This window comes from Gilliamella apis (genome assembly GCF_002142155.1).
Classification (GTDB): domain Bacteria; phylum Pseudomonadota; class Gammaproteobacteria; order Enterobacterales; family Orbaceae; genus Gilliamella; species Gilliamella apis.
Window position 1 is genome coordinate 1 of the sequence record NZ_NASD01000005.1, and the last position, 57,671, is coordinate 57,671.

General features: G+C 35.0%; 58 protein-coding genes (1 of these 58 running past the window's edge). 24 read left to right on the top strand and 34 right to left on the bottom strand.

Annotated features, from left to right (window positions below; genetic code table 11):
- The first annotated feature begins 185 nt into the window (after window positions 1-185).
- From miaB to B6C84_RS03445, 6 genes are all read left to right on the top strand, one after another.
- Window positions 186-1,613: a tRNA (N6-isopentenyl adenosine(37)-C2)-methylthiotransferase MiaB gene (gene miaB / locus B6C84_RS03420; protein WP_065579031.1), complete on the top strand. Its 1,428-nt coding sequence runs from the start codon at window positions 186-188 to the stop codon at window positions 1,611-1,613.
- Between the two features lie 66 nt (window positions 1,614-1,679).
- Window positions 1,680-2,153, top strand: coding sequence for a zinc ribbon domain-containing protein (locus B6C84_RS03425; RefSeq protein WP_086353933.1), 474 nt, complete (start codon window positions 1,680-1,682; stop codon window positions 2,151-2,153).
- A 31-nt stretch (window positions 2,154-2,184) separates the two neighbouring features.
- The gene (locus tag B6C84_RS03430) at window positions 2,185-3,198 is read left to right on the top strand and encodes a PhoH family protein (protein WP_174565007.1); all 1,014 of its coding nucleotides are present in this window, start codon (window positions 2,185-2,187) and stop codon (window positions 3,196-3,198) included.
- 29 nt (window positions 3,199-3,227) lie between these two features.
- Window positions 3,228-5,168 carry a penicillin-binding protein 2 gene (mrdA, locus tag B6C84_RS03435; protein ID WP_034900928.1) on the top strand — a complete coding sequence of 647 codons (1,941 nt, stop codon included), beginning with the start codon at window positions 3,228-3,230 and terminating at the stop codon, window positions 5,166-5,168.
- A gap of 2 nt (window positions 5,169-5,170) precedes the next feature.
- Window positions 5,171-6,277, top strand: coding sequence for a peptidoglycan glycosyltransferase MrdB (mrdB, locus tag B6C84_RS03440; protein WP_065579035.1), 1,107 nt, complete (start codon window positions 5,171-5,173; stop codon window positions 6,275-6,277).
- 14 nt (window positions 6,278-6,291) lie between these two features.
- The gene (locus B6C84_RS03445) at window positions 6,292-7,473 is read left to right on the top strand and encodes a serine hydrolase (protein ID WP_034900930.1); all 1,182 of its coding nucleotides are present in this window, start codon (window positions 6,292-6,294) and stop codon (window positions 7,471-7,473) included.
- 185 nt (window positions 7,474-7,658) lie between these two features.
- On the opposite strand, the gene fliR is transcribed toward B6C84_RS03445, so the two are convergent.
- The 13 genes from fliR to fliF all read right to left on the bottom strand — a co-directional run bounded on the left by fliR (window position 7,659) and on the right by fliF (window position 18,509).
- Window positions 7,659-8,462, bottom strand: a complete 804-nt coding sequence (gene fliR / locus B6C84_RS03450; protein ID WP_086353934.1) for a flagellar biosynthetic protein FliR — start codon at window positions 8,460-8,462, stop codon at window positions 7,659-7,661.
- A gap of 5 nt (window positions 8,463-8,467) precedes the next feature.
- Entirely contained in the window at window positions 8,468-8,737 is a 270-nt protein-coding gene (fliQ, locus tag B6C84_RS03455) for a flagellar biosynthesis protein FliQ (protein WP_034900933.1), read from the bottom strand.
- Window positions 8,738-8,758: 21 nt separating this feature from the next.
- Window positions 8,759-9,502: a flagellar type III secretion system pore protein FliP gene (gene fliP / locus B6C84_RS03460; RefSeq protein WP_425319287.1), complete on the bottom strand. Its 744-nt coding sequence runs from the start codon at window positions 9,500-9,502 to the stop codon at window positions 8,759-8,761.
- A 3-nt stretch (window positions 9,503-9,505) separates the two neighbouring features.
- Entirely contained in the window at window positions 9,506-9,907 is a 402-nt protein-coding gene (locus tag B6C84_RS03465; RefSeq protein ID WP_065613536.1) for a FliO/MopB family protein, read from the bottom strand.
- A 20-nt stretch (window positions 9,908-9,927) separates the two neighbouring features.
- On the bottom strand, window positions 9,928-10,308 hold the full coding sequence (fliN, locus tag B6C84_RS03470) for a flagellar motor switch protein FliN (protein ID WP_034900937.1): 381 nt from the start codon (window positions 10,306-10,308) through the stop codon (window positions 9,928-9,930).
- Entirely contained in the window at window positions 10,301-11,338 is a 1,038-nt protein-coding gene (gene fliM, locus B6C84_RS03475; RefSeq protein WP_034900939.1) for a flagellar motor switch protein FliM, read from the bottom strand. The genes fliN and fliM overlap by 8 nt, the downstream gene beginning before the upstream one ends.
- Before the next feature lie 5 nt (window positions 11,339-11,343).
- A complete protein-coding gene (locus B6C84_RS03480) occupies window positions 11,344-11,811 on the bottom strand; it encodes a flagellar basal body-associated FliL family protein (protein WP_034900941.1) in 468 nt (155 codons plus the stop codon).
- Window positions 11,812-12,025: 214 nt separating this feature from the next.
- Window positions 12,026-13,204 carry a flagellar hook-length control protein FliK gene (locus B6C84_RS03485; RefSeq protein WP_086321115.1) on the bottom strand — a complete coding sequence of 393 codons (1,179 nt, stop codon included), beginning with the start codon at window positions 13,202-13,204 and terminating at the stop codon, window positions 12,026-12,028.
- Entirely contained in the window at window positions 13,194-13,658 is a 465-nt protein-coding gene (fliJ, locus tag B6C84_RS03490; protein ID WP_065579040.1) for a flagellar export protein FliJ, read from the bottom strand. Before fliJ ends, B6C84_RS03485 begins: the two co-directional genes overlap by 11 nt.
- Window positions 13,659-13,675: 17 nt before the next feature.
- Entirely contained in the window at window positions 13,676-15,019 is a 1,344-nt protein-coding gene (gene fliI / locus B6C84_RS03495) for a flagellar protein export ATPase FliI (protein WP_217332237.1), read from the bottom strand.
- 22 nt (window positions 15,020-15,041) lie between these two features.
- Window positions 15,042-15,818, bottom strand: a complete 777-nt coding sequence (locus tag B6C84_RS03500; RefSeq protein ID WP_165754937.1) for a flagellar assembly protein FliH — start codon at window positions 15,816-15,818, stop codon at window positions 15,042-15,044.
- Window positions 15,811-16,809, bottom strand: coding sequence for a flagellar motor switch protein FliG (gene fliG / locus B6C84_RS03505; RefSeq protein WP_086321112.1), 999 nt, complete (start codon window positions 16,807-16,809; stop codon window positions 15,811-15,813). The genes B6C84_RS03500 and fliG overlap by 8 nt, the downstream gene beginning before the upstream one ends.
- Window positions 16,809-18,509: a flagellar basal-body MS-ring/collar protein FliF gene (gene fliF, locus B6C84_RS03510; protein ID WP_086321111.1), complete on the bottom strand. Its 1,701-nt coding sequence runs from the start codon at window positions 18,507-18,509 to the stop codon at window positions 16,809-16,811. The genes fliG and fliF overlap by 1 nt, the downstream gene beginning before the upstream one ends.
- A gap of 175 nt (window positions 18,510-18,684) precedes the next feature.
- Between fliF and fliE the strand changes: the two genes are divergently transcribed.
- Window positions 18,685-18,987: a flagellar hook-basal body complex protein FliE gene (gene fliE / locus B6C84_RS03515; RefSeq protein ID WP_034900954.1), complete on the top strand. Its 303-nt coding sequence runs from the start codon at window positions 18,685-18,687 to the stop codon at window positions 18,985-18,987.
- A gap of 339 nt (window positions 18,988-19,326) precedes the next feature.
- Here fliE and fliT read toward each other — a convergent pair whose 3' ends face one another.
- Genes fliT through fliD form a run of 3 tightly spaced genes read right to left on the bottom strand, consistent with a single transcriptional unit; the run spans window position 19,327 to window position 21,512 of the window.
- Window positions 19,327-19,674, bottom strand: coding sequence for a flagellar protein FliT (gene fliT, locus B6C84_RS03520; RefSeq protein ID WP_165601607.1), 348 nt, complete (start codon window positions 19,672-19,674; stop codon window positions 19,327-19,329).
- A 17-nt stretch (window positions 19,675-19,691) separates the two neighbouring features.
- A complete protein-coding gene (gene fliS, locus B6C84_RS03525) occupies window positions 19,692-20,069 on the bottom strand; it encodes a flagellar export chaperone FliS (protein WP_034900965.1) in 378 nt (125 codons plus the stop codon).
- 9 nt (window positions 20,070-20,078) lie between these two features.
- Complete coding sequence (fliD, locus tag B6C84_RS03530; protein WP_086353936.1) at window positions 20,079-21,512, bottom strand: flagellar filament capping protein FliD; 1,434 nt, start codon at window positions 21,510-21,512, stop codon at window positions 20,079-20,081.
- A 559-nt stretch (window positions 21,513-22,071) separates the two neighbouring features.
- On the opposite strand from fliD, the gene B6C84_RS03535 reads away from it, so the two are divergent.
- From B6C84_RS03535 to flgL, 8 genes are all read left to right on the top strand, one after another.
- Window positions 22,072-22,884, top strand: coding sequence for a flagellin N-terminal helical domain-containing protein (locus tag B6C84_RS03535; RefSeq protein WP_034900970.1), 813 nt, complete (start codon window positions 22,072-22,074; stop codon window positions 22,882-22,884).
- 186 nt (window positions 22,885-23,070) lie between these two features.
- Window positions 23,071-23,787, top strand: a complete 717-nt coding sequence (locus B6C84_RS03540; RefSeq protein WP_086353937.1) for an RNA polymerase sigma factor FliA — start codon at window positions 23,071-23,073, stop codon at window positions 23,785-23,787.
- A gap of 191 nt (window positions 23,788-23,978) precedes the next feature.
- Complete coding sequence (gene flhD / locus B6C84_RS03545; protein ID WP_034901072.1) at window positions 23,979-24,299, top strand: flagellar transcriptional regulator FlhD; 321 nt, start codon at window positions 23,979-23,981, stop codon at window positions 24,297-24,299.
- Between the two features lie 13 nt (window positions 24,300-24,312).
- Complete coding sequence (flhC, locus tag B6C84_RS03550; RefSeq protein ID WP_065613559.1) at window positions 24,313-24,918, top strand: flagellar transcriptional regulator FlhC; 606 nt, start codon at window positions 24,313-24,315, stop codon at window positions 24,916-24,918.
- A 58-nt stretch (window positions 24,919-24,976) separates the two neighbouring features.
- Complete coding sequence (gene motA, locus B6C84_RS03555; protein ID WP_086353938.1) at window positions 24,977-25,864, top strand: flagellar motor stator protein MotA; 888 nt, start codon at window positions 24,977-24,979, stop codon at window positions 25,862-25,864.
- Window positions 25,864-26,760, top strand: a complete 897-nt coding sequence (gene motB / locus B6C84_RS03560; protein ID WP_065613562.1) for a flagellar motor protein MotB — start codon at window positions 25,864-25,866, stop codon at window positions 26,758-26,760. Before motA ends, motB begins: the two co-directional genes overlap by 1 nt.
- A gap of 163 nt (window positions 26,761-26,923) precedes the next feature.
- Window positions 26,924-28,567: a flagellar hook-associated protein FlgK gene (gene flgK / locus B6C84_RS03565; RefSeq protein ID WP_086353939.1), complete on the top strand. Its 1,644-nt coding sequence runs from the start codon at window positions 26,924-26,926 to the stop codon at window positions 28,565-28,567.
- 15 nt (window positions 28,568-28,582) lie between these two features.
- On the top strand, window positions 28,583-29,521 hold the full coding sequence (gene flgL, locus B6C84_RS03570) for a flagellar hook-associated protein FlgL (protein WP_086353940.1): 939 nt from the start codon (window positions 28,583-28,585) through the stop codon (window positions 29,519-29,521).
- A 291-nt stretch (window positions 29,522-29,812) separates the two neighbouring features.
- Here the strand turns inward: flgL and flgJ are convergent, their stop codons facing one another.
- From flgJ to flgB, 9 genes are read right to left on the bottom strand one after another with little or no spacing between them, the layout of a single operon-like run.
- Complete coding sequence (gene flgJ / locus B6C84_RS03575) at window positions 29,813-30,838, bottom strand: flagellar assembly peptidoglycan hydrolase FlgJ (protein ID WP_086353941.1); 1,026 nt, start codon at window positions 30,836-30,838, stop codon at window positions 29,813-29,815.
- A gap of 15 nt (window positions 30,839-30,853) precedes the next feature.
- A complete protein-coding gene (locus B6C84_RS03580) occupies window positions 30,854-31,960 on the bottom strand; it encodes a flagellar basal body P-ring protein FlgI (RefSeq protein WP_086353942.1) in 1,107 nt (368 codons plus the stop codon).
- 11 nt (window positions 31,961-31,971) lie between these two features.
- Window positions 31,972-32,649 (bottom strand): flagellar basal body L-ring protein FlgH, encoded by a 678-nt coding sequence (locus B6C84_RS03585; protein ID WP_086353943.1) that lies wholly within the window; start codon window positions 32,647-32,649, stop codon window positions 31,972-31,974.
- Between the two features lie 22 nt (window positions 32,650-32,671).
- Window positions 32,672-33,454 (bottom strand): flagellar basal-body rod protein FlgG, encoded by a 783-nt coding sequence (gene flgG / locus B6C84_RS03590; RefSeq protein ID WP_065579052.1) that lies wholly within the window; start codon window positions 33,452-33,454, stop codon window positions 32,672-32,674.
- Window positions 33,455-33,472: 18 nt separating this feature from the next.
- Window positions 33,473-34,228, bottom strand: coding sequence for a flagellar basal body rod protein FlgF (locus B6C84_RS03595; protein ID WP_086353944.1), 756 nt, complete (start codon window positions 34,226-34,228; stop codon window positions 33,473-33,475).
- 14 nt (window positions 34,229-34,242) lie between these two features.
- A complete protein-coding gene (gene flgE, locus B6C84_RS03600; RefSeq protein ID WP_034900993.1) occupies window positions 34,243-35,454 on the bottom strand; it encodes a flagellar hook protein FlgE in 1,212 nt (403 codons plus the stop codon).
- Between the two features lie 16 nt (window positions 35,455-35,470).
- On the bottom strand, window positions 35,471-36,190 hold the full coding sequence (gene flgD / locus B6C84_RS03605) for a flagellar hook assembly protein FlgD (RefSeq protein ID WP_065579055.1): 720 nt from the start codon (window positions 36,188-36,190) through the stop codon (window positions 35,471-35,473).
- A gap of 13 nt (window positions 36,191-36,203) precedes the next feature.
- On the bottom strand, window positions 36,204-36,611 hold the full coding sequence (gene flgC, locus B6C84_RS03610; protein WP_086353945.1) for a flagellar basal body rod protein FlgC: 408 nt from the start codon (window positions 36,609-36,611) through the stop codon (window positions 36,204-36,206).
- A gap of 2 nt (window positions 36,612-36,613) precedes the next feature.
- On the bottom strand, window positions 36,614-37,024 hold the full coding sequence (gene flgB, locus B6C84_RS03615) for a flagellar basal body rod protein FlgB (protein WP_034901000.1): 411 nt from the start codon (window positions 37,022-37,024) through the stop codon (window positions 36,614-36,616).
- Window positions 37,025-37,216: 192 nt separating this feature from the next.
- Between flgB and flgA the strand changes: the two genes are divergently transcribed.
- The 5 genes from flgA (at window position 37,217) to flhA (ending at window position 42,058) form a co-directional block, all read left to right on the top strand.
- On the top strand, window positions 37,217-37,843 hold the full coding sequence (gene flgA / locus B6C84_RS03620) for a flagellar basal body P-ring formation chaperone FlgA (protein ID WP_165755138.1): 627 nt from the start codon (window positions 37,217-37,219) through the stop codon (window positions 37,841-37,843).
- Between the two features lie 78 nt (window positions 37,844-37,921).
- Entirely contained in the window at window positions 37,922-38,221 is a 300-nt protein-coding gene (gene flgM, locus B6C84_RS03625; RefSeq protein WP_065579058.1) for a flagellar biosynthesis anti-sigma factor FlgM, read from the top strand.
- Between the two features lie 23 nt (window positions 38,222-38,244).
- Window positions 38,245-38,679, top strand: a complete 435-nt coding sequence (locus tag B6C84_RS03630; protein WP_034901007.1) for a flagella synthesis protein FlgN — start codon at window positions 38,245-38,247, stop codon at window positions 38,677-38,679.
- 143 nt (window positions 38,680-38,822) lie between these two features.
- Window positions 38,823-39,953: a flagellar biosynthesis protein FlhB gene (gene flhB, locus B6C84_RS03635; RefSeq protein ID WP_086353947.1), complete on the top strand. Its 1,131-nt coding sequence runs from the start codon at window positions 38,823-38,825 to the stop codon at window positions 39,951-39,953.
- 20 nt (window positions 39,954-39,973) lie between these two features.
- Window positions 39,974-42,058 (top strand): flagellar biosynthesis protein FlhA, encoded by a 2,085-nt coding sequence (flhA, locus tag B6C84_RS03640; protein WP_086353948.1) that lies wholly within the window; start codon window positions 39,974-39,976, stop codon window positions 42,056-42,058.
- Window positions 42,059-42,117: 59 nt separating this feature from the next.
- On the opposite strand, the gene B6C84_RS03645 is transcribed toward flhA, so the two are convergent.
- On the bottom strand, window positions 42,118-42,747 hold the full coding sequence (locus B6C84_RS03645; RefSeq protein ID WP_086353949.1) for an NAD(P)-dependent oxidoreductase: 630 nt from the start codon (window positions 42,745-42,747) through the stop codon (window positions 42,118-42,120).
- A 134-nt stretch (window positions 42,748-42,881) separates the two neighbouring features.
- Here B6C84_RS03645 and B6C84_RS03650 point away from each other — a divergent pair, with 134 nt between their 5' ends.
- The 4 genes from B6C84_RS03650 to treC all read left to right on the top strand — a co-directional run bounded on the left by B6C84_RS03650 (window position 42,882) and on the right by treC (window position 47,638).
- Window positions 42,882-43,211 (top strand): winged helix-turn-helix transcriptional regulator, encoded by a 330-nt coding sequence (locus B6C84_RS03650; RefSeq protein ID WP_034901015.1) that lies wholly within the window; start codon window positions 42,882-42,884, stop codon window positions 43,209-43,211.
- A gap of 99 nt (window positions 43,212-43,310) precedes the next feature.
- On the top strand, window positions 43,311-44,273 hold the full coding sequence (gene treR / locus B6C84_RS03655; RefSeq protein ID WP_086353950.1) for a trehalose operon repressor TreR: 963 nt from the start codon (window positions 43,311-43,313) through the stop codon (window positions 44,271-44,273).
- Between the two features lie 182 nt (window positions 44,274-44,455).
- Window positions 44,456-45,883, top strand: a complete 1,428-nt coding sequence (gene treB, locus B6C84_RS03660) for a PTS trehalose transporter subunit IIBC (protein ID WP_086353951.1) — start codon at window positions 44,456-44,458, stop codon at window positions 45,881-45,883.
- Window positions 45,884-45,961: 78 nt separating this feature from the next.
- A complete protein-coding gene (gene treC / locus B6C84_RS03665) occupies window positions 45,962-47,638 on the top strand; it encodes an alpha,alpha-phosphotrehalase (protein WP_086353991.1) in 1,677 nt (558 codons plus the stop codon).
- Between the two features lie 276 nt (window positions 47,639-47,914).
- Here the strand turns inward: treC and B6C84_RS03670 are convergent, their stop codons facing one another.
- The 8 genes from B6C84_RS03670 to B6C84_RS03705 all read right to left on the bottom strand — a co-directional run.
- Window positions 47,915-48,637: a hypothetical protein gene (locus B6C84_RS03670; RefSeq protein WP_086353952.1), complete on the bottom strand. Its 723-nt coding sequence runs from the start codon at window positions 48,635-48,637 to the stop codon at window positions 47,915-47,917.
- 461 nt (window positions 48,638-49,098) lie between these two features.
- A complete protein-coding gene (locus tag B6C84_RS03675) occupies window positions 49,099-51,006 on the bottom strand; it encodes an ATP-binding protein (protein WP_086353953.1) in 1,908 nt (635 codons plus the stop codon).
- Window positions 50,999-52,069, bottom strand: a complete 1,071-nt coding sequence (locus B6C84_RS03680) for a DNA cytosine methyltransferase (RefSeq protein WP_086353954.1) — start codon at window positions 52,067-52,069, stop codon at window positions 50,999-51,001. The genes B6C84_RS03675 and B6C84_RS03680 overlap by 8 nt, the downstream gene beginning before the upstream one ends.
- A 409-nt stretch (window positions 52,070-52,478) precedes the next feature.
- Window positions 52,479-52,946 carry an STY0301 family protein gene (locus B6C84_RS03685; RefSeq protein WP_065579069.1) on the bottom strand — a complete coding sequence of 156 codons (468 nt, stop codon included), beginning with the start codon at window positions 52,944-52,946 and terminating at the stop codon, window positions 52,479-52,481.
- Between the two features lie 97 nt (window positions 52,947-53,043).
- Window positions 53,044-53,907 carry a pyridoxal kinase PdxY gene (gene pdxY, locus B6C84_RS03690; RefSeq protein ID WP_086353955.1) on the bottom strand — a complete coding sequence of 288 codons (864 nt, stop codon included), beginning with the start codon at window positions 53,905-53,907 and terminating at the stop codon, window positions 53,044-53,046.
- 14 nt (window positions 53,908-53,921) lie between these two features.
- On the bottom strand, window positions 53,922-55,202 hold the full coding sequence (locus B6C84_RS03695; protein WP_034901028.1) for an MFS transporter: 1,281 nt from the start codon (window positions 55,200-55,202) through the stop codon (window positions 53,922-53,924).
- A 163-nt stretch (window positions 55,203-55,365) separates the two neighbouring features.
- A complete protein-coding gene (locus B6C84_RS03700; RefSeq protein WP_065579072.1) occupies window positions 55,366-56,202 on the bottom strand; it encodes a PRD domain-containing protein in 837 nt (278 codons plus the stop codon).
- Window positions 56,203-56,216: 14 nt separating this feature from the next.
- Window positions 56,217-57,671 carry the 3' portion of a glycoside hydrolase family 1 protein gene (locus tag B6C84_RS03705; protein ID WP_086353956.1) on the bottom strand. It continues 12 nt past the right edge of the window, so only the last 1,455 of its 1,467 coding nucleotides appear in the window; its start codon lies off the right edge, out of view; the stop codon is at window positions 56,217-56,219.

A 57,671-nucleotide genomic window follows, 5' to 3' on the forward strand; every position in this document is an offset into this window, starting at 1 on the left:
ATCATAATCAGTTGTTTTTTCGATAAATAAATAACTAATTGTTTATTTTTTATATATAAAGTAATAAATATAGTTTTTTATATTTATTATAGACCCTACAATCACAAAGGATTACAATATGGCTCGCTAAAATCGCGGATTTAAACCCGTTTTCATTTTAACAATTAAATATAGCTGAGTTATTGATGAGCAAAAAATTACATATCAAAACTTGGGGCTGTCAAATGAACGAATATGATTCAACTAAAATGGCAGATCTCCTTGAATCCACCCATGGTTTAACCTTAACAGAAAATGCCGAAGAAGCAGATATTTTATTATTAAATACCTGTTCTATTCGAGAAAAAGCCCAAGAAAAAGTTTTTCACCAACTAGGTCGTTGGAAAAATTTAAAACAACATAACCCTAATATTATTATTGGTGTTGGTGGTTGTGTCGCATCACAAGAAGGTGCCCATATTCGTAAACGAGCGCCTTTTGTTGATATTATTTTTGGACCACAAACCTTTCACCGTCTGCCTGATATGATTGAACAGATCCGCAGTGGTAATGGCCAGCATGTTGTTGATGTTAGTTTTCCTGAAATTGAAAAATTTGACCGTTTACCGGAACCTCGCAGTGAAGGTCCAACGGCATTTGTATCCATAATGGAAGGATGTAACAAATACTGTACTTATTGTGTGGTACCTTACACCCGTGGTGAAGAAGTAAGCCGACCTTGTGATGATGTTATTTATGAAATAGCACAACTGGCTGAACAAGGTGTACGTGAAGTGAATTTACTGGGTCAAAATGTTAACGCTTATCGTGGACCAACTTTTGATGGTGATATTTGTTCATTCGCTGAGTTATTGCGTTTAGTGGCTGCCATTGATGGTATTGATCGTATTCGTTTTACCACTAGCCATCCAATTGAATTTACAGATGACATTATTGATGTTTATCGTGATACGCCTGAACTGGTTAACTTTTTACATTTACCAGTACAAAGTGGTTCTGATCGCGTATTGAACTTGATGAAACGAACACATACTGCAATTGAATATAAATCAATTATTCGTAAATTACGTAAAGTTCGCCCAGATATTCAAATCAGTTCTGATTTTATTGTTGGTTTCCCGGGTGAAACACAAGAAGATTTTGAACAAACTATGAAATTGATCGCTGATGTTAATTTTGACTTAAGTTATAGCTTTGTTTATTCAGCTCGTCCGGGTACGCCTGCTGCGGAAATGGAAGATAATGTTTCTGAAGAAGAGAAAAAACAACGGCTCTATATTCTTCAAGAACGTATTAATCAACAAGCTATGCAATTTAGTCGTCGCATGTTAAATACCGTACAACGTATTTTAGTTGAAGGTCCATCTAAAAAGGATCTTATGGAATTAACCGGCCGAACAGAAAACAATCGAATTGTTAATTTTGCTGGCAATCCAGATATGATTGGTAAATTTGTTGATGTTGAAATTACCGATGTTTATCCTAACTCATTGCGTGGTAAAGTAGTGAGAACTGAAGATCAGATGGATCTACGGGTTAGTGAATCACCAATTTCAGTTATTTCGCGAACTCGTAAAGAAAATAATTTAGGCGTTGGTATTTATCAACCATAATTATACAAATAGAAGTGTAATTTAATTAATAATTAAAGATGATAATTTATAAATAAGGAATATTAAATGTTTATTGTATTTGGTACAAAAGGACGTGAAGTTAATGAACATACAGGGCAATTTAATTGCCCAAACTGTTGTGCTCAGCAAAATATTGCTGGTGATCAAAAACAACATCAGTATACGCAAATAAAGGTAGCTAAATATTTTACACTATTTTTTATTCCTATTTTTAGTTTTCAAACTTTAGGTCGATATATTAAATGTCAACACTGTAATTCTGACTTTAATGAAAGTGTTTTAACTTATATACCACCTACATTTGAACAGCAAGTGGCATCTTATGTTGAGCAAGAGTTAAAAAGTGGTACACCTATCACGATGGTTATCAATAAGTTGAAAAGCCAAGGATTAGATAATAATCAGGCAACTAGTGCTGTGAATAATATAGTTGGTGACGATATAGTGACTTGTCATCATTGCCATATGGATTTTTTAAAAGGTGTTGAAAAATGTTCTTTATGTGAAGAGCGTATTTAGTCATTAACCTGAATAATTAGAGGACTTATCATTGAATATTACGACCCATGAAACTATGCTAGAACCAGCAGATAATCAGCGACTTAATAGTCTTTGTGGTCCTTATGATGACAATATTAAACAACTTGAACGTCGTTTAGGGATTGAAATAAATCATCGTGGTAATCTCTTTGCCATCACTGGTGATACCATCTGTGTAAAAGCTGCATCTGAAATATTACAATCGCTATATAAGCAAACTAAACAAAAAGATAATATTATCGATATTGAACCTGAGCAGATACATTTAGCCATTAAAGAATCTGGTGCATTAGAAAAAGCCAAAGAGCATCTTCCTGCCTATGTTGATCTGCATGGTAGTAAGCAAGTCATGATAAAAACCAAACGTGGAGTAATAAAACCACGTACACCTAATCAGGCTCAATATATTGCTCATGTATTAGATTATGATATTTCTTTTGGTATTGGTCCGGCTGGCACCGGAAAAACCTATTTAGCGGTAGCCGCAGCGGTTGATGCACTAGAAAAACAGCAAATTAGACGTATCGTTTTAACTCGTCCTGCGGTTGAAGCCGGCGAAAAACTAGGTTTTTTACCTGGTGATTTAAGTCAAAAAGTCGATCCTTATTTACGTCCACTTTATGATGCATTGTTTGAAATGCTTGGTTTTGAAAAAGTTGAAAAACTAATTGAAAAAAGTGTTATTGAAGTTGCTCCATTAGCCTATATGCGTGGGCGTACACTTAATGATGCTTTTATTATTCTTGATGAAAGCCAAAATACCACAATTGAGCAAATGAAGATGTTTTTAACGCGTATTGGTTTTAATTCTAAAGCGGTAATTACTGGTGATATTACGCAAATTGATTTACCGCGTCACCAAAAATCAGGATTACGCCATGCTATCGAAGTCTTAAGCGAAGTTGATGATATTAGTTTTAATTTTTTCAAGAGTGAAGATGTCGTTCGCCATCCTGTCGTAGCTAGAATTGTTAATGCTTATGAAAAATGGGAACAACAAGAACACAAGCAACAACACTCATAAACAGAATTTAGAGGAGTTATATTATCTCTATTTCAGGTAAAACAAAAAAGGGCAATATTCGCGATCACTCAGCAGAAACAAACTTATTTTTGCGTAGAGCGTTGTTTGCATTTGTGGTAATTATTCTTTTAATTTTTGTGTTATTAGCCAATTTAGCTGATCTACAAATTTCAAACTTTAGTTATTACAGTACCAAATCAAACAACAATCGTATTGAAATTATCCCTATTCCTCCTAGTCGCGGTATGATTTATGATCGTAATGGTACGCCATTGGCGATAAATAATATTACCTATCAACTTAATATTGTTCCTGATAAAACCAAAAACCTTAACGAACAGTTTGAACAGTTAAAAACGATTGTTGATTTAACTGATGAAGATATTGAGAATTTCCAAAAGGAACGCCGTAATTATCGGGCTCATCGTCCCGTACCACTAAAAGAAAATCTAACCGAAAAACAAATAGCACGTTTTATTGTTGATCAGCATCGCTTTCCGTTTGTGTCGATTGTTAAAATTCAACATCGATATTATCCGTATGGCGCTTCACTTACCCATATTCTTGGCTATATATCTAAAATAAATACTCAAGATAAACAACGTTTAGAAGAAGAAAATAAAGCCAGCGATTATGTGGCTACTTTTAACATTGGTAAAATGGGGATTGAACGGTATTACGAAGATGTTTTACATGGTACGGCTGGTAATGAAAAGGTTGAAGTAAACAGCCGAGGTCGTATTGTTCGCTTACTTGAACAACATCCACCACAAGCCGGTGAAGATATCTATTTATCCATCAACCTAAAATTACAACTCTATATTGAATCACTGCTTGCTGGCCGAAAAGCATCAGTTGTTGCTATTGATCCCAATAATGGTGAAGTATTAGCAATGGTGTCTAGCCCTAGTTATGATTCAAATGATTTTGTTGGTGGTATTTCCAGTAAAAAATATAGTGAGTTACTTAATGATCCAAGTAAACCGCTATTTAACCGAGCTTTACTTGGTGCTTATCCTCCTGCTTCAACGGTAAAACCATTTATTTCGATAGCCGCTTTAAGTGAAGGTGTCGTTTCACCGAAAAGTGTGGTTAATGATCCTGGCTGGTGGCAATTACCCGGTACAGAAAGACGCTATCGAGATTGGCTAAAATGGGGGCACGGCCATGTTGATGTATTACGAGCAATTGAAGAATCGGTGGATACCTATTTTTACCAAGTTGCTTATGATATGGGTATTGATCGCCTAAATTTATGGATGACTAAGTTTGGTTATGGTGAGCGTACCGGCATTGATATTTCGGCTAATGAAGAGACTCGTGCGGTTATGCCAAGTCGCGAATGGAAATTAAAGCGGCATAAAAAATCTTGGTTACAAGGTGACACCATTCCGGTTGGTATAGGTCAAGGTTATTGGACTGCCACACCTATGCAAATGGCTAAAGCCTTAACCACATTAATTAATAATGGTAAAACTTTTACGCCACACTTTTTACTCTATAAAAAAAGTGACATTATTAATACTAATCAGAATCAACCAACTATTGATCCCGAAAAATATGTTGAAACTAATAGCCTAGTTGATGTTAATCCAGCCTATTGGGCATTAGCTAAAGAAGGTATGCATCGAGTTATGTTTGGTGCTCGAGGTACTGCACGTAAAGTTTATGCTGGTGCTAAATATCAAGCAGCAGGTAAGTCAGGTACCGCTCAAGTTTATGGTTTAAAAGAAAACGAAACTTATAATGCCCATAAAATACCCGAACATTTACGTGACCATGCCTTATTTATCGCTTATGCACCTTATGATAAACCGAAAATAGCGCTAGCTATAGTCCTTGAAAATGGTGGCGGTGGTAGCTCCAATGGCGGTGCAGTAGCCCGTAAAATATTGGATTATTATCTTGAGGGTGATAACTCAACAGAATTAGATGATGCATCATCATCGACGACAGGACATGAAGATTAATTATGAACAATATTAAGAAATCTTTTTGGCAAAAGATACATATCGATCCACTTTTTTGCTTATTTATAACCTTACTACTTGGTTATAGCCTTTATATTTTATGGAGTGCTAGTGGCCAAAATGTAGATATGATGCAAAAACGAGTTATCCAAATAATTCTTGGTTTTTTTGTGATGATTGTTTTTGCCCAAATTTCACCGCGAAGCTATGAACAGTGGGCACCTTATCTCTATATTGCCTGTATTATTATATTACTATTAGTTGATATTTTCGGTTATACCAGTAAAGGTGCTCAGCGTTGGTTAGATTTAGGCGTCATTCGTTTTCAACCGTCAGAAATTGCTAAAATTGCCGTGCCATTAATGGTAGCTAAGTTTATTCATCGTGATGGCTGTCCACCACCGCTTAAAACAACTTTGCAAACATTAGCTATTATTGGCGTACCTACCTTATTAGTAGCAATGCAACCCGATTTAGGAACGGCTATTTTAATTATTATGTCGGGTATTTTTATTATCTTTTTGGCTGGGATTAACTGGCGATTTATTCTTGTTGCTTTGATATTGATCGCCATATTTTTACCGATTATGTGGTTTTATTTAATGCATGATTATCAACGTGAACGAGTATTAACATTATTTAATCCTGAGCGTGATCCTAATGGAGCTGGTTATCATATTTTGCAATCGAAAACCGCGATAGGATCGGGAGGAATATGGGGTAAAGGTTGGCTTGAAGGTACGCAATCTCAGTTAGAATTTTTACCGGAAAGACATACTGACTTTATCTTTTCAGTTATCGCTGAAGAGTTTGGTTTTATTGGCTCTATTGTTTTGTTAGTCTTGTTCTTATGTTTAATTATACGTGGATTAATTATTGCCGCACAGGCACAAACGACGTTTGGACGAATACTGTCTGGTGGTTTGATTTTAGTATTTTTTGTCTATGTATTTATTAATATTGGTATGGTCAGTGGAATCTTACCAGTAGTTGGTGTACCATTACCACTAATAAGTTATGGTGGCTCTTCTCTGGTCGTTTTAATGGCAAGTTTTGGCATTATGATGTCTATTCACACTCATCGATACATGTTATCTAAAAACATTTAACGGAATTTTTATAAATGAAAAAGAAATTAAAATTATCTTTTGGTTTGTTGGCGCTTGCAATATGTTCTTCTGCCTCTGCAGAGATGGCATTTCCTATTCCAGCTATCCCACAATTAGATGCAGAAGCCTATATTTTAATCGATGCCAAATCTGGCGAAATCCTAGCGCAATATAATGCTGAACAACAACGTGATCCAGCAAGCTTAACTAAAATGATGACAAGTTATGTTGTTGGCCAAGCATTAGAATCAGGCCGTATTAAAAATGATGATATGGTGCTGATCAGTAAAGATGCATGGGCAACCGGTAACCCGGTTTTAAAAGGCTCATCATTGATGTTTTTAGAGGTTGGTAAAACAGTTTCGGTTGCCGATTTGAATAAAGGTATCATTATTCAATCGGGTAATGATGCATGTATCGCTATGGCTGAACATGTTGCTGGTAGCCAAGGTGCTTTCGTTAATTTAATGAATGAATATGCCAAAAAAATTGGTTTACAACATACCCATTTTGAAACGGTGCATGGCCTTGATGCACCCGGTCAGTATACAACAGCTAAAGATATGGCACTATTAGGTCAAGCTTTGATTCGTGACTTACCAACTGAATATGCTATCTATAAAGAAAAAGAGTTCACCTATAACTTGTCTAAACCACAATTGAATCGCAATGGTTTACTTTGGGATACAACTTTAAACGTAGATGGTATTAAAACCGGTCATACTAATGCTGCTGGTTATAACCTTGTTGCATCAGCGGTTGATGGTAATACCCGTTTAATTTCAGCCGTGCTTGGTGGCCGAACCTTTAAAGGTCGTGAAGAAGAGAGTAAAAAATTACTCACTTGGGGATTCCGCTTCTTTGAAACGGCTAATCCAGTTAAGCCTAATGCGCCATTAGTAACAGAGTCAGTTTGGTATGGCGATGAAAACAAAGTAAATTTAGGGACTATTAATGGTGCTTATATTACTGTGCCAAAAGGCCGTTCAGCTGACGTTAAAGTACAATACACCATTGATGATTACATCTATGCGCCAATTACCAAAGGTGCTGCGGTTGGTAAAATCCAATTTTTATTAGATGATAAAGTGATCAACGAACAACCTTTAGTTGCCCTTGAAAATGTTGAAGAAGCAGGCTTCTTTGGTAATATTTGGGATTGGATAAGCTTACAATTCCATAAATTATTTAATTAATTTTTAAGTTATAATTAACTTGAACCGTTGTGTAACGCAAAGCTACACAGCGGTTTTTTATTATCTCGTATAAGCAACTATTAGTTATATACATGGTTAATAACCTTTAATGTTAAGGCTAAAAAACCTCGTTCCTCAAAATTTTTGTTAAAAGATACCCCTAAATTTTATTAAGCTTAATTGGCTTAATTATTGGTGGCTGCAAGATAGATTAAAATTTGCGAAGTAGTTGAAAATATCTGTTCTAAAATAAATTCAACAAATGAAGGCAAGGAGGAAAATAAATAACTTAACATCATCAAGCCACATAATAAGGTAAGTGGATAGCCAACTACAAAAATTGATAACTGAGGGGTAATTCTATTTAATAACCCTAATGACAAATTAATAATCAGCAATAACGTCATTAATGGTAATGCCAACATAACGCCATTACTAAATAATAGACCGGTTGTTTCGATTAAGGCTAAGTGACCGTTGGCCTTTAAAGGTGAAACGCTAATAGGAATAATCTCAAAGCTATTAGCTAATCCATACAGTAACCATAGATGGCCATCTAAGCTGAGAAATATCAACAAGGCAATAATGTTAATTAAACGTGACAGTACGGAAGTAGATGGTCCACCAATAGGATCATAAAAGGTCGCCATGCCTAACCCCATTTGCATACCAATTAATTCACCGGCAAATCTTACCGTTAAAAAAGTAAGTTGTACGGTAAAACCGATTATGATGCCAATCATGATTTGCTGGGCAATAACCCAGATACCGAGTAATGAATAAAGGCTAAGGTTGTCGTCTAACTTTGGTAACGGTAATAAAATGACGATCAGCACTGCTAAACCGATTTTTAACCGATTTGGCACCTCTTTTTCACCGACAATAGGTGCGACCATAATTAGCGCTAAAATACGGGTAAAAGGCAGAAAACTTGATCGAACCCAAGCAAAAAAATCAATATTAAACAGATCGTGAATCGCGGTGTCCATTAAGGTTAACTAGTTAAGTTAGGAATATCAGTAATAACCAGACGGATATAATCGATCATAGTTGTCAGCATTGAGGGGCCTAAAATGATTAATACTAACACCACCGCTAAAATCTTAGGAATAAAAGATAAGGTCATTTCATTAATTTGAGTTGCCGCTTGTAACAAACTGATAATTAACCCAGTGACTAAGGCTGCGAGTAATAAAGGACCTGCAAGTGATGCGGCAACTTTGATTGCTTGAATGGCAAAATGGCTAATATATTCAGAAGGCATATAATCCCTTTATTGTTGGCGTTAATTAAAAAAGCTTTGTGCTAATGAACCTAACAATAAATGCCAGCCATCAGCTAATACAAACAACATAATTTTAAAAGGTAGTGATACTGTTGCTGGTGGTACCATCATCATCCCTAATGCCATTAATGTACTGGCAACAACTAAATCAATGACTAAAAAAGGAATAAACAGAGTAAAGCCAATTTGAAAAGCGGTTTTAAGTTCACTAACCACAAAAGCTGGGACTAAAACTCGTAGCGGGATATCTTCACGGGTTTGAATATCACCAGAATGGGACATATTAACAAATAGCGTTAAATCACTTTCACGAGTTTGGCTCAACATAAATTCACGCAATGGTTTGCTTGCCTCCATCAAACTTTGTTGCATAGTGATTTGTTGTTGAGAATAGGGAATATAAGCATCTTGATATATTTTATCCAATGTTGGTGACATAATAAAAAATGTCATAAATAGGGCAATACCTAAAATTAATTGATTAGGCGGTGCTGATTGGGTACCAAGTGCACTACGTAATAGCCCTAACACAATAATGATACGAGTAAAACTCGTCATTAATAGTAATATAATTGGGATAAACGTCAGTAGGGTTAAAAAAACTAAAGTTTCAACTGGTAATGACCAAGTTTGCCCTTCTGGTAGTGAGGTTTGAGTAACAATTGTTAACGGTGATAATTCAGCATAACTATATTGGCTGGCCAGCAATAAGCTAAATAAAATAACAAGTTTTAACCGCACAATTAATCACACCTTTTTACTGTTTAGCACAGATTTTAATATCTGATTGAACAGATTATTTTTTGACTGTTGTTCAACGTCAACCGGTTCTGCGAATAACATTTCAGTACGTTGTTCATTGATAGTATGGAGTAAAGTCATTTGTTGGGCTGTAACCCCGACCACCAGTAATTGATGGTCAACATAAACCAACATAATGCGATCTTTGGCATTTATATTGTAAGTTGCTTTAACATCAATGAATTGCTTAGTAGATCTTTTCCAACCTAACCGTTTTATTAGCCAGGTTAAAACGAAAATAATGGTGATAACACTAAAAAAGGCTATTCCTATTTGGCTATATAAACTTGATTCAGTAGGAATAGACGAAAAGTTTTGTATACCGGCGTTGATTGTTGATTCGCTCATGGTTATCTCATTAATGGTTATTAACGACTTAATCTACGTACCCGTTCTGAAGGGGTAATAATATCGGTAATTCGTACACCATAATTGTCACCCACCACCACGATCTCGCCTTGAGCAATTAAGTAACCGTTAATTAAAATATCTAATGGCTCACCAGCTAAACCATCTAAGGCGATAACAGATCCTTGAGTTAAATTTAATAGATCTTTAATGGCCATTTTGGTACGGCCAAGTTCAACACTTAAATTAACCGGAATATCTAAAATAAGATTAATATCTTGTTCTTTTACATTTGACGGTTGGGGTGAAAGGGTTTCAAAAATAGCTTCTGTTGTTACCGATTCTTCATCAGTTAAGTTAGTTGCTTGGCTATCATCACTGTTATTTGGCATATCACTCATTGAACACTCCTTCATTCAATTGTTCTAATACAGGGTTGCTTATTTGCTCTACTTGAATTGCATATTGTTTATTTACACTACCATATTGACCTTTTAAAACCGGTACGCCACCAATAGTGACATCTAGGCTGGTTGGTTTTTCAATATCCAAAATGTCGTTTACTTTTAATGCTAATAATTTGGCAACAGTTGTTTGAATATTTGTAAAATTAGCGACTAACTCAACCGTTGATTGTTTAATACCGCTAGTGAGTGAACTCATCCAGACATTATCATCTTGATGGGTTTGGCTTTCGATCGGTGGTTTAATTAATAACTCTTTAATAGATTCAACCATTGCATATGGAATGCAAATGCAGAAAGTTGCTTTAAAGTTACCAATTTCAATTAAAAATGTCGAAGTTAACACTACATCATCAGGAGAGCTGGTGATATTGGTAAATTTACTCTCTACTTCAGAACGAATATATTCAGTTTCAATGCTGTATACGTCAATCCATGAATTTTGGTATGTAGTTAAAGCAAGATCTAATACTCGTCTAATAATCTCTTGTTCAGTATGGGTAAATTCACGTCCTTCAGTATTCATATTGGTGGTATGTCCATCACCGCCGAAAAGTGTATCAACAACAATAAATACCAGTTCTGGTGAAAAAGAAAATAAGCAGCTACCCCGTAAAGGATTAAGATGAACTAAATTTAAATGGTAAGTTGCCGAGATATGCGAAAACTCTTTAAATGTTTTTGGCTCAATTGGCGAGGTAATAACATCCGTATTACGACGTAATAAATTAAATAAACCAATTCGAAATTGACGAGCAAAGCGTTCATTAATGATTTCTAATGCTGTTAGTCTTTCAGGGATAAAACTATGTTTAACTGATATATCATAAGGTTTTACTTCAGTCCGTTTGCTTTGCTGTGATTGATAATTTTGCACAATATCTTTTTCAATACTGGCAGCATTATCCGGTGAATGTTTAGCTAAAGATTCACTTTTATCGCTAGTAGATTGAAGCTTATCCGACATGATAATTACCTTATAATGAAATCAGTGAATAACACTTCATCAATTTTTACTGAATGTTTGGCATCGTATTGACGTGATAATGCTGTTTTTATTTGCTCTTGTAATTCGAGTTTGCCAGATTCTTTTTTCAAATTATTGACATATTGTTTTGAGGTTAACAGCAATACATCACTTCTTACTTCAGGCAAATATTCTAATAATACTGTTTTTTGATCTTCATCTTCGACGCGTAGCACCATACCAACATATAGAATTTTATTGATATCTAAATTATCTTCAGAAGGAGGTAATGTAATGGTAAATGGTTTTAGAGTTAAAAAAACCGGTGATGAAACTTGAGGTTCTTGATGAGTATGTGTCGTATTTTTAGCTTGATTTTCGAACCATAAATAAGCTGCTGAACCTATTGCGAGTAAGGTAATTAGAATAAGTATTAGGTTTAAAATTCTTACTTTTTTATTGGTGGTTTGCATATTTATTATTGTCTCAATGAAAATTAACGAAAGATTTGTAGCTATTTAAATAACCAAAAATTACCAAAATAATAAATCATGCCGTAAGAATTAATCGGAAGAATAGGCAATAAAAATATTATCTATTCAACCTTTTTAATATTAAGTTATCAAAGTTAAACACTGTTAAAAACGTAGATATCAATTATTTTATAAATATTGCCATAACCATTATTTAGGCAAAAATACTTAATCCTGATTGAACAATCTTAGTATGATGATTAATTTTTTGTTGAATTGGATTGATATCATCTAATAGTTGCTCTGTTTCAGATTGTTGTGGTTGTTGATAAGAAGATGACTGTTTAGAATCATTCATCATTGAAAAATCACTAATGTTAGTGTGTTGTAAAGTGATACCTTGTTGTTCCAATGAGCTTCTTAACATGGGGAGTGCTGATTCTAACACACCCTTAACCATATTATGCGCAACCGCCATGTGCAGATCGATTTTGTCATCAATCATGGCTAATTTAATATGTAATGATCCTAGTTCTTGTGGATTTAATTTTATTTCGGCATTTTGAATACCTTGTCGACTGATCAAACAAATTTGTTCATTTAAAGATGCTTGCCACTTACTAATATCCATGGGCATCGGTAAATTTAAGTTTAAGATGGTTGGATTTGTTGTAAAGGTTGGCGGATTAAATAGTGATGATTGGCCATTTATATCTATTGATAAAGCCATTTCTGATGGTGTATTAGCCAAATTAGTAGTAAACAATTTATCTGTCAGCGTTGACGCTAAATCAGTATGATGATCATTGCTATGATTATTTATCAGCGTATCTGTTGACTGTGTTTGATTAATACTCAAATGTGCATTTTTGGTCGTTTGTGGCTGATTATTTTCCCAAGCCAATAAATGACTAGGATTTGGTTGATTGGTTTTGTTGATTAATTGCTCACTGTGATTAATTGAGGCAATAATTTCGGCAGCTTTTTCATCAATATTGGTGCGCTGTTTGATATCATCAGTACATTGTGTATCCAACTTTGGATCAATCATGGTTGGATTAGCTTCTAATAATAGTTTAGTTTCATATATTGGTTGGTTTTTCGGTTGAGTATCCGATTGTCTATTTTGCTGTATATCCTCTTGCGGATTGAGTGGCATAGAAAATAGTATGAACAACTCTTCACTATCCATTCGTTCTTTCTGCTCTAACTCATTGTCTTTTAAGCTTGTAGCATTAACGTGATGATGATTATCACTTAGCCATTGCTGTTTTTCGGTAAGTTGTAATAATTTTTGAAAAAAATCATCATCAAGAATAGATAACTTGTTGTCGTTTAATTCAAATTGTTGAGATGAGATTAATGGAATATCGCTAAACTGATTAATATTCATTCAATGTTCTCCTTGCTATTTGCTGCTGAGCAAATTCATCGGTTAATTTTTGTTGTAAACGACTCTGTTGTAGTAACAGTTTTTTATGTTGTTTATCTAATAATGTAGTATAAGTATTTAGGCTTTTTTGTGATTGATTAAGCTCATTGGTGATCTGCTTTTGTTTTATATCTAAAGCTAATAGTAGTTTTTTTTGTTGCGCTATACCTTGTTCAATCGCTGTAATAAAAGCATTAAAATTATTTAATTCCGATCCTTTAATGCCACTGGATAAGGCATTATTTAGCCGTTGTTGGTACTCGTGATAATAATCATTTAATACATTTAGTTGTGATTGTGCATTACGTTTATTCTCGTGGGCATGTTTTAATTTAATCAATTTGTCATCAACTGCTTTTTCAGCGAGCTTTTTTAACGTTATAAATGCAAATTTACCATGATGTTGATTGGCCATAATTCTTTCCTAATTTATCAGCGAACTGCAACAATATTGATTAATTGTTGATAAGCGTCTTGATAACTACAATGCTCATTGATTCCTTGTTGTAAAAATTGCTGCATAGCTGGAAAAAGAGAGATAGCTTTATCTAATAATGGATCGGTTCCAGCTACGTAAGCACCAACATTAATCAAGTCCCGATTGCGCTGGAAACTTGAAAATAATTGTTTAAATAACCGTGATTTTTTTTCATCTTCTGGCGGGGTAAGATCGGTCATTACACGACTGATTGACGCTTCGATATCAATGGCTGGATAATGCCCCGATTCAGCTAGTGAACGTGATAATACTATATGACCATCAAGAATTGCCCTTGCTGAATCAGCAATAGGATCTTGTTGGTCGTCACCTTCGGTTAACACAGTATAAAAAGCAGTAATTGCACCTTTTCCTTTGGCATCATTACCTGCTCTTTCAACTAATGCTGGCAATTTTGCAAATACTGATGGTGGATAACCTTTGGTTGCCGGTGGTTCACCGATGGCTAAGGCTATTTCCCGTTGTGCCATGGCATAACGGGTTAGTGAATCCATGATTAGTAATACATTAAACCCTTGATCACGAAAATTTTCGGCAATTTTTGTGGCATAAGCTGCACCTTGTAGACGTAATAATGGCGATACATCTGCTGGTGCCGCGACAACTACTGAACGCGCTAAGCCTTCTTCACCAAGGATATTTTCGATAAAATCTTTTACTTCTCTGCCACGTTCGCCAATCAGACCAACCACAATAATATCGGCTTTGGTATACCTAGCCATCATGCCAAGTAGGACACTTTTACCAACACCAGAACCAGCAAAAAGCCCCATTCGTTGACCTTGGCCAACGGTTAATAATGCATTGATAGCACGAATGCCGACATCTAATACTTGATGAATAGGCGTGCGAGTCAGAGGGTTTAGTGATTTATTGATTAATCCTTCATATTCAATATTTTCTGGTAAAGGTTTGCCATCCAATGGTTTGCCCATTGCATCAACTATTCGTCCTAATAACCCCGTACCAATAGGTAAAACTTTATGACTAAAATGGGTTAAATCATATTGTGAGGTATATACTCTGGCATCAAGTAATATGCCATCAGTTGATTCAAATGGCATCAGATATAAGGTTTTACCATTAAAACCAATGACTTCACACTCAACGGCTTGCACTTTTCCATCTAATTGCCGTTCGACAAAGCAGTTAGAACCTAAAGGTAATTTTAAGCCTACGGCCTCTAAAACTAAGCCCGAAGCTTTAACTAAGCGACCATATTGACGGATTAACGATATTGACTGTAATTTTTGTTGCGCACCATCAATTTTAGTCATCCATTGCGTACAAAAGTCCACCTTAATGTTCAACTCCATGTACATTATCTGCGATAATTTGCCAATGATGGGTTACACTGGCGTCGATCTCATTGGTTTGGGTAAATATTTTGCAACCACCTAATTCGATATTGGCATCAGCTATAAACTGCCATTGCTGTGGTTGCAACTCATTATTTAGTTGTGGTTCAAGCCATAACAAGTCTGTTGGATTAATTCGTACTACAATTGGTGGATTAACAATTGTATTTTGTTCAATTAATGATTTTATAATATGTAATAATTGTTTTTGTTTGACTTTTGATAAGGAACCAACTGTTTTTTCGGCAGCAAGTAAAGCTAAGTCAAATAGCTTTGGTACAATTTTTTCATCAATTTGGCTAATCGATTGTTGAAAGTTGATTGCTAAATTTTTGATGGCATTTATGCTAGTTAATTTTTCTGCCGTTAGCTGTTGTTCTATTGTGTCCAGCCCTTCTTGGTGACCGTGTGTGAATCCTTGCTCATAGCCAGTCTGTTTGCCAATATTAAAACCTTCTTCTTTACCTAAATTAAAGCCTTCTTGGTATGCTTCATCTCTTGCTTGTTGTTTAATATTTTCGAGTTCTAGCAATATTGCTGGGCTATTGATATCAAAAGAGCCCTCATCTTGATCATCGTGGTTATCTGGCTCTAATGGTGGCGCAAATTCTTCCAACTCTTCTGGCTGTTGTTGGCTGGTTAATGGTGATAATTCGCTAAGTGCCAAATCTTGGAAATGCAATGGTTTCCAACTTACACTATTAGTATGATTATACATATTCATCATCACCACTCGTTAAGATCATCTCACCTGTTTCTGCTAAGCGCCGTGCAATAACCAAAATTTTCTTCTGTTCGGTTTCGACTTGCGACAAGCGAACTGGTGGTCTGTTTTCTAAATCTTCTCGTAATATTGAGGCAGCACGTTGTGACATATTTGTTAATAGTTTTTCGCGTAAGGTTTCTGTTGCCCCTTTCATGGCGATGATTAAGGTTTCATTATCCACCTCTTTGAGTAGCCGTTGGATACTTCTATCATCGACATCCACCAGATTTTCAAATAAGAACATTTCATCAATGATTTTTTGAGCAAGCTCATTGTCATAATCACGTAATGCATTGATAACCAGTTCTTCTTGTTGTGATTTCATCAGATTGATAATTTCTGCTGCGGTGCGGATGCCACCCATGTTATTAAGTTTAATATTTTGTCCATGTAGTAAGGTTGATAATGATGTCGATAACACTTCTAATGCTGATGGCTCTACACCACCGAAAGTTGCAATACGTAGCATGACGTCATTACGTAATTGGTCATCAAATAAATTTAAAATCTCAGCAGCCAAATCGCGATTTAAGTGAACTAAAATAGTGGCAATAATTTGTGGGTGTTCTTTTTTAACTAAATCAACCGCGCGTGCAGCATCGACAAAGTTAAGCATTTTTAAACCATCAGTGGTATCTTCGATATCGGTATCTAATAGTTCATCAAGTAAGCGGTTAGCTTTATCGCTACCAATTGATTTTTCTAGAACTTTTCTTAAATAGCCATTGGTATCCGTATTTAATACTGCACAATCATCAAGGGTAGTTTGACACTCATTAAGAATATTTTTCAGTTGTTCTTGAGTTAATTGTGGCAATCCCATCATGGCACTACTAATTTTTTGTACCTCTTTATGGTTTAAAAATTGCATTACTTTGGCTGCTAATTCTTCACCTAAAATCATTAAAATTGTCGCCGATTTTTGCGCTTCAGTTAAATTCATTACTCGGTGTCCTTCTTGTTCATCCAACCACGTATAATCAGAGCCATTACACGAGGATCTTTCTCGACAATTTTGCGGATGTATTGCTGTTGTTGCATATTATCTTCAAAAATCTTCTGTTGCAGTTTACTGTGTGCTTTGTAATCAAGCTTATCTTCACTAGCCATTGTGCCATCAGATGATCTGTTATCAGTATTAAGATATTGTCTTTGAATTTTAATCCATATCGAGCGTAATACTTTGCGCCATGCAAACCAGATTATTAAAATATAAATCAGATATTTAATTGCGACTTTCAGCATGTCGAAAACTTCATGTTTTTGTAAAAAGACCATGGCGGCATTTTCATCTTCAATTTGATCGGTAAATTTCAAATTAGCCACTGTTAATGAATCACCACGCAAGTCAGAAAACCCCATTGCTTGACGGGCAAGCGCTTCAATATGGGTGAGTTCCTCTTGATCTAGTTTTACCCATTTTTCAACAGCTTCCTGTTCTGAATTTTCTTCATTTGCCGATGTGATTTCATCGGCTGAAATAAATTTATAATTAACTAAAACAGCGACAGATAAACGCTTGATACGACCTTCAGGGATTTTGCTATGAATAACTTGACGATTAACTTCAAAGTTCAATGTTTTATTTGACTGTAAATGATACATTTTTTGTTTATCGTCTTTATCTTTGGTATCGCTCTCACCATCAATTGGTGCACTAGGCGTTGGTACCGGTTGATTAGATAAAGCGCCCGGCACACCACCGATAGTGTTGCTTGATGCTAATTGGCTATTTTCAATGTGTTGCTTACTGCGAATAGTTTGGTTGCTGGCATCGCTATTGGGATCATAAATTTCCGATGTTGACTCTTGCCGACTAAAATCGATATCCGCATTCACTTGTACCTTAACATTTTGTTGTCCCAAAATAGGGATAATAATTTTTTCTACTCGTTCTCGAACTAGATTTTCAATCCGTTCACTATATTCTAATTGGGCAATATTAACGTTACTGTCACGGTATCTTTCGCCAGTTAATAAATTGCCTTTTTGATCAATAATCGTCACCTTATCCGCTTGTAATTCTGGCACACTACTCGAAATTAAGTGAATGATGGCATCAATTTGACCTTGCGATAAAGCTCGACCTGGTAATAAAGTTAGTGCAACAGATGCGGAAGGGAATTTTCTTTCTCGAACAAATAAAGAGGGTTTAGGCATCGCTAAATGCACTCTGGCATCATCTATACTGCTAATAATGGCAATGGTTCTCGATAGTTCGCCTTCTAATGCTCGTTGATAGTTGATTTGTTCATTAAACTGACTCATGCCAAAACTTTCTTTGTCGAGTAGTTCAAAACCAATTGCGCCACCTTTAGGCAAACCCTGCTGGGCTATTCGTAACCGAGTATGATAAATTTGATTTTGGGGAATTAAGATAGTTGTGCCAGAGGATGAAAATTTGTAGGGAATATTTAACTTATCAAGTTGGCTAATGATTTCACCGCCATCTTTATCATTCAAATTACTAAATAATACGCCATAATTATCGTCTTTAAGCCATAAGTAACTAATACTACTAATTGCTATTACAATTACTCCTACAATAAGGAGTAGCATTTTACGATTTATTTTTAATTGATTAATAAAAGGTAACTTACTCAATATTGATTCGCCTTTGTTACCAACTGCCTGGCTATCCATATGTATCCTAACACTAAACTGACTAGATTAATTCTAGGGTTTATTATCTGTGTATTTAAAAAAATCAATAGCTAAAAAAGCATATGCTTTACCCTTTAGTTATCGCTTTTAGATTGTTATCTTTATGATAATTTACGCTATAACTTGATTAAGACGAATAACCGTGACCTTTATTATGAATAGTATTGATGCCTTTAATAGCACAACATTAACCCAACTTGATTTTTCACATAAGCAATCTATTAATCACAGTGAACAAAATTTTATGGCTGAATTAAAAATGGCATTAGATAAAATCAGTCAAACACAAATAGACGCTAGCCAGCAAGCTAAAGCATTTGAGATGGGTGAAGCCAATATCGCATTAAATGAGGTGATGGTTAGCATGCAAAAGTCTTCAGTTTCTTTACAATTTGGTATTCAAGTTCGCAATAAATTAGTCGCAGCATATCAAGAAATCATGAATATGAATGTTTAAACTATTATCGGAAGGTTACTTATCGACTAGATGATATATTTTGGTTTAAAAAATAGTATTAATTAATCGCCAATTTTTATCCTAAATTGGCTTAACCTTACCACTATTGTTGTTACAACGACTATCGAGATACTCGATATAAGATTTTTTTTCAAGTTAAAAATGCATTAGTTATTGTGAAGTAAGCTAGTCACCAGTACAAGCAAAGTATATACATTGACGATGTAAAATTAATCAAAAAAAGTTTGAGGAGTGGGGTTTTTGGCAGATAAAACTAGCTAAAAAAACCCCGTTCCTCAATTATTTTTGTACTATTTTTTTGACTTCTCTGTGAATAATCTAAACTAAATTGGCGATTGTTTGGTAGCTATCTATTTTTGCTTGATAATCAACCTGTTCACCAATTAATTGGCTTAATTCATTATGTCGCAGATGGATTAATTGCTTTAATTGCTCATGATAACTAAGAATATTATTGATATACATTTGAATCATATCTTGTTGTGATAATGGTATATTATCAATAGTAGTTAACCCATTTTTGAGTTGAATATCACGGGCTAACTGCTGATATTTAGTTTGCCAACTAATTAATAATTCCCAATTTTCTTGTTGTGCATTAATTAGCATTTGCTCAACAACATAATTAAGTTGCTCGTATTGTTCTAATACTAGATTCGTATTCAATTCTGCTACATCCATAACTATGCTATCTCACGCCAAGCTTGGGCAATATTATTAAGCAGATCAAAACAAGTTTGCAGTATTTGCGTATCATTATGTAGATTAGCAAAAACCAGTTGCTGGCTGATGTATTGATATAACTGATCTAAATTTTCAGCAATTTCACCGCCTTGATCTAAATCAAGGCAACTTTTAAGCCCATTATCAATGATATTAATAGCTTTAGAAATGGCTTTTCCTTTACCAGCAATATTACCCTTTTGTATATATAACTCAGCTAAGCGAATAGCATTTAATGCGCCATCAAATAACAAAACAATAAGCTGATGAGGTGAAGCCTGACTAACGCTAGTTTCTAAATTAACTTGTTTATAAGCTTGAGATCCCATTTTATACATTGTTATGCCTTATTTTTTTAAATTCGCCATCATTTCAAATTGGGTGGTAAGGTAATTGCTCATACCATTTAATTCATTGATTAAGATATCTAGTTTTGTGAATTGTACTCGATAACGCTCGATAGTTTGGTCAATAGAGTTATTGACTTGGTCATAGCGTTTATCTAATGATTTTAAGGTAGAATTTAAACCGTTAGTTGCCGTATCAATCATGCCGTCGCTATCAATAAAGCTACTTACTTTGGCAAAGACTTCGTTGGCAATGCCAGTTGTTTCACCATCACCGGTAAATAAAATGGCGACGGCTTCACTGTTTTCTTTAAGGGCTTTTTCTAATTCGTTTTCTTTAATCACCAGTTTGCCATTACTATCCATATTGATACCAATTTGTGCTAGTACCGATAATTCTCCTGTTTGACCTTTAGAAAATATAGAGCGAATACTTTGATCAATATTACGTAGTGTTGAATCACCAATCAGTGGGCCATTACTATTATTTAATTCATCTGAATTGGCATCACCAGCGGTAAATTGCGTTAAGCTTGATATGGTTGATTGTAATTGATTAAAGGCATCAACCCACTCTTTAAGGGCTTCTTGAGCTTTGTCATTGTCAGCGCTGATGGTTAAATTTTGCGCTGTTGTAGTGACTGCTTTTAATGTGATATCGACACCAGGAATAACCTCTTTAACGGTATTTGATGAGCTATTAATCGTTATACCATTAAAGCTAAATTTAGCATCTTGCGCTTTAGCCACTTCACTCATAGCTGATGAATCAGCTTGATTAGCATTAAATCCAATTAGTGAATTAAGCTTATCATCATCGGATGAAATAGAGGTAATGGCTTGTTGTTCACCGGTTTCTTTTGATGTGATAACCAGTTGATAGCTATCAGTTCCAGAACGGACAATAGTTGCGTTTACTGTTGTGTCACTGGTTGAACCATCTTCATTAATCACCTTAGCTTGATTGATTGCATTGGCTATCGATTCGAGCGATGTGTCATCTTTGCCTAACGTGATGTTTAATTTTTGGCCATTAGCTTGTTCTATTGTGAGGGTACGGGTTTCATTATCATTACCTAACGTTGATGTTTTATCATTTATAGCATTCGTGGCAACACTATGCGCAGTGGCAAGTTGTTCGACGCTAACCGCATAATTACCTAATTGGGCCTTGCTATTTACATTAGTGGTAAAATAGTTGTCATTACCAGATGCGGAACGCGCTTGAAACAGCTCTTTTTTTTGCAGTTTTGCTGTTGCGCTGTTGAATGTTGATAATGCACTTTTTAATTTACCAAAACCGCTTATTTTGTTATTAACTGCTTTTTGTTGGGCTTTTATCGGTGTAAGACGATTTTTTTCAACGGCTTCTAATTGATCTAATACTTCATTTAAATCAATACCAGAACCAATTCCTAATATACTCATTGCCATGATTGATTATCCTAATATAAATTCTTTCATCCCTTGTTTTATCGACCAATGCCGTAAAAAGTTTAGCTGTTTTTAGTTTTTTATCTTTACTAATAAATAAGTCGGTTTTGGTAATGAGAATATTGATAATCAGTTTTATCTATTAAAAAACGAGTTAGTTATCTTAATCAATAGTGATGTTAGCTGTCCTTTATGTTGCCTAACATTAAAATTGTGTAGTGAAACTTCCAATATCATTACTATTGATTAATTAGAAAATATATTGCAATGAATTAAATTGGGATAAGCTTAAGTTTTGTTGCCACAAATTAAGGCTATATTAACCAGTCGATTCAACGATATATAACTTCGATTACTACACATATAAACATGTATGATGCCCTTTAATCATGTTCATTTAATTACTTAGTTATTCAGCTTTATTTAATACCAACAAATAAAAATTCAAAAAAATATTAAAGTTTCTTTTTTTAATACCGATAACTAAACCATCAGCATATATATTGAATTATTTTTCAATATCTCGTTGATCTAACTAATCATATTAAAGGAGATAAAAATGGCACAAGTAATTAATACTAATACTATGTCTTTAATGGCAAGAAACAACCTTAATCATTCTCAAAGCGTGCTTGGAACTGCAATTGAGCGTCTATCATCTGGTATGCGTATCAACAGTGCTAAAGACGATGCGGCTGGTCAAGCAATCGCTAACCGTTTTTCTTCTAGTATTCGTGGTCTAACTCAAGCTGCACGTAATGCCAATGACGGTATTTCAATTGCACAAACTACAGAAGGTGCATTAAACGAAATCAATAATAATGTACAACGTATTCGTGAATTAACTGTTCAAGCAGCAAACGGTACTAACTCTGAAAGCGATCTTGTATCAATCCAAAATGAAATCGACCAACGTTTACAAGAGATCGACCGTGTATCAGCACAAACTGACTTCAATGGTACTAAAGTGTTATCAGAAGACAAAACCCTTAACATTCAAGTTGGTGCAAATGATGGTGAAATCATTGCTATCAATTTAAAACAAATTGACAGCGACAAATTAGGTTTAGCTAGTTTTAATGTATCAGATGCGCCAACCGCAGATCCATTAAAAACAATTGATGCGGCATTATCAAAAATTGATGAATTACGTGGTGAGCTTGGTGCGGTACAAAATCGTTTTGAGTCAACTGTAACTAACATCAACAATACTGTAAATAACTTAAGTTCAGCACGTAGCCGTATTGAAGATGCAGATTATGCTGAAGAAGTATCTAATATGACACGTGGTCAAATCTTACAACAAGCTGGTACTTCAGTATTGGCACAAGCTAACCAAGTACCACAATCAGTATTGTCTTTATTACAATAAAACCATACAAGTACATAGATAGAATTTCGGTCACTCTAATTTTGTACGATAACAATAGTGGTATTTTTTAATACCACTATTGTTAATAATGTTAATTACCTATTTTTTAATATCTTATTCTTGCCATTAACTCAATCAATTATCGTCATAATAATCATTAGCATTTTTTCACATTGGTTCAGAAAAATGAGTGATAGCCTGTATAACTCTCAAGGTGTAGTGAATCAAATCGATTGGCAACAATATCTGTATTTAGTTCGTAATGAAGCGTTGAAATTAGCAGTTCGATTGCCAACAACGATTGAACTTGATGACTTACTGCAAGTTGGTTATATAGGTTTATTAGAGTCTATAAAACGCTATGATTCATCTCAAGGATATACTTTTACTACCTTTGCTACTCCGAGAATAAAAGGGGCTATGCTAGATGAATTACGCAGTCGAGATTGGTTGCCACGGCAAACACGGAAAAAAATTAAAGATGTCACTAAAGCTATTAATGAATTAGAGCAAAAATTAGGCATACCTCCCAATGATCAACAGATAGCTGCACACCTGCAATTATCTCTTACTGAATATCACAAAGTATTATTAGATTCAAATTATAGCCAAATCTGTTCTTATGATGAGATTCACAAAAAACTCGGCGATAATTTGGATGCGTTAATTGAGCCTGACACAGATAATAATCCTTTTGCTTCCATTATTAATGATGAAATTCGCAATATTATTGTTCAACAAATTGGTAACTTACCAGAAAAAGAAAAAATGGTTTTAGCTCTCTATTATCAAGAAGAATTAAATTTAAAAGAGATTGGAAAAGTGTTGGATATTAGCGAATCTCGAGTAAGTCAATTACATAGCCAAGCAATTAAACGAATACAAAGTAAAATTGTTTTATAAAAAAAAGAATTAAAACAGTAAAACATGGAAAAATAAATCGAAAATAAATTGAAATAATTTTTTTATTGACCTTTCGAATTTAAAAATGTAACTTTAAGTTTAAAAAAGTGGTGTTAGTTGTGTTTTATTAATTTTGCGTTTTTTTATGCGAACGCAAGCGGATATGGATTGTGGTGGTTAAATTGGGAAATATACAAGATGACGATATTTTGAAATGTATTCATCATTTAAATCTTTCAACGCTTTTATTAAGTCAAAAGATGCTTGAAAAAGATAAAGTGATGGCGATGTATCGATTAGGAATTGATGAAAAAACAGCTGATATCTTGAGTAATTTAAGTGCTTCTCAAATGTTGGTTCTATCTGAAACCAATCAATTAACATTTCAATTTAGATTTAAAAATTCGGCAATGATGGAAAAATTAACTGAGGAATCTCGCGTTAGTGATATAAAGCAGATGCATACAGGGATCCTTCTATCAAGCTTACTTTTAGATTCAATTAATAAGTAGGTAGATAATAAAGATGAGTAGCACAAGTATTATTCAAAAGTATAAAGAAGTTCAATTAGCTATTCGATTAATTTCACTCGGCGCTAGAATCCAAATGTTAGAAAGTGAAACCAATTTAAGCCGTGGTAAATTAATTAAATTATATAAAGAAATTCAAGGATGTCCTCCTCCTAAAGGTTTGCTTCCCTTCTCAACTACGTGGTTTATGACTTGGGAGCCCAATATTCACTCAAGTATGTTTTATAATGCTTACCACTTTTTAGTTAAACATGGTATTAAACCAGGTATTCAGGCCATTTTAAAAGCCTATCAACTCTATTTAGAGCAGTGTTCCTTTCCTCAAGATGAAGAGCCTATTTTAGGATTAACCCGAGCATGGATTTTAGTTAAATTTGTTGAAAGTAATGTTATGCAGCAGTCAAGTTGTAAGGAGTGCAAAGGGCGATTTATTACCCATGCTTATCAACCGCAGAATAGTTTTGTGTGCAGTTTATGCCAGCCACCATCAAGAGCAGAAAAAAATAATAAAACACATAAAGAGAGTCATGCCAAATGTTTACAAGTTTTATCAATACCAAATGCATTTAATTTAGTCACAGCAAATCAGGTAACAATTTAAGTAAATATTAAGCAGTAAAACAGAGTTATTTGTATTTTATGGAGATAAAGGAAAGCCAATGCTAATAGTTATAGGATATATTGTGGTTATCGCTTCAGCCTTAGTCGGCTATGTGCTAAGTGGCGGGTATTTGGCGGTACTTTTTCAACCATTAGAGTTTCTCATTATTGGTGGGACAGCTATTGGGGCCTTCATTGTAAGTAACGAAAAGAAAGTTATCAAAGCGACACTTAAATCACTAGGTAATTTATTTAAAACCTCAAAATATAATAAAACACTTTATTTAACATTAATCAATTTAATGTACACCATATTAACTAAAGTGCGTCAAAGTGGTGGCTTATCGATTGAAGAAGATATCGATAATCCCAAGGAGAGTGAGTTATTTAAAAAATACCCACTTATTTTAGCCAATCCGCAAGTTTGTGATTTTATCACTGATTATTTACGTTTGATGATCAGTGGCAATATGGAAGTATATGAAATCGAAGCATTAATGAATGAGGAAATAGAAACCTATACTCATGAACTTGAAAAACCAGCTGATGCTATTGCTAGCGTTGGTGATGGTTTACCTGCTTTTGGTATTGTGGCTGCAGTTATGGGGGTAATTAACACCTTAGCACAAGCTGACCGGCCAGCTAGCGAATTGGGTGAGCTTATTGCCCATGCTATGGTTGGTACCTTTTTAGGTATTTTACTGGCTTATGGTTTTGTGTCGCCTTTAGCAGCCTTATTAAGGCAAAAAAATGCCGATACAGTAAAAATTTTAGAATGTACTAAAGTGATTCTTATTGCCAGTATGCATGATTATGCGCCGCAAATTTGTATTGAGTTTGGTCGCAAAACAATTTTTTCCCACGAACGGCCATCTTTTTTTGAATTAGAAAAATATATTCAAGAAGTGAAAGATAAAAACGCTAACCCAACAGAAAATAATGAATAATGAAAAAGAAGTCAGTAAGAATAGTTATTTCTAAAAAGAAATCCGGTCATGGCGGTGGCCATCATGGTGGATCATGGAAGATTGCTTATGCTGACTTTATGACGGCGATGATGGCGCTATTTCTCGTCATGTGGTTAATTGCTAAGTCCAGTCCACAAGAGTTACAAGGCATTGCTGAATACTTTAGAACACCATTGATTTTAGGTCAAAATGGTGGCAAAAATATCAGTGATAGTGAAAGCCCGATACCTGGTGGCGGCGATGATGTATCTAAAAATGTAGGTGAAGATAAAAATACCATATTGAATGATCATCCTGTCGAATCTGATTTGAATCAAGATGAAAAAAAGCAATTAATTGATACAGCGAATAAAATATATGAAGTATTTGAACTTGATCCCCGACTACAAAAATTAGCCGCTAATCTTATCGTTGAACTAACAGAAATGGGGCTAAGAATTCAGATTTTAGCCACCGATGATAAACCGATGTTTGATGTTGGTAGTGCGGTTATTCATCCTAATATGCAAGAAATTTTGTATGCTTTAGCGCCAATCATAAATTCGTTACCTAATAAAATGACGTTATCTGGTCATACTGATGAGCGTCAGTATATAACCGGTGATCGTGGTTATAGTAACTGGGAGTTATCCGCAGATAGAGCAAACTCATCAAGAAGAGAACTGATCGCTGGTGGATTAGATTCCAATAAAATCATTCGTATTATTGGGTTAGCCGATACGGTGGGATTAAATAACCCAAATTACAGCAAAGATGCCAATCGCCGTATTAGTATTTTAATTTTGAACAAATCAGCACAGCAGTATATTGAAGATGAAAATACCATGACTGGCATCGATTTTTTAAAACAGGCCAAACAAATTAAATCAGAATAATATCAACATAAATACTCAGATTAAGCTGGTTAAAAAATTAAAATCAAAAAAAATCCATTTTTATCTAAAAATAACTAAAGTTTTTAAATTGAAGGCCGATATAAATAATAACACTTTAGTTTAATAATTTTATTATTAACTGAGATTATATTTAGGAGCCTTTATGTCAAATTCATTGATGAATACCGGTATTAGTGGATTAAATACAGCACAAAATATGCTTAATGTGATTAGTAATAATATTAGTAATGCACATACAGTTGGTTATAACCGCCAGCAGCAAATTTTGCGTCAAGCAAACGGCACTAAATATAATTTTGGCTTTGTGGGTAATGGTGTTGCGGTATCATCAGTTAACCGCGCATATAACAGTTTTGTGGTTGGTCAATTACGTCAATCACAATCGCAAAATGGTTCGATAAAAGCCTATTACAATGAATTATCAAAAGTCGATAATTTACTAGCTGAAAACGAAAACAGTATTTCTTCACAATTAAATAATCTGTTTGCTAGCTTAAATAAGCTCTCTTCCAATGCGGGTGATGCTGCAACAAAACAGACAGTGATTAGCGATCTTACCTCTTTAGTCAGCCAGTTCAATAAAACGGAATTGAATTTAAAAAATCAAATTGCCAATATCAATACTGAACTGACTAATAACATAGATAAAGTTAATACTTATACCCAACAAATTGCCGATCTCAATCAAAAAATTGCCAAATTACAGGCTGTCAGTGGTGGTCATGAACCTAATTCTTTACTAGATGAACGAGATCAACTGGTAACTGAATTAAGTGAACTGATTGGTATAACTGTTACCGAGCAAAATGGCCAATATAATATTTCGCTTAGCAATGGTTTAAGCTTAGTACAAGGCGCATCGACAAATCAGTTATCGGTGCAGCCTTCGGCCTCTGATCCAGCCTTAAATACGATTATTTACACCCATAATTCTGGTGCGACACAAGAACTGACAAGTCAAAATATCGCATCAGGCCGATTAAATGGACTATTAGCTTTTCGTGATGGACCACTCCTTGAAGCTCGTAATCAATTAGGGTTGTTGGCGTTAAATTTAGCTGAGCGCTTTAATGAAGTACATACGTCTGGCGTTGATGTTAATGGTGACCCTGGCGAAAAACTATTTGATTATCACAAACCGACTAGTATTGCTAATAGCAAAAACCAAGGTAATGCTACCGTTAAAATGGATTATAACTCAGTAACTGAAGTCAAAGCTTCTGATTATAAAATAGAGTTCAATGGCAACGATTGGGTAGTAACCAGATTATCTGATAATCAACAAATTACCCCACAAGTTAGCGATGGTAAGTTAGTGTTTGACGGCTTATCGATTGAAATTACTGGCAATGCTGTTGCTGGTGATAGCTTTTTACTTAAACCTGTTGCCGATGTAGCCTCATCATTACAGTTATTGGTTAAAGATGTAAATAAACTCGCGACCGGTATTAACGATGATGAAAATGGTAGTGGTGATAATCGAAATGTGGCTAAACTACTTGATATACAAAATGAAAAACTAGTTAATGGTACCAAAACCTTAAATAGTGCTTATACATCATTAGTTAGTTATATAGGTAGTGAGACGCAAACAGCTAAAATTTCAGCGCAATCGAGTCAAAATATCACCCAAGAAATTTATGAACAAAATCAATCAATCTCCGGTGTGAATATCGAAGAAGAATATATTTCTATGCAAGTTTATATGCAATATTACCAAGCAAATGCCAAGGTTATTGATGCGGCAACGACAATATTTGATACCATTTTAGGTTTGGCCAAATAATAAAAGGATTTAGACATGCGACTTAGTACTCATTCAATGTATCAAAAAAATCTAAATAGTATTTTAAATACCAATACCAAGTGGCAAAAGTCAGGATTACATTTGGCAACCGGCAAGAAAATATTATCACCTTCAGATGATCCAATGGGTGCTTCACAAACATTAATTTTAAAGCAAGCTCAATCAAGAAATAACCAATTTCAAGCAGCGCGAGATAGTGTTGATAAATCATTAAGTCGGCAAGATACAGTATTAAAAGAAGCGAATACTGTGATTCAATCAATCCAAGAAACTTTAGTTTATGCCGGTAATGAGACGTTAAATGATGAAAACAGACAAGATTTAGCCAATAAGCTACAAGGATTAAAAGATCAGTTAATTTCGTTAGCCAATGCTAAAGATACCAATGGTAATTATCTGTTTGCTGGTAATAAAAATGATACCCCTCCTTTTGTGGTCGATGAAAGCGGTAAAGTGAATTATGTCGGTGGTTCAACTACGATTAATGTTTTCATCGATGATACCCGTGAAGTATCGCTAAGTTTTACTGGCCAACAGATTTTTATGACAGGCGCCAATACGGCAGTAGAAAGTGATGTCTTTGCGAGTATCGATTATGCCATAGCGGCATTGCAAATTGGTTTAGATGATAATGACCCTGAAGCTATTGAACAGTTTCGATTAGGTTTATCTAAAGCCAGTCAAGGTGTTGATAACTCATTTGAAAACATCTCGACCGTTAGAGCTGCCGGCGGAAATGTATTGGCTGAAGTCGAAAGACTAACCGCACTGGGTAAAACCTTAGATATTGATTTTGAAACGCAAATTAGTCAAATTGAAGATGTTGATTGGTATGAAGCGATTTCAGATTATGTGATGCTACAAGCAAATTTACAAGCAGCACAATATACATTTATGAATATGCAAAACATGTCATTATTTCAAATGAAATAATCTATTATTAATTTTCTTACGTCCTAAACATTACTATTCATCTAACAAACAGGGGGGGCAACCTCCTGATTATCGATTTGCTTACGGTTATCATTTTATAGTCATACTGTTTTTTATATTGCTATGCTGATGACCAGCTATTTGCTAAAGGGTGAGAAATACGATTATAGGTGATCTCGATATATGTAACTAACGCATTATTGGTTATTTATTGACTATAGAGCAGAGTTTGGTCTACTTTTTGGCTGTGATAATAATGCAATTTATTTAACAGTTATATTTATTTAAGCACTATTTAAAGGCAATTTGTCTAAATCCAGATATTGATTTTTGCGGTGTATTTTTGGCAATTTGCTCGATTCGGCCAATAATTTGGATCAGTTTCTCGCTATAGTTAGGATCAGTTGCATAGTGTGCGTCTTGTAGTGCTTTGGCTGCTGTTCTAGCATCGGGAGCATTAACCACTGCACGATAACGTGGGCTTTTGGTTAATAAATTAAGGTAATCAGTTAATGCATGTTGTTTACTGTTATACACCCTAAATTCATCTTTAATTTTAACCATATTGTTATTTAAGAATTCTTGGGTAGTTAACCGAGTTGAATCACCTTGCCATGATGAGGTTGCTTTTATACCGAAATAGTTATAACTCGGCTTATTATCAGCCGTTTTTATCTGTTTTTTACCCCAACCGGTTTCTAAAGCTGCTTGAGCAATAATGACTTCATAAGGAATGCCAGATATTTTCGATGCCTGCTTTGCTGGCTCAAACCATTCGACGACAAATTGGCTAATATGGTCTTTATCAACTTCGTTGAGCGATGTTGCTAACGTTGATTCATTAACATTTGCTTTGGTTAAATTGTTGGCTTTATGCTGTTGATAAAGCATTTGCCCTAATGCTGCTGGCGATAAATTGGATGAATTATCACTAAATAAAGATTGTGCCAATCGCATATTGGTTTGATTATTATTCGCTTGAGCTTGTGAATGAATATTAAGCGTAGAATGTGGCTGATTAGTTAATTGTTTAACAATAACATTAGATAACCCTAAACCTTTACCTGCCGTTTGTTGAGCAATTTGTTGATCAAACATAGAGGTAAATAATTGCATTGCTGATTGATTAAATAAACCGCCATTGGGTACCGCTTTGCGCATAGATTGCATCATCATATTTACAAATAGTGTTTCAAACTGATCGGCAACTTGTTTGATGCTGTCAGTTGATCCACTAACGGCATTACGTTTTAATTGATTAATGCTAGAAAAATCATAAGCAAAACGGTTAACAGACTGATTTATTAGGTTTTTCATTTCAATGATTCTGCTTTAAATAGTTTCCAATGCGGCATGCAAACAACCTGCGGTTTTTAATGCTTCTAGTATCGACATTAATTCTGTAGGATTGGCACCTAATAAGTTAAGTGAATGAATAACTCGATTTAGATCGACGCCAGACGCTAAATTCTGCAGTGCACCACCATCTTGTTCGACAGTGACCTCATCATCTGGAACTACTGCTGTGTTGCCACCGGCGAGTGGCGTATTGGGTTGGCTAACTTTCAATTTGTTATTTACCACCACGGATAAATTACCATGCGCAACGGCACAATTGTCTAATTGTACTTTTTGATTCATGACCACGACACCAGTACGTGTATTAATCACCACTTTAGCGGAAATAGGGCTAGCACTAATTTGGAGATTTTGAATTTTAGATAATAATTTAACTCTTGCTTGACTGTCTTGTGGCATGGTCAATTTTACGGTCATGCCATCTAAAGCAATGGCGATATTTTTTTGCACTTTGTTAATGGCATCAGCAATTTTTGTAGCCACAGTAAAGTCAAAATGGTTAAGATGTAAATGAATAGTGCTGTTTTCATCTAAGCGGGTAACTAATTCTCTTTCGATGGTTGCACCGCTAGGAATGGTGGCACCAGCCATTTGGTTAACCGTTACACTACTGCTTCTACTGCTTGCCCCCATACCACCAACAAAAAGATTACCTTGCGCAATCGCATAAACTTGGTTATCGGCGCCTTTTAATGGTGTCATAATCAATGTACCACCACGCAAGCTTTTGGCGTTGCCTAATGACGAAACAACCACATCAATTTGTTGGCCAACACGAGCATAAGACGGTAATTTAGCCGTGACCATTACCGCAGCCACATTTTTTAACTGCATGTTGCTTCCTGATGGCACGGTAATACCTAATTGTGAGAGCATATTGGTGATACTTTGTATCGTAAATGGTGTCTGTGAAGTTTGGTCACCGGTACCGTCAAGCCCTACTACGATACCATAGCCGACTAAGGCGTTTTCGCGAACGCCTTGTATTGTCACCAAATCTCTTATTCGCTCAGCATAACTAGAAGGGACAACCACTATTAGCAAAACAAAACAGATAAAAGTACGTAATTTATTTAGCATAATGATACTCATTAAAATGGCGAAAGATTAAAAAACAGGCGCTGTAACCAACCCATTGTTTGTGCTTCATCGATGTAGCCATTACCTACATATTCAATACGAGCATCAGCGACCTGAGTTGATATAACGGTATTACTACCACTTATTGTCCGAGGGTTAACAACACCTGAAAATCGAATAAATTCTGTGCCCTGATTTATTGCAATTTGTTTTTCACCAATCACTTTTAAATTACCATTAATCATGACATCTTGAACGGTGACGGTAATGGTACCGCTAAAGGTATTTTTAGCATTAGCACCACCAGAACCTTTAAAATCATTGCTACCTGAAATATCTGTATCGACTTTGCCACGACCAACCAGTCCATCTAAAAAGTGCGGTATGGTTTTTACCCCTAAATTGACCCCACCATTACGGCCGGCATTAATCGATGAACTTTTACTTGCGCTAACGTTTTCTTGTAAAACAATCGTTAATACATCACCAATATTGCGTGGTCGACGATCTTCAAACATCGGTTGATAACCAAAACTACTTGGTTGTGAGGCTTGATAAATAGAGCCACTGGTGTTCATAATTTCTGGCATTTTTGGAACAATACTGGTGTCGCCTTCAACTAATGCTTTTTTGGGTAATTGACTACAACCAACTAACGACAAAGTTATTAAAATATAAAGATATCTCATGACCGCTATCATTTTGTTAGATTTATAATTGATTTAAACGTTGCAACATTTGGTCAGATGCCGATATTGCCTTACTATTAATTTCGTAAGCACGTTGTACTTGAATCATATTAACCAGCTCTTCGGCCACATTCACATTTGACGTTTCAATATAACCTTGGTATAGCAGTCCAGCACCATTCAGTCCCGGTGTATTTTCAGTTGGTGCACCAGAACTTTCGGTTTCTAGATATAGATTTTCACCAATGCTTTCTAATCCGGTGTCATTGATAAAAGTGTGTAATGTTAATTGACCAACTTGTACTTGAGTTGATTGATTAGCTAAGGTGACATTGACAACGCCATCACGTGCTACGGTCATTTTTATGGCATTGGATGGAATGTTAATTGTTGGCTGAATTTCATAACCGGCTGCTGTTACTAATTGACCATTTTGATTAACTTGAAAAGCGCCACTGCGGGTGTAGGCTTGCGTTCCATCTGGCATAAGAACTTGGAAAAATCCTTGTCCATTAATGGCAATATCACTACTGTTATCGGTTAATTCTAAATTACCTTGGCTATGAATTCGTTCGGTTGCAACTGGTCTTACACCGGTACCAATTTGTAATCCTGAAGGTAATGTTGTTTGTTCTGAAGATTGTGCGCCAGGTTGGCGAACTGTTTGGTATAACAGATCTTCAAAAACGGCGCGTTGGCGTTTAAAACCACCTGTACTAACGTTGGCTAAATTATTGGAAATAATATCCATATTCATTTGTTGCGCAGTTAAACCGGTTTTTGCAATCCATAATGATTTAATCATTGCTGTTTCCTATTTTAGTTAAGTTAACGATAATATTTGGTTGGCTTTTTGGGCATTTTCGTCGGCAGTAGTAATTTGTTTCATCTGCATTTCAAATTGACGAGAATGGCTAATTAGATTCACCATTGCTGTAACCGGATTAACATTACTGCCTTCGAGTACTCCAGACATCAATTTTGCATTTGGGTTATCTTGTAACACGGCACCACGATTATTTATGGTTGCCGCAGTTGCATGGAAAAATCCATTATCACCACGTACCAATTCATTGCGTTCTAGGTGAACTTTTTTTATTTTTCCTACTTGGGCAATGGTGGTGCGTTTATCGCCAGCACCTAAAGCTGATAAAGTCCCATCAGTACTTACACTAACTTGTGAACGCTGAGGTACTGTTAATACGCCATTATCACCAAGTAACGGAAAGCCTTGAATGTTAAGTGTGCCGTTTTTATCGATTTGAATCGCACCATTACGGGTATATCCTTCACTGCCATCAGCTAATTGTACTGCTAGCCAATCGTCTTGGGATAAAGCAACATCTAAATTGCGTCCAGTGTAATTAAAGGCACCGATTGTTGAATCATAGGTTGGCGTAGTTGCCGTCACCATGGTTCTTGTCGGCATACTACTACCGACAATGGGAACGGCTTTCATTGCTGTTAATTGCGCCCGAAAGCCAACTGTCGATACATTAGCTAAATTATGACTAGTTATGGATTGTTGATTTAATGTTTGGCTGGCGCCAGACATAGCCGTATAAATAACGCGATCCATAAATACTCCTTAAACTATCTTAAATTAACCAATGTATTAAGGATTTGATCCTGAGTTTTAATGGTTTGTGAATTAGATTGATAATTACGTTGGGCAACAATCATATTAACTAATTCTTGGCTCATATCGACATTGGATGATTCAACTGCACCACTGGTTAGTAAACCAAAAGTACCGGTATTAGCTGAGCCTAATACTTCACCACCTGATTTAAGGGTCGCCCGCCAGTTATTGTTACCGGCTGATTCTAAGCCATTAACATTGGCAAAATCAGCCATGGCAATTTGACCTAATAACATCGTTTGTTGGTTAGAATAGACGCCATAAATTGAGCCATCATCACTGATACTATAGCCAACTAGATCACCAGCAGCATAACCATCAACGACAGGGGTTTTAATGCTACCGACTTCTTTACCCATATTTTGTTGAGTACTGTTTGCTAATGACAGCGTGAAGCTATTGGCGGCTGAACCATTAAGCCCATTAATATTAATCGTCATTTCTGGATCACTAATTAATTTGCCTGATGAATCAAACTCCATTTGCCCTAATGCTTGTAGGCTTGCGTTAGGATCACTACTATCAAGATAATGAACATCCCATTGATTATCAGCCGTTTTAACATAAAAAAGCTGAACATTACGTTGATTACCTAAAGAATCATAAGTGGTGATCGTGGTTGAATAATTAAAGGTATCAGCATCGGTGGCATTAATTGGTTGTTTTTCAGGTACTTTGCTATTTGAATTTAAATTTGTTTGCAAAGAGGCTTTATTGGTTGCCGATGCATTTAACATCTCTTGTGAAATCTTTAATGGGCCTGGTGCTGAACCTTGTTGGATCTGTGGTGGTGTGCCTGTGGCAAGATAACCGGTTAATTGAAAACCATCTGCTGAGATAATATTGCGATCAGCGTCTAATTGAAACTGGCCATTACGGGTATAATAGATTTGACCACTACTATCAACTAAGCGGAAGAAGCCATTACCAGAGATAGCAACATCTAGACTATTATTGGTTGACGTTGTGGTGCCATCATTAAAATTTTGCATAACCGCAGCCACTTTGACGCCCATTCCTACTTTTGAACCCGCATAGATATCAGCAAATGAAATGCTAGCACTTTTAAAGCCAACTGTTGCAGAATTGGCAATATTATTACCAATAACATCTAATTGTTTTGATGCGGCATTCATACCACTAATTGCTTGAGAAAATCCCATATTAACTTATTCCCCTTTAAAGAATTTGACGTACTTCGTCAATACTAATTGAACCAAGTATCCCTAAATCAAGTAATACTTTATTATTAACTTTGCTATTAATTACGCCGTACACAACCGAGTAAGATAGTGGTGTGGATGATACTTTTTGCCCGTCATAAGTGGCATTAACCGAAAACGTATAACTACCATCTGGCGCTAGTGTTCCATCATTCAGTTCACCATCCCAAGTAAAAGAGCTAACCCCAGCAGGAATCGAACCTAAATCGACCTCACGTACAACATTGCCATTTTCATCTTTGATGGTAATGACCACTGACTCAGCATCACGCATAAGTTCAAAGCCAAATGGTGTGGTAATAGTTTCCTTTTCGCTTTCCGAACCTTCCACTTCTGATGTAGCAACCAAAATTTTATTACCTGGAACCATGACACCTTTACCAATCATGTTGCTGGCATTGACCGATAAGCTATCGTCAATTTGGCCTGAAACCATACCTAATGTGGTATTCAGTCGTTCGATACCTGCTAACGTATTGATTTGAGCTAATTGCGAGGTTAACTGACTGTTATCCATTGGATTGGTAGGATCTTGATTTTTCATTTGGGCAATAAGCAATGTTAAGAAATTATCTTGTAGTTCCTGACTTGAGTTACCATCAGACGTACCTTTCTTTAGCGCTTGTGGACTGGCCATATTAGTTGATTCAGAAACAGCTACATTTGAAATACCCATCAATTACGCCCTTTTATTGTCCTAGTGTCAGTGTTTTTAGCATTAAACTTTTTGCGGTGTTAATCACTTCTACATTTGCTTGGTAGCTACGAGATGCAGAAATGGTATTAACCATCTCTGCTACTACATCAACGTTAGGTTTTTGAATGTAGCCTTGTTCATCAGCCAAAGGATGATTAGGTTCATAAACTAAATTCATTGGCGCAGGATCTTCAATAACTTGTGCTACTTTTACTCCAGCAACACTATTGGAATAACCATTGTCATCGACTTGAAAGATAACTTGTTTGGCTCGATAAGCTTGACCAGAAGTACTGGTAACACTATCAGCATTAGCTAAATTACTGGCACTGACATTCATTCGTTGTGTTTGTGCCATTAAGGCTGAACCAGAAACCGAAAAAATAGAGAAGCTCATGATGATTATCCTTGCTGTAATACCGAAATGACATTTTTAAACTGTTCACCTAAAAAGGTTAAATTACTTTGATAGTGGATACTGTTATCCATAAAAGCAGTTCGTTCTTGATCCATCTCAACAGTGTTGCCATCAGCAGATGATTGATAAGGAATACGATAAAGAAGATTATAATTAGTGAAATCAGCGCTAGTTATTTGAATATGTTTTGCAGAAGTAATAGTTAGTTTTATATTATTGTGGGTCGATTGATTATTGATGGCTCTGTTTAATTCAGTATTAAAATCAATGTCCCTCGCTTGGTAATTAGGCGTATCACTATTAGCAATATTGGTTGCAAGTATATTTTGACGTTTTTCACGAACATTGAGTGCTTGTTGGTGAAAATTAACGAAAGTATCTAATTTATTTAGCATAAAATCATCTCATCCTGATAGATAAAAAGAATTTTAAGCAAATCAAAAAAAAATCATCGTATAAATAACGATAAAAATTGCCCTTATTTCAACATTCGATAGGTGAGCTTATAAAGTACAATTTAGTTATCAATAATTATATGAACCCCGACAAATATGCCTCAGATTATTAGATTGTTGTTTCTTTTTTGTATGTTAGGTTGTTCAAAAATAGTTTGTGCCACTGCACTTGAAAAACAAATTAGTGATCTGATCCATCAACAACTTATTGATGTGAAGGTTGATAAAGTTGTCATTAATTATCCAACTGCAAAACCACAATTAAGTTGTGACTCACCAACATTGGCGATATTGAACAAAAATAAACAATGGGGCAATTTAACCATTACCGCCAGATGCGAAAATATCACTAAATATATCCAGATATACGTCGCGGTGAGTGGCCATTATGTTATTGCTAAACAAGCCATTAGTGCAGGAACATTAATTACTGAACAACTGGTAAAAATGCAGTCTGGTCAGCTAGATAAATTACCAGCAACAGTAATTTTAAATCAATCTGAAGTTATCAATCATCTTGCTTTACGTAATATTAATGATGGTGAAGTAATAAAAAATTCAATGCTGCAGAAAAACTGGTATGTTAAAGCCGGTCAAACCGTAAAGGTCATTATTAATGGCGAAGGTTACTCAATTGCAACGCATGGCAAGACATTAAGTAATGGGGCATTGGGAGAATCGATTAATATTAAACTTAATACGGGTAATGTTGTTGAAGGTGTTGTTAGTGAAAAAGCTATCATTATTATTAATAAATAAAATTAATGATTTTTTGATTTTTGCCGATAATTAGACTAAACCAACCCTATAAACCTTGACTTGAATTAAAGGAATTTTATGAGTATAGATGCAACAAAATTGGTTACAGCAGTATCGGGATTGCTGAATCGTGATTTAATAAATGGACAAAATAAAGAAACTAAAGCATCTGTGCAAACGTCAAATAGCTTAAATTTGAATAGCAATGTCAAATTAAGCCAAAACACTATCGCATTATTACATTCGACAGAAAATGATATTGATATTAGTAAAATTGAGAAAATAAAACAGGCCATTACTAATGGTAACTTAGTCATCAATCCAAATAAAATTGCAGACGAAATTATTAAGCAAACTCTTGAAGAGATTGAAAGCTAATTAATTTTTGAAGGAATATCATAATGTTAGAGTTAGATAACATTTTTAATAATGTAACAGTCATGTTGCAATCACTTTCAGATATTCTAGAGTCTGAACAGCAAATCCTAATTGGGACTAATACAATTAGCCAATTAAATGACGTTATAAATCAAAAAAGCCAATTACTTATCGAGTTAAAGTTACTCGATGAAAAACGGCTAAAAGTAAGTGCACGCTATAATATCCAATCACCTTATAGTGAAAACCCAGAGCTAGCGTTGAAATGGCAAGCCATCACTAATACCACTCAACGATTAGCTCAAATCAATCGGGATAACGGTATACTTATTCAAAATCGTATGAATATGACACAACAATCGATTGATTATTTAAAAAGTATTAATAACCCCGCGGTTTATACTTATCACGGTTATCAACAGCCTGAAACTATTTCATCTAAACGTGCTAAAGTTTAATCATTTTAATGCTATTTAAAGCTAAACGAGTTAAATAACCAGTAATTTAGGGTCTTATTAAGCCAATAACTTTAATCAGTTGCGTTCATACTGTGCTATCAAAGTAAAGTGTAATTAGACAGTAAAATTGGTTTAACTGATATATGGCTGATGATAGTGATCTAGAGAAAAGTGAACAACCCACCGATAGTAAATTAAAAAAAGCTAAGGAAAAGGGTCAAATTCCTCGATCTCGTGAGTTAACATCGCTAATTATATTGTTAGTTGGCATTATGTTGTTTTGGATAATGGGAACACATTTTGTTAGCAAATTAAAAGCAATTATTCAACAAGCCATGTTAGTTGCCCACCGAACCGATGATGATAAACAGATTATTTTCAATTTAATTAATTTATTAACCGCTGGATTTTGGGCGATTTTACCTATTTTTGTGGGATTAGTTATTGTCGCTATCATTGCTCCGCTTAGTGTTGGTGGTTTGCTGTTTAGCCTACAATCGATTAAACCTAATTTAGGCAAATTGAATCCTATTAGTGGATTTAAACGGTTATTTAGTCTGCGAATTTTTTCAGAACTGTTTAAAAGTATTCTTAAAGTGGTTTTAATCGCTTTTGCTGCTGCCCTATTTTTGATACATCAATTTCCTAATATGCTGGCACTACCCAGTATGTATTTAAATAATGCGTTATCTCAGGTAATGCAATTGCTGATTTATGCTAGTTTATTGATTGTATTAGCCTTAATACCAATGGTAGGTTTTGATATTTTTTACCAAATATGGAGCAATTTGAAAAAGTTAAAAATGTCGAAGCAAGAAGTGAAAGATGAGTTTAAAGAGCAAGAAGGTAATCCGCAAATTAAAGGGCGTATTCGACAAATGCAGCAGGCAATGGCAAGGCGTAGGATGATGAAAGATGTCCCTAAAGCTAATGTTATTGTTACCAACCCAACCCATTATGCGGTTGCTCTGCAATATGATGAAAAAACCATGAGTGCGCCCAAGATATTGGCTAAAGGTACCGATAATATAGCGAGCAAAATTAAACAAATTGCTCAAGAGCATCAGATCCCGCAATTAGAAGCGCCACCTTTAGCTCGAGCATTATATCGCCATGGTGAGATAGGTAAATCAATACCAGCAGAGCTCTATGCTGCGGTAGCACAAATTCTCGCCTGGGTTTATCAATTAAAAAGATGGCATAGATATGGTGGTGAAAAACCACTCAAACCAACCAATTTATCAATCCCAGAATCTTTATCTGTGAATAAATAAAGGTAATTGCAATTGTTATGATGAAATCAAAATTAACTAATCTATTATCAATAAATAGCTTAAAAAATGGTCATTATCGAATTTTAACTGGACCAATGCTGATTTTATTGATTCTTTCGATGATGGTATTACCTTTACCAGCATTTATTTTAGATCTCTTTTTTACTTTTAATATTGCCTTATCCATTATCATTTTGATTGTGGCACTGTTTACTAAGCGAGTTCTTGATTTTGCCGCTTTTCCCACCGTTTTATTGTTTGCAACTTTATTGCGCTTATCCCTTAATGTTGCCTCAACTAGAGTGGTGTTACTAAAAGGCCATACTGGTAGTGATGCGGCTGGTCGAGTAATTGAAGCTTTTGGCCACTTTTTAGTTGGTGGTAATTTTGCCATTGGTATTGTTGTGTTTATCATTTTAGTTATTATTAACTTTATGGTAATCACTAAAGGCGCGGGTCGGATAGCTGAAGTAGGTGCTCGCTTTGCATTAGATGGTATGCCGGGTAAGCAAATGGCTATTGATGCCGACCTTAATGCTGGATTAATCGGTGAGGATGAAGCTAAAGCTCGGCGTGCAGAAGTTACTCAAGAAGCCGATTTTTATGGCTCCATGGACGGGGCAAGTAAATTTGTGCGTGGTGACGCTATTGCTGGTTTATTGATTATGGCGATTACCATTGTCGGTGGCTTATTAGTTGGGGTGATGCAGCATGGTATGACATTATCCGATGCCGGTACAACCTATGTGCTATTAACTATTGGTGATGGATTAGTTGCGCAAATTCCTTCCCTAATTATTTCCACTGCTGCAGGTGTTATTGTGACGCGGGTCACTTCACAAGAAAACATCAGTGACCAAATGTTAAAGCAGTTATTTAATAATCCACAAGTATTAATCTTAACTGCGGTTGTAATTGGGTTACTTGGTCTTATTCCTGGTATGCCAAATTTAGTATTTTTAATGTTTACGGCTATTTTATCGCTCATTTCGTGGTGGTTAAGCAAACAAAAGAAACTTGAAAAGTCAGTGTCTACTCCGCAACAAAATGTAGCAGCAACTAAACCAACAAATGTTGAAGCTTCATGGTCTGATGTCAATATTGAAGATATTTTAGCGATGGAAGTCGGATATGGCTTAATCCCTATGGTTGATCAAAACCAAAATGGTGAATTGCTAGGCCGAATTCGCAGTTTACGCAAAAAGTTTGCCCAAACATTAGGTTTTTTACCACCGCAAGTACATATTCGCGATAACCTCTCATTATCTCCTTATCAATATAAAATTTTTATAAAGGGTGGCGAAATAGGTCAAGGTGAAATTATGAATAACAAGTGGTTAGCGATTAATCCTGGCACAGTGACCGAAAAAATTGATGGTATTGCAACAACTGAACCAGCATTTGGTTTACCTGCGGTTTGGATAGATGCCAATAATAAAGAAGCTGCCCAAATATTAGGTTATACCGTGGTTGATACCAGTACCATGATTGCTACTCACTTTAATCACTTATTGCATCAATTTGCCAGTGATCTATTAGGGCGTTTAGAAACGCAAGAATTACTGGATCGCATCAAACAAGATATTCCTAAATTAGTCGAGGATTTTATTCCTGGTGTCGTACCATTAACCACGTTTCATAAAATTTTACAAAACTTGTTGGCCGAAAAAGTCTCTATTCGAGATATGCGCACGATTATTGAGACAATTTGTGAACAAGCACCTAACCAAAATGATGCTTACCAGTTACTTAGTATTGTTAGAATAGCATTGGGTAGAGTGATTACTCAGCAGTGGTTTCCGGGAACAGAGCCGGTAAAAGTGATTGGATTAAGTATCAGTTTAGAGCGAATATTACTGCAAGCGTTACAAAATACCAGTAATGTTGAGCCAGGTTTGGCGGAACATATACTCCAACAGCTTCAGCAAGCCCTTAATCAACAAGATGCAATTGGTGCACCGCCAGTTTTATTAGTTAATCATACCTTGCGGGCTATGTTGGCGCAGTTTTTAAGACCTAACTTTCCACAATTAGCGGTATTGTCAAATTTAGAAATTAGCGATAATCGTGAAATCAAAGTGACCTGTCAAATTGGTAGTGAATAGATAAGAGATAAACCAAAAAGTCTTACCTATTAAATTGGCAAGACTTTTGGATAATTTGATTATTCAGCGACAACAGTGAAACGTTGTTTGATATGTTGGGCTTTTTCTGCTTCATCAATCATAGCGATCGCATAGTCAGCGTAGCTGATTTGACTTTTACCTTGGCTGTTAACTAAGAATTGCTCGCCACCAATAGTATAATGACCAGTTCTTGCTCCATCAGCAATAAACTCAATTGCTGGGCTTAAATAGGTCCATTGTACATCATCACAGGTTCTTAGATGATCTAAAGCTTTCGCCATATTGTTGGCTAATGGTTTAAATTCATCAGGGAAATCTGGTGAATCGACTAGACGAACGGTATGCTCTGGGTTGACGTATAAACTGCCGGCACCACCAACAACTAATAAACGGTTAGGTTTACCGCTTAAAATATCGGTTAAATGTTTAAGGCTAGTTTGATGTAATGGTAGTGATTCAGGTGTCCAAGTACCAAATGCATCAATAATCACATCAAATGGTTTTAAATCGTCATAAGTTAATTGAAATAGATCTTTAACTAATACTTTTGCGTCGCTATTTGAACTTGGTTTACGTACGATAGCTGTGACATCATGTCCTCGTGATAATGCTTCTTTAACCAATAGCTGTCCTGATTTACCATTTGCACCAATTACTGCAATTTTCATCTTGTTCTCCTTATTACAACTTAGATAAATTAATTTTTTTAGCTTAATAGCCAAAGTTTCTATTGTAAAGTAGGTACCAAGTAGTAATATAGTTACCGTTTAGATACTATTGTTGAAATTAAAGGAATTTTATTATGCAGGCAATTGAAAATTTACCGCCATGTCCTGTTGAAACCACCCTATTATTAATGGGTGACAAATGGAAAGTGCTAATTGTTCGAGACTTACTTTCTGGCACCAAACGTTTTGGTGAACTGAAAAAATCACTCAACGGCATCTCACAAAAAGTGCTTACTTCTCATCTACGTACTATGGAAAAAAATGGTTTAATTACCCGCAAAGTGTATGCCCAAGTGCCACCTAAAGTGGAATATACCTTAACTGAAGTCGGAGAAAGTTTAAAGCAAGTACACGATGCTATGTTAGATTGGGGTAGCATCTACAAATTAAAATACAGCAAATAAGATCAGAATTAGCGATAATTTTATCATTGATATGATTATCGCTATTTTCTTTAATCTGTATTACTATGATTTAATTGATATTCATTCAACAAATCGATTATGAGTAAATCATCAACTAATTTAACCATTAAAGATATAGCTAAATTAAGTGGCGTCAGTAAATCGACGGTTTCACGAGTGATTAATCACGATCCTATGGTGAAGGAATCAACTCGTAATAAAGTGATGGCAATTGTTGAACAATATCAATTCACGCCTTCAAAATCAGCAAGAGCAATGCGCGGTTATGGTAATAAGGTTATCGGTATTATTGTCACACGCCTTGATTCAATATCTGAAAATCATGCAGTGCAAAGTATGTTGCCGATTTTTTATGCTAATGGCTATGATCCTATAATTATCGAGAGTCAATTTAGTGCCGCAAAAGTCGCCGAACATCTAACGATGTTAAGAGAAAAACAAGCTGATGGTATTATTGTGTTTGCTTTTACGGGATTAGACAGTTCATTGTTAACGGTTTGGCAACATAAATGTGTGGTAATTGCTAGGCCATTTCCGGCTTATTCTTGTATTTGTTATGATGATATTGGTGCAGTAAACAAAGCACTAACTTACTTATATCAATCAGAAAAACATAAAAAAATAGGTTTTATTGGTGTTGATAAACAAGATCAAACTACCGGTGGTTTACGTTATCAGGCTTATATTGATTTTTGTACTACCTATAAAATTCAAGCCAATGCCGTACTTGGTAATTTAAGTTATTATTCTGGTTATGAGCTTGCCGAATCGGTGTTAGTTCATTCACCAACAGCGATAGTTTGTGCTACTGATTCGATTGCTTTAGGCTTAAATAAATTTTTATCGGAAAAAAATATTAATAATATTGTTGTTATTAGTATCGGTAGTAGTGAGTTACTAAATTTCTTATTTTCTCAAACGATAACGGTTGATCTTGGTTTTGATAAAGCGGGCATCTATGCGGCAAACGAGCTATTACTGATGTTAGAAAAACAAGTAAACGCTAAAATTATTACTGTTCCATCCCAATTACTGAAATAACTCACTGTGTATAGCATTTAGCTGTGATTATCTGAAATTTGTGAGGTTTATCACAAAAAGGGAACGTTCCCATTTATTTAAATAATAATTCCATTTATGCTTAATCTCTATCAAATTAGGAGCGAAATGATTTAACTAAAAACCAAAATATTGGCTTAAATTGAAAATAAGGAGATTTAACAATGGCGAAAGCACCTAAAGTATCAACCACATCAATTATGCAACTAATTGAGCTGGTTGGCGGAAAAGAAAATATTGCCAGTGTCACCCATTGTTTAACCAGATTAAGATTTGCGCTTGCTGATCCGAAAATAGCCAATGTTGACGCTATTGAAGAATTACCTTTTGTCAAAGGTTGCTTTAATAACGCCGGGCAATTTCAAGTTATTATTGGCACGGATGTTGACCGTTATTACAAATTACTCACTGAACAGTTAAATATTGATGAAGCAACCAAAGAACAAACCAAAGCCGCAGCTAAACAAAATATGTCCTGGTTTGAACGGTTAATCTCGAATTTAGCGGAAATCTTCGTGCCATTATTACCCGCACTCATTGCGGGTGGTTTACTACTTGGCTTACGTAATGTGATTGGTGAAATGCCAACCATTGACAATAAACCGCTAATACACACTTTTAGTTGGCTGATACCAATTAACGATTTCCTATGGTTACCGTGTGAAGCTATCTTTCACTTCTTACCAGTAGCTATTTGCTGGTCTACGGTGAAAAAAATGGGCGGATCACCCGTTTTGGGCATTGTATTAGGCATCACATTAGTTTCACCACAACTGATGAATGCTTATGATTTGGGTAAGGCCATTCCCAAGGTATGGGATTTTGGTTGGTTTACCATTGCTAAAGTTGGCTATCAAGCACAAGTTATACCGTCAATTTTTGCTGGTTTAGCGTTGGGATGGATTGAAACGCGTCTTCGCAAAATTGTACCTGATTACTTAAATCTAGTTATCGTGCCAATTGTTGCCTTAATGGTATCAGTCGTCTTAGCTCACTTTGTTTTAGGACCAATTGGACGCATACTTGGTGATGGTATCGCTTATGTGGTTAAGTATTTAATGACCGGTGATTATGCCTTTATTGGTTCAGCTATTTTTGGCTTCTTCTATGCACCTTTGGTTATTACTGGTATTCACCACACCACATTAGCTATCGATATGCAGATGACCGAAAGTATGGGCGGCACACCTATTTGGCCAATTATCGCCTTATCCAATATCGCCCAAGCATCAGCGGTGGTTGGTATCATCTTAATAAGTAAAAAACATAATGAACGTGAAGTATCCATTCCTGCAGCAATATCTGGCTATCTCGGTGTGACAGAGCCAGCGATGTATGGTATCAATTTACGCTATAAATTCCCGATGTTTTGCGCCATGATTGGTGCTGCTTGTGCCGGATTAATTTGTGGCTTATATGGGGTGTTATCCAATGGTATCGGCGTCGGTGGATTACCCGGTATCCTATCGATAAAACCAGTCTACTGGGCGATTTATGCCTTGGCTATGTTGGTGGCGATTGTGGTGCCAATCGTATTAACCGCCATTGTTTACAAAATAAAACAGAAAAAAGGCACGCTCAATGTCCAATAAAGAATAGCCAGGGTGATTCACCCAACTTTACAGAAGGGTGAATATTACAATTTACTGATTAAAAATAAAGAGCAAGCGATGAATAAAATTGATATCCCATGGTGGCAAAACGGCACCATTTACCAAATCTACCCAAAAAGTTTTCAAGCCAGTCAAGATCAGGCAACCGGTGATTTGTTAGGTATTATCAGTCGCTTAGATTATCTAAAAAAACTTGGTATTAGCGCAATTTGGTTAACGCCGATCTACCCATCACCGCAAATAGATAACGGCTACGATGTTGCCGATTATTACAATATCGATCCGGCTTATGGTTCAATGGCGGATTTTGAATTATTAGTCAAACAGGCGCATGAACGTGGCATCCGCATTATGATGGATATGGTGTTTAACCATACCTCAACCGAGCATCCATGGTTCAAATCAGCCTTAGATAAATCTAGCCCGTACCGCTCATTTTATATCTGGAAAGATGCTAAAGCCGACGGCAGTGAACCCAATAACTGGCGCTCCAAATTCGGCGGTAAAGCGTGGCAATGGCATGAACAGTCAGGGCAGTATTACTTACACTTATTTGCCAAAGAGCAGGCGGACCTTAATTGGGAAAATCCGCAAGTTCGTAACGAAATTAAAAAAGTATGTCAGTTTTGGTCAGACAAAGGCGTGGATGCCTTAAGGTTAGATGTAATTAATTTAGTCTCCAAACAACAAGATTTTGCTGATGATAAAAACGGGGATGGTCGCTGCTTCTACACTGATGGACCTAAAATCCACGAGTTTTTACAAGAAATGAGCCGCGATGCCTTTCAACCCAATGATCTAAAAACGGTGGGGGAAATGTCTTCGACCTCATTAGCTAACTGTTTGCAATATGCCTCGTTAGACGGAAAAGAGCTCACTATGACTTTTAACTTTCATCATTTAAAAGTTGATTATCCAAATGGCTATAAATGGGCATTAGCTAAACCAGATTTGCTTGAGTTAAAGAATATTATTGGTGATTGGCAAACTGGGATGCATGCTAAAGCATGGAATGCTATTTTCTGGTGTAATCACGATCAACCGCGAATTGTGTCACGCTTAGGCAATGAAAGCCAATATCACACAGAATCCGCCAAAATGCTTGCCATGTTGCTATATGGATTACAGGGTACGCCATATCTTTATCAAGGCGAAGAGATCGGCATGACCAATCCACATTTTGATAATATTGACCAGTATCGTGATGTTGAAAGCCTAAATATCTACCACGAAAAAATAGCCGAAGGTATGGATAAAGCAGAAATCTTAGCCATATTAGGGAGCAAATCGCGTGACAACAGCCGAACCCCCATGCAATGGGATGATAGCTTAAATGCTGGTTTCACTAAAGGTCAACCATGGATCGAAGTGGCAAGTAATTATCAACAAATCAATGTCAAAGCCGCACTTGAAGACCCTAATTCTATCTTTTACTGCTATCAAACGTTAATTAAATTACGCCAAGAATACCCGATATTTATTTTAGGTGATTATCAGGATTTAACCGCCAATGTTGCTGATTATTGGTGCTACCTACGCCGTTGGAACAATCAACAATTATTAGTCATCATTAATCTAACGGAACAACCAGTTAAATGGCAATTGCCAAAAACTTTACAAAGTACTAATTGGCAAATATTAATTAGTAATTATCAGCAAGCAACAGCATTCGATTCTGAAATCCAATTAAGACCATACGAAGCATTATATTTATTTGCTGGTAATGATAAATAATAAGCTTTAGTAAAATTGAATGTAAAAAAGCGCCGTTATTAAAATGAGCGCTTTTTTTATTAATCATCATGATTGATATAAGTGATTACGCCAGTCATTCAAGCACAAGAGAATGCCGGTTTAATTCAAACCTTATCTTGAGGATGGACTTTTTCATAACTATATGATTATAAAAATTATCAACATGGAATTATTGTGTTTTATAGCATCTATTTTCTTATTAAGAAAAATTAAGACGGTATAGACTCCTCAATATTTTTTACAATTATATTAGTATTATTTAGCTCTAATATGTGGACTATTCGCATTAATATCTAACCAGGTTTGACGATAACGCTGGCGTCGCTTTGTTCGGCAATAGTTAACTAAAAGTGTAAATCCTTGTTCTTCCATCAATGTAAAAAAATAGCGCTGCCATTTAGCTGCGGTATTGGCATTAATGCCTAATTGTTGCTGAATGGTTTTATATGTTTCGCCTTGCAGCAATAAATCAATAAACGGCAACCATCGTTCATGGTGAGATAACTTATTAAGTTGATATTTTTTCAGTGGATTAAAGGTTCGTCGACAGGTTTTACAACGGAAATTAAGCCTATGGCCAATGCGAATAGTATTCAAAGAGTGGCAATAATCGCAAGGCATGACAGACGTCTTAAGTAGCCTAGTAAGCCACGATTTAAAAGCCTTAGCTTGCTGAAAAACTTCTATTGGTTTTGCTTGAGCAAGGTTAAGAATCGCTTGATAAAGATCTGGTTCATATTGTGCTAACAACTGACGAATAACATTATCCCACCGCTGCGCTGCTCGCGCTGAAAGGTTAAACTTATCTGCAATAAAGCTATGTGGTTGATTGCTTAATGTCATTGGCGCAATATTTATGAACAATGAAGCTGGTTTAAAACGTCGACATAATGGACTTGCAGCAACTAAATCTGGTAATCCCTGCAAAAACCGCTCTGCGGCAGAATGCTGCTCAATAGGCAAAATAGCATGATACACGGTTACTTTCCTTATAACGGTATAGACTCCTCAATAAATTTTACAAAAAAGTTGAGTGAAGGTAAAGGGGCGTGAGTTTTTAGTGTGAAATTATCATAAGATATAAATTATATTAATTTCGAAAGAAGTGAAGCGAGTATAGATATTCAAGAACTTTTTTTAATATGATATGGTTGATTCTATTTTTATAATAGAATAATTTTCTAATTTATTATCAATCATGTATTTATAAGATAACTTAGAATTGGATTAGATATTTACATTCACATGTTTTTAGTCATTTATTATTAAACAATTATGAATAATTACACTTAAACCAGTAGATGTAACAATTAGAATTTCAGATTTAGTATGAAGAATCATAAATTACTAAACAATAATTATATTAACTGACAGGTATTTATGAAAATATACAACTGCCAGCCAATACTAAAATTAGTAAATATTAAAAGTAATATGATTTAATATCTCTTTATTTTTACTAATGTTTGTAAATGATTTCGGTTATCGACCCTTTCCTTATATTTGTACCCTAATTTATCACAAATAAATTCAATTTTTTGACAAAAAACATCAGCACTGACATGATTCATATATAATTTATTATCATCATCAGGATCACGACTACTTGAATGCCATTGTTGTTCATCATCAAGTGGATGTTCAGGTCTAAAGTTACGAATATTAAATATTTTATGCTCAATCTGTGTTATCCATGCCGCGCCAACTTCAACCAAGGCCCCCCATGAAATTTTTGTATTATCACTAGTAATAAATATAACATATATTTTTTGAGTAGAATAACTATCGACGAAAAACTGTCTTAAGTAACCATATATACTACTACTACCAACATCTCCTTCAGGAATACGAGAAATTTCATTATCACAGTTAGTATAAATGATATCTTCAGGTGGAACATTATTGAATAATAACATTTCATAAACTATATCCGCTAAATCTTTATCTGGATAGGTTTGGCTGATTAAGATTTTTTTCTTTTGTGAGTCAATTCTGCTTTTTATTCCCATAATAGGGCTATTAGTATTTATTTGTTCTTCAATAATTGATCTTATATTTTTCTCTTCATTTTTTCCTAAACCTAAAGATTTTGATATTTTTGATGTAGCATTATTGGCTGTATCTTCTCTAAACGTTTCAACTGATTTTTGGAAATCTTTTTCTAATTTTTCTTGTTTTTTTAATTTTGATGATTTTTCATTTTCCTTTCCTAATGAGACATATTTTTCGCGCATTTTTAAAATATCAGGTAATAAATCATTTTTAACAAACGATAAAACTTTTTGATACCGTGGGTCGTCAGATTTATAACCTTGCCTATTACTTAATGCCATATCAGGAAGTTCAGTTAATTCAAAAAGATCAATGTGAATTTGACCCACAACATATACTTCATTTAACTTATTTTGTCCTACTAAAGGTAATATATTGAATTCTCCCATTTTTTTATTGGAATATAATGAAATAAAATTATCTGGGAAATCTGTCATTTCGACTTTTCTGCCTCTAGTTGAGGCATAGGCACCAATCCATCCTTTTATTTCAAGAGAGTAATCATGTTCATTCCCTTGTTTATCAGCCATTCTTATCGGTATAATTTTTGCTGGCTGAGTTTTCTTTAATTCATTTATATGATCAGCATATGGAGTTGTAAAAAAACTCTCAAGATGTTTAAATTCATCTCCCAAAATTATTAAAGTAGATAATTCTTTGATCATTGCTTGATCAAAATTATCAATTGTAATTTTTTCGCTGCCTCTTATTATATGAATTTTAAAATCATCACTAACTAATGGAAAAATTTTTAATAAATTTCTTTTAACTGCATTTAAGGTTGAATGCAATTTATATTGTGGGGATGTCATTACAACAGCAGTACCCTTACCAGAAATATTACTAAATGTCATGTTATCTTCATCCAAAGGTGTTAATAAATTTCCCTGATTTATATTTCTAGATAATATAAATCCAGACTTTTCGCCATTAGAGATAGTTTTTATATGTACATTTTCAGAAACAGATAGAGCAGCTAATTTCCCCACTCCTTTTCTACCCATTTTCTTTCTCTTTAGATTTGTAATGGAATCTTCCTCAGTGGATCTAGATGTTCCAGCGACATTTAAATATTTTTCAATTTCGCCATTTTTATATGACATCCCATTTCCATCATCTTCAACTGTTATATCGTTCTTATTAGCAATAATGTAAACATTATGAGCATCAGCATCATAAGAATTAGCAATTAATTCAGCTAATATATAGTAAATATTTGTATATAAACTCGGGCCTAATAGTTCCAGAATTTTGGGATCTATATTTAATTTATATTCCTTTTTATTATTATTCACTTAATAGGTCTCCTAACTTTTTAAGATTATTAATGTGATATTCAAAAGATTTTCCTATTGCATATCCTAGATCGACAGGAACAGCATTACCAATCATTAGACCTAATTTCTTGAAAGAAAAATCGTCTTCTTTTTCAATAAATTTATAATTTTTTGGAAAGGATTGAAGCATAGCAGCTTCACGAAGTGTAATTGATCTATGTTGTTCTGGGTGCCCATATCTACCAGTTCCAAAATGTGTACATTGAGTTGTTATTGTCGATGAGGGTTTATTCCATTCCATTCGACCATAAACACTGGTATAGGTACTGCCTGATTCTTTTTTATGACATTCTAAACGTAATGATTCAGGCCAATCCTTCCAAGTCCCCCCAGGTTTAGACGCTTTGATTCTTTTTAAATTTATATCACTTAATTTTCTAGCATAATGCAATATATCATTAGGATCTTTTTCACCTGCATTTATTCTAGGCAAATTATAAATAGCATCTTTTACTGTTTTTCGAGAAATATTTAACTCTTCTGGTGTTAATATTCGTATATCACCTAATTTAGATGCCAGCAAAACTAATCTTTTACGTCTTTGTGGTAAACCATATTTTTCAGCATTTACGACTGTATAAAATACATGGTAACCTTCAGATTCTAAAGTATCTAAAAATTCTTTAAAAATATCTTCTTTACTTAACTGAGGTACATTTTCCATTGTTACTAAATCTGGTTTAACTTCTGATACTAATCTAGAAAAATGATTTAATAATGGCCATTTATCCGACTTTTTACGATCTTTTGTTAGACTAAAACTTAGGGAAGAAAAAGGCTGACATGGAGCACAACCAGCTAGTAATTTTATCGTGCCACTGTTGTATTGTTGAATTATTAAGGATTCTGGAATTTTACTTATATCGTAATGAATAAACTTTGCATTATCAATATTTTGTTCAAATGGATATTTACATGATTCTTCAAAATCAATGCCGGCATTAACCGTTATACCAGCTTTCATTAAGCCATATGATAATCCTCCTGCCCCACAAAATAAATCTACAGCTTCAATTTTCATATGACAAGTCCTGATAACGTAACAAAAATATTAAAAGTTCTTCTATTCTAAATTATAGAATTTTAATTTTAAAAAAATTATAATTGTTTATAAACGAATGACAACCTTGTGAATATTTTATTATTATTTACATAAATTATGAATTATTTTTTAACTTTTTAAACCCCCTCAACAATAAATAACCACTGAATATTCATCAAAACTATTTCCCAAAATTTTTTGATACAAAAATATATAAAATGCAAAAATAATTATCGGTTGATTTGTTTTTCGTTGCTATAGAAAAATGATTGCTCCTGCAATGATGTCGATATTTTGAGTTGTCTTTATCATCTACTAATTTTAGATAGCCATATTTTTAATGTTAAAATTGGAACCATTTTAAACGCTTAATATTAAACAGTGAAATTTATTCCACTGTTTGCAATTTGCTGGTACTACAGATAAGTTTGGCTTTTATGGCTTGGTTTTTATCATTTGAATAATCCGCCCAGCAACTTTTCATCGATGGATCGATTTTTTTTACTAATTGGACTTCATCGCCATTATAGCTACAACTAACGTAGTTTCCATTTTCATCATAGGCTGAATTGATTTGCCAAGTGAGGTCATGTTTTTTACCATCAATAATGCCAATTTCAGGTTTTAATTGAAATAATTTAACTGGCTCATCGGAATAAACACCAATACCACTGAGTAGTAAACTACGGTTTTTTTTCATTGAAACTTGCCAACCCTCAGGAGTTGCTTCAAGTTCAGGATGATCGGATTTAATATTGATTCGGGTTGGGCAATCAAGTTCATAAGCAGTAGCTACTCCAATAGTTGCAAACCACGCTATTACAATCAAACTAATATTTATTCGGTAACCTTTCATATCATACATCCTGTTTATATGGCATATTAATCTATTGTTAACGCTGTTAATTAATTATGCCAATAATCTAAATCAAATTATTTTTAAAATGCTGTTTTTATAATAATGGTGTTGCTCGATACTGTAAATCAGGTTTTTTTAGCCAGTCTTGTGAATCAATAATCGCTAGTTCTCTAGCCTCTTTTTGTTTGGTAACAGCTAATACGTGATTCGCTGCATTGGCGGCTAGTTCAAATGCATTTAATTGTGATTTGCCATTAATTAAATGAGCAGTGAACAAACTACAGATTAAATCGCCAACGCCCAATGGACGATAAGGAAAATCATATAATGGACGGGCAAGGTGATAACTTTGCGATGGTGTGGCTAATATCATTTCAAACAATTCTGTGGTTTTACCGGCATAGACTAAATTTTTAACTAAAATTGCTTGGATAGGTTGATTTTGCAGTTTTTTAATTGCTGTTTGTACATCGTTAAAGGTTTTAATTTCGATATTCGATAATATCTGTAATTCTAATAAATTCGGCGTAATATAGTCTGCATGTTTAATCGCTTGCTTAGTGAAAAAATCAATAATATTTTGCGGTAGCGAACTGCCTTTATTAATATCTCCGCCCATAACCGGATCGCACACATAAATGGCGTTAGAGTTATAATATTTTATCTTTTTTACTGCTTCGATAATTTCTTCACCTTGTTCGGCAAGGCCAATGTAACCTGATATGACGGCATCAATTGATTTTAAAACGCCAATTTTTTCGAGACTATTTACGATCCGTGTAATTTGCTGAGCCCCAAGTACAATACCATCATAATCGGGATAGACCGTATTACTCGATAGTTGCACTGTGTGGATTGGCATGACTTCAACGCCTTGTAATTGCATGGCTAATGTGGCAACTTTGTTGCCTGCATAGCCATAAACAACATTAGATTGAATTGATAAAACGGTTTTCATAAGTAGTTGCCTTTTTATTCATCATAATAGTGGTAATGGCTTAAAAGATAGATGCTGATAATGGATAGCACTGCTAATCCACAATAAAATAGCGCTAATGGTAACCAATAAGTTTGGTAGGTAAAGATAATATAACCCCCGATCAATGGAATAAGGCTACCAAAAATAGCTGCGCAACCTTGATAACTCATGGATAAGCCGGTATAGCGAATTCTAGCAGGAAAAATTCGGCTTAAATAACCCGCTATTACTCCATAGAAACCACTGTAACAGATCACATTTAATGAAATACCAATAATAAAACTGGTTTTTGTTCCTGCTTGAATAATTGGGAATAACAAAAACACGGATGCCATCGCTAATATTGCTGAAATAATTAAAAAGCGTGTTGCTGAAAACTTTTCTGAAAAATAAGAGATAAACGGTTGCGCTATAAAGTGTACTATTGCAATCCAAAATAGTGCATCAACGATGATCTTCTTCTCAACACCTAGTGCCATTGTGGTATAACCTATCATTAGCGTATTAGAAAAAATACCACTAAATGATAGTACATTGGCGCATATGGCTAATACCAGTATTGGCGTTGCCCGTTTAAACACTTCAATAATTGGCACAGACTCTTTTTGTTTCAGGCTAGCTTGCTTTTTAGCTGATTCGATAAATACGGGTGACTCAGTTAAGGTAATTCTGGCAATAATACCAACAATTAATAAAACAAAACTGACTAAAAATGGGATGCGCCAATAACCGCTATCTATAAGTTTATCGGTAGGCAAGCTAATGATATAAGAAAAAACCAATAATGCGAGAATATTACCTGCCGGACTACCCCACTGAGCAAACGATGAAAAGAAGTTTTTTAAGCCTTTGGGAGCATGTTCATTAGCCATTAATACTGCGCCACCCCATTCACCACCGACAGCAATACCTTGTAAAATACGTAATCCAACTAACAGTATCGGTGCGATGATTCCTGCTTGTTGATAAGAGGGTAACAAACCAACACATGTTGTAGCAATGCCCATTAATAGCAAGGTAATAATTAGTGATTTTTTCCGCCCTAATCGATCGCCAATATGGCCAAAAATTATTGCGCCTAATGGTCGAGATAAAAAACCAACTGCAAATGAGGCAAATGCTCCTAAAACTTGCACAAATTGATTATCAGAAGGAAAGAAAAGTTGACCAAAAATTAAGACTGATGCTAACGCATAGATATAAAAATCATACCATTCAATGGTAGTACCAATAAAAGCAGCAAAAGCAACTTTTTTAGCAGATGAATTGGGCATAGTTAGACCTTGGCAAAGCCAATAATGAATGTAGTTAGTTGAGACAAAGAAACTAACACAAAACCATTAATATCACAATTTGTTATCTGATAAGAGAAGAAAAATTATCTAAAAAGGATTGCTTACTTTAGCGTAACCTGTTTAGATAAAAATCAAAGACTATTCATTTGGTATTGCGTATTAGTCTATTAATGTGAATCCCCAAATAGACCACCTCATCATCAGATATTGAGCTATGATAAGTTTGATCGATGTACTGTTTTACTTTTTCTGCAATATGCATCGCATAAGGATAAAGCGAGGATATTTGTTGATAAAGATCGTTATTATCTTCTTGTAATTGATTATTGGCATAAAATCGTTCTACAAAAAATTTAATATGGGTAATAAAACGGCTATAGTGAATTGATGAGGTATCTATTGGCACGCCGACAGAATACTTCACCAAATTTACTATCGAATTTATCATTTTGGCATATTGAAATGCGTTAAGATTTTGCGTGGTCGTGGTTTGAGCGTTAATGAGATGAAATGCAATATTACTCGCTTCTTCTTCAGGAAAAGTGAGATTATATCTTGCATTGAGTAACTCAATAGCTTGCTTAGCGATATTAAACTCTTGCGGATAATAATTTTTTATTTCCCAATATAATTTATTGGGTATAAACAGACCTTTTTTAACTCGTTCAACCGCAAAGTAAATATGATCTGTCAGTGTTAAATAAATATTATTATTCAGTTTTCTGTTTAAGTCATTTTCAGCTAATGTGATGATTTCTTTGGTTATCTGAAAAAATTGAAAAGGGACTTCTTTCGCTAAATCGGTGATATAGGAAAGTTTAATATTTTTTTCTAAAAATATTTTATCCACTCGCTCATCATCAATGGTATCACCGGGCTTTTTACCAAAACCAATGCCTTTCCCTAATACGATTTTTTCGATACCCTCTTCTTCAACTAAAACGACACTAGAATTTAATACTTTTACCACCAAAATCATTATTCACACTCCAGCTATTTGTCGTAAATAGCTTTACCATTGGTTTCAATCACTTTTTTATACCAATAAAATGATTCCTTTTTATATCTAGTTAAGGTGCCATTACCTTCATCATCTTGATCTACGTAGATAAAACCATAACGTTTGGACATCTGCGAAGTACTGGCGCTGATTAAATCTATTGGTGCCCAACTGGTATAAGCAATTAACTCCACGCCCTCATCAATGGCTTCTTTCATTTGTTTAAAATGTTCTTTAAAGTATTCGATTCGATAATGGTCATGAACGGTATCGCCCTCTAACTTATCAATTGCGCCAATCCCATTTTCGACGATCATCATTGGAATATTATAGCGGTCATAGAGTTCAATTAGTGAAATTTTTAACCCTTTAGGATCGATTTGCCAGCCCCATTCAGTGGATTTTAAGTAAGGATTTTTAACGCCGATAATTGTATTACCGGGTATACGATCAGCATCAGGATTTGTCGATTCAGCTTTTGACATATAGTAACTAAAAGATAAGAAATCGACGGTATTTTGTTTAAGTATTTCTTGATCACCCTCTTCAAACTTAATATCAATTCCTTTTTGTTTTAAATTGGTCAATATCAGTTTTGGATATTCGCCTTTAATTTGCACATCTGTATAAAAGTAATTGTCTAAGGTTTTTTGCAACGTCAATTCCACATCCTCTGGCTTACACGTCAATGGATAAGTGGTTAATTTAGTGAGCATACAGCCTATTTTACAATCTGCAATTTTTTCGCGGGCGATTTTGGTAACCAGTGCACTTGCTACAAATTGATGATGTAACGCTTGATAGATATCTTGTTCAAGTTGCCCGTCTTTACATTTATCCGGAATAATTCCGGCTGTGGTAAATGGGTGTCGATAAATACTGTCTATTTCATTAAAGGTTAACCAATATTTTACATAATCCCCAAAATGGTCAAAACAAGCTGTTGAAAAACGGACAAAATCATCAATCACTGAACGTTTTACCCAACCATTATATTTAATACTTAATGCTACTGGCATTTCATAATGCGATAAGGTAACAATAGGTTCTATTGCAAGTCGTTTCATCTCTTTAAAGACATTTTTATAAAACTCAACACCTTCAGGATTTGGCGTAAGTTCCTCACCAGTAGGAAACAGTCTAGTCCAAGCAATGGATAAGCGTAATGTCTTAAATCCCATTTCAGCAAAAAGCGCTAAATCTTCTTTATAACGATGATAAAAATCAATCCCTCGTCGTTTCGGATAATTTTTATCAGAAGGATCGTTTATCGCCGCCATTACTCCTTCACTGGTTACTGCCATATGAGCAACATAATCTTTGACATCGAGATTTGGTTTATAGGTTGCTATATCTGCAACAGAAAGTCCTTTGCCGTCAATATTCCATGCGCCTTCGATTTGATTGGCGGCTATCGCTCCGCCCCATAAGAAATTATCTGGAAATGC

Bases quoted from the DNA above. Each gene is read 5' to 3' on its own strand.
- fliJ (WP_065579040.1), bottom strand. From the start codon at position 13,658: ATGGCCAATCAACATCATGGTAAATTTGCATTTATAACGTTAAAAAAG.
- fliR (WP_086353934.1), bottom strand. From the start codon at position 8,462: ATGGACACCGCGATTCACGATCTGTTTAATATTGATTTTTTTGCTTGG.
- B6C84_RS03700 (WP_065579072.1), bottom strand. From the start codon at position 56,202: ATGATTTTGGTGGTAAAAGTATTAAATTCTAGTGTCGTTTTAGTTGAA.
- pdxY (WP_086353955.1), bottom strand. From the start codon at position 53,907: ATGAAAACCGTTTTATCAATTCAATCTAATGTTGTTTATGGCTATGCA.
- motB (WP_065613562.1), top strand. From the start codon at position 25,864: ATGAAAAAGAAGTCAGTAAGAATAGTTATTTCTAAAAAGAAATCCGGT.
- fliM (WP_034900939.1), bottom strand. From the start codon at position 11,338: ATGTCGGATAAGCTTCAATCTACTAGCGATAAAAGTGAATCTTTAGCT.
- flhB (WP_086353947.1), top strand. From the start codon at position 38,823: ATGGCTGATGATAGTGATCTAGAGAAAAGTGAACAACCCACCGATAGT.
- flgD (WP_065579055.1), bottom strand. From the start codon at position 36,190: ATGGGTATTTCAAATGTAGCTGTTTCTGAATCAACTAATATGGCCAGT.
- B6C84_RS03445 (WP_034900930.1), top strand. From the start codon at position 6,292: ATGAAAAAGAAATTAAAATTATCTTTTGGTTTGTTGGCGCTTGCAATA.
- fliS (WP_034900965.1), bottom strand. From the start codon at position 20,069: ATGTATAAAATGGGATCTCAAGCTTATAAACAAGTTAATTTAGAAACT.
- treR (WP_086353950.1), top strand. From the start codon at position 43,311: ATGAGTAAATCATCAACTAATTTAACCATTAAAGATATAGCTAAATTA.
- fliN (WP_034900937.1), bottom strand. From the start codon at position 10,308: ATGAGTGATATGCCAAATAACAGTGATGATAGCCAAGCAACTAACTTA.
- flgG (WP_065579052.1), bottom strand. From the start codon at position 33,454: ATGATTAAATCATTATGGATTGCAAAAACCGGTTTAACTGCGCAACAA.
- flgM (WP_065579058.1), top strand. From the start codon at position 37,922: ATGAGTATAGATGCAACAAAATTGGTTACAGCAGTATCGGGATTGCTG.
- fliG (WP_086321112.1), bottom strand. From the start codon at position 16,809: ATGAATTTAACTGAAGCGCAAAAATCGGCGACAATTTTAATGATTTTA.
- fliQ (WP_034900933.1), bottom strand. From the start codon at position 8,737: ATGCCTTCTGAATATATTAGCCATTTTGCCATTCAAGCAATCAAAGTT.
- motA (WP_086353938.1), top strand. From the start codon at position 24,977: ATGCTAATAGTTATAGGATATATTGTGGTTATCGCTTCAGCCTTAGTC.
- B6C84_RS03630 (WP_034901007.1), top strand. From the start codon at position 38,245: ATGTTAGAGTTAGATAACATTTTTAATAATGTAACAGTCATGTTGCAA.
- fliE (WP_034900954.1), top strand. From the start codon at position 18,685: ATGAATAGTATTGATGCCTTTAATAGCACAACATTAACCCAACTTGAT.
- treB (WP_086353951.1), top strand. From the start codon at position 44,456: ATGGCGAAAGCACCTAAAGTATCAACCACATCAATTATGCAACTAATT.
- B6C84_RS03685 (WP_065579069.1), bottom strand. From the start codon at position 52,946: ATGAAAGGTTACCGAATAAATATTAGTTTGATTGTAATAGCGTGGTTT.
- flgE (WP_034900993.1), bottom strand. From the start codon at position 35,454: ATGGGATTTTCTCAAGCAATTAGTGGTATGAATGCCGCATCAAAACAA.
- B6C84_RS03540 (WP_086353937.1), top strand. From the start codon at position 23,071: ATGAGTGATAGCCTGTATAACTCTCAAGGTGTAGTGAATCAAATCGAT.
- fliI (WP_217332237.1), bottom strand. From the start codon at position 15,019: ATGACTAAAATTGATGGTGCGCAACAAAAATTACAGTCAATATCGTTA.
- B6C84_RS03480 (WP_034900941.1), bottom strand. From the start codon at position 11,811: ATGCAAACCACCAATAAAAAAGTAAGAATTTTAAACCTAATACTTATT.
- B6C84_RS03535 (WP_034900970.1), top strand. From the start codon at position 22,072: ATGGCACAAGTAATTAATACTAATACTATGTCTTTAATGGCAAGAAAC.
- B6C84_RS03465 (WP_065613536.1), bottom strand. From the start codon at position 9,907: ATGAGCGAATCAACAATCAACGCCGGTATACAAAACTTTTCGTCTATT.
- B6C84_RS03645 (WP_086353949.1), bottom strand. From the start codon at position 42,747: ATGAAAATTGCAGTAATTGGTGCAAATGGTAAATCAGGACAGCTATTG.
- B6C84_RS03425 (WP_086353933.1), top strand. From the start codon at position 1,680: ATGTTTATTGTATTTGGTACAAAAGGACGTGAAGTTAATGAACATACA.
- B6C84_RS03585 (WP_086353943.1), bottom strand. From the start codon at position 32,649: ATGAGATATCTTTATATTTTAATAACTTTGTCGTTAGTTGGTTGTAGT.
- flgB (WP_034901000.1), bottom strand. From the start codon at position 37,024: ATGCTAAATAAATTAGATACTTTCGTTAATTTTCACCAACAAGCACTC.
- B6C84_RS03485 (WP_086321115.1), bottom strand. From the start codon at position 13,204: ATGAATATTAATCAGTTTAGCGATATTCCATTAATCTCATCTCAACAA.
- flgA (WP_165755138.1), top strand. From the start codon at position 37,217: ATGTTAGGTTGTTCAAAAATAGTTTGTGCCACTGCACTTGAAAAACAA.
- fliD (WP_086353936.1), bottom strand. From the start codon at position 21,512: ATGGCAATGAGTATATTAGGAATTGGTTCTGGTATTGATTTAAATGAA.
- B6C84_RS03680 (WP_086353954.1), bottom strand. From the start codon at position 52,069: ATGAAAATTGAAGCTGTAGATTTATTTTGTGGGGCAGGAGGATTATCA.
- mrdB (WP_065579035.1), top strand. From the start codon at position 5,171: ATGAACAATATTAAGAAATCTTTTTGGCAAAAGATACATATCGATCCA.
- flhA (WP_086353948.1), top strand. From the start codon at position 39,974: ATGAAATCAAAATTAACTAATCTATTATCAATAAATAGCTTAAAAAAT.
- flhC (WP_065613559.1), top strand. From the start codon at position 24,313: ATGAGTAGCACAAGTATTATTCAAAAGTATAAAGAAGTTCAATTAGCT.
- B6C84_RS03500 (WP_165754937.1), bottom strand. From the start codon at position 15,818: ATGTATAATCATACTAATAGTGTAAGTTGGAAACCATTGCATTTCCAA.
- treC (WP_086353991.1), top strand. From the start codon at position 45,962: ATGAATAAAATTGATATCCCATGGTGGCAAAACGGCACCATTTACCAA.
- B6C84_RS03650 (WP_034901015.1), top strand. From the start codon at position 42,882: ATGCAGGCAATTGAAAATTTACCGCCATGTCCTGTTGAAACCACCCTA.
- fliF (WP_086321111.1), bottom strand. From the start codon at position 18,509: ATGGATAGCCAGGCAGTTGGTAACAAAGGCGAATCAATATTGAGTAAG.
- flgJ (WP_086353941.1), bottom strand. From the start codon at position 30,838: ATGAAAAACCTAATAAATCAGTCTGTTAACCGTTTTGCTTATGATTTT.
- miaB (WP_065579031.1), top strand. From the start codon at position 186: ATGAGCAAAAAATTACATATCAAAACTTGGGGCTGTCAAATGAACGAA.
- flgK (WP_086353939.1), top strand. From the start codon at position 26,924: ATGTCAAATTCATTGATGAATACCGGTATTAGTGGATTAAATACAGCA.
- B6C84_RS03595 (WP_086353944.1), bottom strand. From the start codon at position 34,228: ATGGATCGCGTTATTTATACGGCTATGTCTGGCGCCAGCCAAACATTA.
- B6C84_RS03695 (WP_034901028.1), bottom strand. From the start codon at position 55,202: ATGCCCAATTCATCTGCTAAAAAAGTTGCTTTTGCTGCTTTTATTGGT.
- flgL (WP_086353940.1), top strand. From the start codon at position 28,583: ATGCGACTTAGTACTCATTCAATGTATCAAAAAAATCTAAATAGTATT.
- B6C84_RS03580 (WP_086353942.1), bottom strand. From the start codon at position 31,960: ATGCTAAATAAATTACGTACTTTTATCTGTTTTGTTTTGCTAATAGTG.